A 55,406-nucleotide genomic window follows, 5' to 3' on the forward strand; every position below is an offset into this window, starting at 1 on the left:
CGGTGGTGCGGTCGAGGCCGAGGCGGTGCAGGCCGAGCCGGTCGAGGGTGGCGCGGGCGCGCTCCTCGACGTCCCAGTCGTCGCCGACGGCGTCGAAGTGGCGCTGGTCGGAGTCCCCGGACTCGATGGCGTGCAGGGCCTCACGGGCGGCCCGGATGCCGAGCGCCTCGTCCACCCGCACGGTGGTGTCCAGCGTCAACCCCTGGGGCAGGTAGCCGAGTTCGCCGTCGACCCGGACGGTGCCGCCGGTCGGGGTCAGCTCGCCGGCGATCAGCCGCAGCAGGGTGGACTTGCCGGCGCCGTTGAGCCCGATCAGGCCGGTGCGGCCGGGGCCGACGGCGAGGTGGAAGCCGTCCAGGACGGGCTTGCCGTCGGGCCACTCGAAGGTGAGATCGGTGCAGAGGACGGCGGTGGTGGGTTGTGCCATGGAGGGCCTCCCGGGTGGTTGCCGAAGGGAACGATGAGCAACACGGGGAGACACCGCGGGTGCGGGCCGGTACGGCCGGGGGGAGGGCGGGATGGATCCGGATCAGCCGGATCGGGCTCGCCACGGGGCCGTGACTGAGGTCGCACACTCGCACACCGCGCGGCGAAGGGCCTGCGCGGCGGGGGCGGTGTCTCGGGACCTCAGTAGAGCAACGGCCTTCTCCTTGTCTGGCTGGTGACTCCGTCCACGCTACGCACGGCGCCCGACGCGGGCAACCGAATTTCGGCGCACCGGGAAGCACCCTGGACACGCACCGGGAAGCGGCCGCCCGACCGGATTCCGGGCGCCCGGAGGAGGGCGGGTGCCGGTCCGGTGCCCATCCGGTGACGGCCCCTCCCCAGTCCGGGGGTGTGCGTAAGGAGGCCTTTATCCGCATGGCAGACTCCTCCCCTGCCATGCCTGCGGCTCCCCGGAGCCGTACCCGAGGAAGGGGTCGCATGGCGGTTATTCACAGGGGGATTTGAACTCATGTCACCGATGTACCGGCCGAGCCGTGCCGTCCTGGGCGCCTCCGTCGCCGCGCTGACCATGCTGGCCGCGACCGCGTGCGGCCCGGACAACAGCGACCCGGTCGTGGCCCGGACCACGGCTCCGACGGTCGCGGCCGGCGCCACCGGCAAGCCGGGCGCAGCACCGATCAAGCTGCCGACCGCCGAAGAGCTGAAGACCTGGAAGTTCGAGGACTGGGACAAGTGGGCCCAGCAGAACGTGATCACTCCGGCGGTCAAGGGCTACTGGACCCTGCAGCGGATCCTGAACGCCAAGCCCAAGCCGATGCCGCAGCCGCAGCCGCAGCCCGACCCGACGCAGCCGCCGGCCCAGCCGACCGGCGCGGCCCCGGCCCAGCCGACCTCGAAGCCGGCCACCCCGGCCCCGGCGCAGCCCACCACCGCCCAGCCCCCGAGCACCGGCGACGCGCTGCCCACCGTCATCGAGGCCAAGCCGACCCAGCACCCGTTCGCGAAGAACCTGCACGTCAACGGCAAGCTCTTCTTCAAGGACGGGAACGAGGACTACGTGTGCTCCGGCACCGTCGTCTCCGACCCGGCCAACCCCGGCAAGAGCAACCTGGTCTGGACCGCCAGCCACTGCCTGAACGGCGGCAAGGGAGGCCAGTACTACACCAACATCTCCTTCGCCCCGGCCTACAACAGCAACGGCCTGCTGAGCGGCGGCAAGCAGGCCAACGAGACCGACGCCGAGCCGTACGGCGAGTGGGGCGCGACCGCCGGCATGGTCTCGCCGCAGTGGTCGGCCGAGGCCGACCCGGAGCACGGCGGCCCGTGGAGCCAGTACGACTTCGGGATCATCAAGGTCGCCAACCCGAGCGGCAACGGCAAGTCGCTGGAGGAGACCGTCGGCGGCTCCGTGCCGATCTGGTTCAACGCCCCGCGTGAGCAGTTCAACAGCGTCAGCGCCTACGGCTACCCGGCCGGCAAGCCGTTCGACGGCGTCGAGCTGGACCACTGCGACAGCGGGAAGCCGGCGAAGAAGACCAGCGACCCGAGCCGCCCGGCGATGCTGATGATCGGCTGCAACATGACCGGCGGCAGCAGCGGCGGCGGCTGGGTCGCGACCAAGGACGGCAAGCCGGCCCTGGTCAGCGACACCTCGATCGGCAACGGCGCCAGCACCTGGGAGGCCGGCCCGTACCTGGACGACGTGGCGGCCCGGATGTTCGACTACTTCTCGAAGAAGTCGAAGTGACCACCGAGGCCCGGAGCACCACCGAGGCCCGGAGCACCGCCGAGGCCCGGGTGGCCTCCCGGGTCCGGTAGGTCCTGACCGGCCCGCGTGGCCGGTCCCCGGGGCCGCGGCAGCCGCGCCGCGGCCCCGGGCTTTTCCGCCACCCGGCCCGCTCCTCCTACAATCGGGCTCATCATGAGCGCCACACTCGTAGTCAAGGACCTCGCCGCCGGTCACGGCGAACGCACCCTCTTCTCCGGCCTGGACCTGGTCGTCGCCCCCGGTGACGTGATCGGCCTGGTCGGCGTGAACGGCGCCGGCAAGTCGACGCTGCTGCGGCTACTGGCCGGGCTGGACACCCCCGAGGGCGGTTCGCTGCGGCTCAGCCCGGCGACCGCCAACATCGGCCACCTGCCACAGGAGCCGGAGCGGCGCGAAGGCGAGTCGGTGCGCGACTTCCTGGCCCGCCGCACCGGCGTGGCGGCCGCGCAGACCGCGCTGGACGAGGCCACCGAGGGCCTGGTCGAGGGCCGCCCGGGCGCCGACGACGCGTACGCGGCGAGCCTGGACCGCTGGCTGGAGCTGGGCGGCGCCGACCTGGAGGAGCGCGCCGAGGAGGTCGCCGACTCGCTCGGCCTGAAGGTCTCGCTCGACCTGCCGATGACGGCGCTGTCCGGCGGCCAGGCCGCCCGGGCCGGCCTCGCCTCGCTGCTGCTCTCCCGCTACGACGTCTTCCTGCTCGACGAGCCCACCAACGACCTCGACCTCGACGGCCTGGAGCGGCTGGAGGCCTTCGTCAAGGGCCTGCGCGCGGGCACCGTGCTGATCAGCCACGACCGCGAGTTCCTGGCCCGCACCGTCACCAAGGTGCTGGAGCTGGACCTGCACCAGCAGCAGGTCAACCTGTACGGCGGCGGCTACGAGGCGTACCTGGAGGAGCGCGCGGTGGCCCGCCGGCACGCCCGCGAGGAGTACGACGAGTACGCCGACACCAAGGCCGGGCTGGAGGCCCGGGCCCGGATGCAGCGCGGCTGGATGGAGCACGGCGTGCGCAACGCCCGCCGCAAGTCCTCCGACAACGACAAGATCGGAAAGGCGCAGCGCGCCGAGTCCACCGAGAAGCAGGCCTCCAAGGCCCGGCAGACCCAGCGGATGATCGAGCGGCTGGACGTGGTCGAGGAGCCGCGCAAGGAGTGGGAACTGCGGATGGAGATCGCCACCGCGCCGCGCTCCGGCTCGGTGGTCGCCACCCTGCGCGCGGCCGTCGCCCGCCGCGGCGACTTCGCCTTCGGCCCGGTGGACCTCCAGATCGACTGGGCGGACCGGGTCGCCATCACCGGCGCCAACGGCGCGGGCAAGTCGACGCTGCTGGCCGCCCTGCTCGGCCGGCTCGAACTCGACGGCGGCAGCGCCTCGTTGGGCTCCGGCGTGGTGGTCGGCGAGGTGGACCAGGCGCGCGGGCTGTTCCTCGGCGGCGAGCCGCTGGCGGACGCCTTCGCCGCCGCCGTCCCGGAGTTCACGCCGGAGGAGGTACGCACCCTGCTGGCCAAGTTCGGCCTCAAGGCGGTGCACGTGAAGCGCCCGGCCGGCACCCTCTCCCCCGGCGAGCGCACCCGGGCCGCGCTGGCGCTGCTCCAGGCGCGCGGGGTCAACCTGCTGGTGCTGGACGAGCCCACCAACCACCTGGACCTGCCCGCAATCGAGCAGCTGGAGGCGGCGCTCGGCTCGTACACCGGGACCCTGCTGCTGGTCACCCACGACCGGCGGATGCTGGACACCGTCACGGTGAACCGGCGGATCGAGGTCCGGGACGGGCGGGTGCACGAGCTGTAGTCCCGTCCGGCAGGGCGGCCCCACCAGGCGGCCCTGCCGGACGGACCCGCCGGGCGGCCCTGCCGGACGGACCCGCCGGGCAGGCCTGCCGGATGGACCTGATCTGCGGATTGGTCTCGACCTCTTCCCGGCGCGGCCGTCATGTGCTGTGCTGTCGGCCATGGTTGACAGTGCAGTGGCAGGGACGCCCTACCCGACCGTCCCCCTCACCCCGATGACGGTGCCGGCCCACGAGGCCGAGGCCCGCAGCAAGTCCTTCCACGACGTGATGGCGCAGCGCCGGACCGTCCGCGACTACGCGACCCGCCCGATCCCGGACGGGGTCGTCGAGTGGGCGATCCGGACCGCCAACACCGCGCCCAGCGGCGCGCACGTCCAGCCCTGGCGGTTCGTGGTGATCACCGACCCGGAACGCAAGCGGCGGCTGCGCGAGGCCGCCGAGGTCGAGGAGCGCGAGTTCTACGCGCACCGGGCGTCGGAGGAGTGGCTGGCCGCGCTGGCGCCGATCGGCACCGACTGGCGCAAGCCGTTCCTGGAGGACGCGCCGGCGGTGATCGTGGTGTTCGAGGTGCACAAGGGGCCCGATTCGCCGCGTCCTTACTACACCAAGGAGTCGGTGGGGATCGCGGTCGGACTGCTGCTGGCCTCGCTGCACCAGGCCGGGCTGGCGACGCTGACCCACACGCCGAGCCCGATGAAGTTCCTCAACGAGGTCTGCGAGCGCCCGCTGGAGGAGCGCGCCGCGTACGTCATCCCGGTCGGCTACCCGGCCGAGGGGGCGCGGGTTCCGGATCTGCGGCGCAAGGAGCTGGACGAAGTGCTGATCAGGCTCTGACCGCCGGGCGTGTGCGCGCCCCGGTGCGCCGGGAGTGCGGCCGGGCGCGCCGGGGTGTGGCGGGGACTGGCGAGAGGCCTGGTGGGAGGCCGTCCGGAATTCATTGGTGACAGGTCCCGGCCAAGGACATAATCGCGGTCATGAGCCACCCGCAGTCACGGTCCTGCAAGTACCCGCCCGCCCCGCTCCACGTGCCCGGCCCCACCGCCGTCACCACCGGGCGGCCGCCCGAGGAACTGCGGCTGCCCGGCGGGATCTCGCTGCTGCGCCGCCGCAGCACGCACGCGGTGGCGCTCAACAAGGCCGTCCGCGCCAACCTGGACCACCTGCGGCCCTGGATGGAGTGGGCGGCCGAGCCCCCCACCCGGGCGCAGACCGCCGAGCTGGCCCGGGCCGGCTCCCTCGCCTGGGAGGCCGGCACCGACTTCATGTACCTGGTCGGCCTGGACGCCGAACCCGGCCGCGTGGTCGGCGCCCTCGGCCTGCACGGCCGGATCGGCCCCGGCGCGCTGGAGATCGGCTACTGGGTCGCCGCCCGGCACGCCGGCCGCGGCATCGCCACCACCACGGCCGGGGCGCTGACCGAGGCCGCCCTGGCGCTGCCCGGCATCGCGCGGGTGGAGATCCACTGCGACGAGGCGAACGGCGCCAGCGCGGCCGTCCCGCGCAAGCTCGGCTACCGGCTCGACCGGGTCGCCGAGGCCGCCGCCCGGGCTCCCGCCGAGACCGGGCGGCAGCTGATCTGGGTCCGGGAGGCCTGACGGCGCTCCGAGGCGGGGCCGGCGACCCGGGCCGGCGACCTGGGCGGCCTGCGCCGTTCGGTACCGCTCGCCGCTCAGCACCGCTCGCCGCTCAGCACCGCTGGCCGTTCAGTACCGCTCGCCCGTCGGCGTCGGCAGCGCGTCCAGGTCGGCCAGATCGGCCGCCGAGAGCACGACCTCGGCCGCGCCCGCGTTGTCCACCAGGTAGCGCGGCGTCTTGGTGCCCGGGATCGGGAAGACGTGCCGGCCCTGTGCCAGCACCCAGGCCAGCGCGACCTGCGCGGGCGTCGCGCCGATCCGCTCGGCGACCTCCTTGACCCTGCCGACCAGTGCCAGGTTCGCCTTCAGCGCGTCCTGCTGGAAGCGCGGCAGCCGGCGGCGGAAGTCATCGGCGGGCAGCTCGTCGAAGGAGGCGATGCTGCCGGTCAGGAAGCCCCGGCCGAGCGGCGAGAACGGCAGGAAGGCGATGCCCTGCTCCTCGGTGTACGGCAGCACCTCGGCCAGCACGTCCCGGGTCCAGAGCGAGAGCTCGGACTGCACGGACGCCACCGGGTGCACCGACTGGGCCCGCTTGATCTCCTCGACGGTCACCTCGGAGAGCCCGATCCGGCGGGCCTTGCCGGCCGCGACGGTCTCGGCTAGGGCGCCCCAGGTCTCCTCGATCGGGACGGCCGGGTCGACCCGGTGCAGCTGGTAGAGGTCGACGTGGTCGGTGCCGAGGCGGCGCAGGCTGTCGTCGATCGAGCGGCGCACGTGCTCGGGGCTGCCGTCGCGGGCCGACTGGCCGGACCCGCCCGGGACGATGCCGACCTTGGTGGCGAGGAAGGCGCGCTCCCGGTACGGGCCGGCCAGCGCGGCGCCGACCACCTCCTCGTTGGTGTAGGGGCCGTACATGTCGGCGGTGTCGATCAGGGTGACGCCGAGGTCCAGCGCCTGCCGGATCACCCGGACGGAGTTCTCGTCGTCCCGGTTCTGCACGTCGTAGGCCCAGGTCATCCCCATGCAGCCGAGGCCGATGACGCCGGTCTCCGGGCCGTTGGTACCGAACGTGGCGTTGCGCATGACGGTGCTCCGATCGTGGTGGTGTGTTTGCCCGCTCGCGGGGTGCTGCGGTGGATCAACGCGTCCAGCTTTCACCTTGGAGTGCACTCAAGGTCAAGCCCGTCCGGTCGCGCTTCGGACGCGCTTGGGATCCGCTTCGGACCCGCTTCGGATCCACCTCCGATCCGCCTCCGATCCGCCGACCGCCAGAGGGGTCGTTGATCGTATGAGCGGCCCTCGGCTCACCCGGAGGTGGGATGCGCCCGAGGCGCAGGTGGAGCGCGTACGTCGGACTTCACCACCATGCGCGCGGGCACGACCGTCTGAACCGTGCGTCCGCACCACGGCCGGCCGCCGGGCGGGCGCAGGCCGGCCGCCCGGCCGGCACCGGGTGATCACCCGTCAAACCGGCGTGCGGGAGCCCGTCGGCGGGACCTCCGCACCACCGGGCGCCATCCGTCCGGCCTTGGCAGGGCTCACGGCGACGGCGGACCCTCTGGGCACAGCCGATCATCGGCTCGTCCAGTCGGTATTCCGTTGGGGAGGAACCCATGACGTTCTCGCGCACCCGCCTCGCCGCCGTCGCGGTGATCGTGGCCGCCGCCACCGCCGTGACCGTCCCGGCGCAGGCCGCCGGCGGCCACCGCGCCCTCAGCCGCTTCGACGACGGAAGCTTCGAGTCGCCCAAGGCCCCGGCGAACAGCTTCGCCGAGTTCAACGCCGGACAGACCATCGGCCCGTGGACGGTCACCAGCGGCAGCGTCGACCTGATCGGCGCCGGGTTCTGGCAGGCCGCCGAGGGCGACCAGTCGGTGGACCTCAACGGCGCCACCACCGGCGCCGTCGCCCAGACCTTCGCCACCGTCCCGGGCACCACCTACTCCGTGACGTACGCGCTGGCCGGCAACACGGCGGCCGCGCCGACCGTGAAGACCGGCCGGGTGCTCGTCGACGGCCAGGACTTCCAGGACTTCTCCTTCGACATCACCGGCAAGACGCCGACCAACATGGGTTACGTGGGGCGCCAGTTCAGCTTCGTCGCGCGGAACGCCTCCACCACGCTGACCTTCGCCAGCACCAACGCGGGCGCGGCCGGCCCGGTCGTGGACGACGTCCAGGTCAAGGAGTGCAAGCCGTGTTGCGGGTGACCCGCTGAACCGCCCGCCCGCCGGTCCGGGACCAGCGGGCGGGCCCTCCCCTCCTTGCCGATCGTTGTTTCCCCCTCGCTTAAAGTGCTTCACCCCGCACGGCGAGCCCTGACAGGGTCAGTTACCGGAAGGTGCACTCCCTGTGAGGAAGGGTGGATCCCTTGTTCAACCGATTGAACCGATTGAACCGATTCAACCGACGAAAAGCATCCGCGCTCGCCGTGGCGACGCTCACGGCGGCACTCGGTCTGGTGCCGGTCGGCACCGCCCAGGCGGCGGCCTGTCAATGGCAGAAGACGGCGTGGGAGCTGCCGCCCACCACGACGGTCGGCACGGTGTCCTCCAGCGACGGCGGCCGGTACGCAGTCGGCGTCACCGGAACGCGGTCCCCCAGCTGGCCCACCGACATCACGAACGGGCGCGGGACGCTGTGGGACAACGGGAAGGTCGTGCTGCGGCTCCCCGCGGGCAATCCCAACCTGTCCGGCGTCAACGCGGCCGGCCTGATCGTCGGCGGCGACCTCGTCAACAACAAGCTCAGGGCCGTGACGGTGAGCCACACCGGGACGACGACTGTGCTGCCCTTCAATCCGAACTGGAACAGCTCGTCCGCCAGCGTGGTCAACAACGCCGGTGACATCGCCGGGATGGCCAAAGTCGGAACGAATTTCATCCTGGTGGTGTGGCCGGCGAACGCGCCGGGAACGTACCGCGAACTGCCCCTCCCGGCAAGCAGCTTCCTCCTCCTCAACGGCATCGACGAGCAAGGCAGGATCGTCGGGTCCACCGACGCGTTCGGCTTCGTCTCGGACATCAACGGCCAGTGGCACGCGCTCGCCGCGCAGGGCTCCAACGCCTACAGCGATCCTGCGGCGGTCCGGGACGGGCGCATCGTCGGCGGCACGCAGAACAACACGAGCTACGCCGAAGCCGAATGGGACGCCCAGGGTTCGCTGATCCGGACCATCGGCGCGGGCGCCATCTCGGCAAGTGCCATCGGCGGCAACGGAATCGTGGGCGGGACGGCGTTCGTCGGGTCGATTCGACGGCCTGTCCTGTGGCGTGACGGCGTGGTGGCGGACTCGCTGCCTGCGGTCTCGGACTCGTTCACGATCAGGGCGATCAGCACCGACGAGAAGACCCTCATCGGGAACGAGAACTCCCGACCCGTGAACTACACCTGCTCCTGACGGCTGCTTCTGATGCCTGCTCCTGACTGCTGTTTCTGACGGCTGCTTCTGATGCCTGCTTCTGACGCCATGAGGGCCGGCAGCCTCCTCCCCGGAGGGGCTGCCGGCCCGGTCTTCGCCGCCGTCGCTTTCGCGGCCGCCGCCTGCCGGGAGCCGAAAATCCTCCTGCCAGGGTGCCGAAGGTCGACAGGGGTGCCACCCGAGGGTGCGAAGCGGTGTTCCGAGAACGGGGTTCCAGAGCCTTAAACCGTTCCTAAAACCTTCCCACAGCGGGCTTCCGATGCCCCGGAAGTGCTTGACGTGCACAGCTGGTCTAGTCCAGTTTGATGCTCAGCACCGCGCTCCTCCCCCGCACCGGACCAGCCCCCATGCTGCCGCCCGCCCCGCGTTTCCCCCTTCGCGGCGCGGGCGGCCCCACGTCCCGAGAGGCACCCCCATGCCCAGCGCGCCCCAACCCGCCCCCACGCACCGCCGCCCCGCCGGACGCACCAAGCTGCTGAGCCTCGGCGCCGCCACCGCGCTCGCCGCCGGCGGCCTCGCCACGCTCGCCGGGAACGCCGGCGCCGCCGACGGCAACCTGCTCGCCAACCCCGGTCTGGAGAGCGGCGCGCTCAGCCCCTGGAGCTGTTCCGGCGGGACCGGCAGCGTCGTCAACTCCGGTGCGCACAGCGGAAGCTACGCACTGAAGGGGGCGGTCGGCGCGAGCGACACCGCACAGTGCGGCCAGACCGTCACCGTCCAGCCCAACACCACGTACAACCTCAGCGCCTGGGTGCAGGGCCAGTACGTCTACCTGGGCACCACCGGCAGCGGCGTCACCGACCCGGCCACCTGGACGCCGGGCGGCGCCAACTGGCAGCAGCTGTCCACCAGTTTCACCACCGGTCCGGCCACCACCAGCGTCACCGTCTACCTGCACGGCTGGTACGGGCAGGGCGCCTACCTCGCCGACGACATCACGCTCACCGGCCCCGGCGGCGGCAACCCCACCACCCCGCCGCCCACTTCGGGCACCCCGACCGGCACCCCGACCAGCGGCCCCACCGGCACGCCCACCGGCGGCCCGAGCACCCCGCCGCCGAACGTCGCCGTCCCCGTCGCGCCCTACATCGACATGGGCGCCTGGCCCACCCCGTCCATGCCCGACATGGCCAAGTCCGGCAACCTCAAGGCCTACACCATGGGCTTCGTGACCGGCGTCGGCTGCAAGGCCAGCTGGTTCAACGCCTACGATCCGCGCACCGGCTGGGCCAAGGACCAGATCGACGCGCTGCGCGCGGCCGGCGGCGACGTCAAGCTCTCCTTCGGCGGCGCCAGCGGCACCGAACTCGCCGCCGCCTGCACCACCGTGGACTCGCTGTTCGCCGAGTACGACGCCGTCGTCAACGCCTACAACCTGCGCTACGTCGACTTCGACATCGAGGGCGCGGCCATCGCCGACACCGCCTCCAACGACCGCCGCTCCGCCGCGCTCGCCAAGCTCCAGCAGGCCCACCCCGGCCTCAAGGTCTCCTTCACCCTGCCCGTCCTGCCCGAGGGCCTGACCTCCGAAGGCGTCGCCATCGTCAAGTCCGCCCGCGACGCCGGGGTCGCCGTCGACCTGGTGAACATCATGGCGATGGACTACTACCGGACCGGCACCGACTACGGCAACGCCGCCGTGCAGGCCGCCCAGGCCCTGTTCGGCCAGCTCAAGGCGCTCTACCCGGCGAAGACCGACGCCCAGCTGTGGGCCATGGTCGGCGTCACCCCGATGATCGGCGAGAACGACGACCACCAGATCTACAACCAGGCCGCCGCCCAGCAGTTGGTGACCTTCGCCCGGCAGAACCACCTCGGTCTGCTGGCCTTCTGGGACGCCACCCGCGACGCCAACGCCTGCACCGGCGGCTCGCTCTCCAAGTGCACCAACATCGCGCAGCAGCCGTACGAGTTCGCGAAGATCTTCGCCCAGTACGCGGGCTGACCGCGCCACACGGGCCGACCCCCGCCTCGGCGGGCGGGGGTCGGCCCGGCGGTCGGGGGTGTTCCTCAAGGACCGCCAGGAGGCGAAGTGGTGACGGCGGCCGCGGCTCAGGTGTCGTAGCAGCCGTCCCACGGGGCGTGGAAGCCGAGGCCGTCGGGGTAGAGCTCGGCCCAGACCCCGCCCTCGCCGTCCTCGCCCTCTTCTTCCTCCTCCTCGTCCTCCTCGTCCTCCTCGTCCGTCTCGATGACCAGCCCGAACAGCGCCCCCTCGACCCGGACGGCGAACGGCGCGATGGCGATGTCCCCGTACGCGCGGCCGGGGAGGGCGTCGAGCCAGTCGGCGAGGAGTGCGCGGGCGGCCTCGACGGCCGCCTTCTCGCCGTCCGCCGTCGTGCCGGTCGAGCGGATGCGCGAGTCGAGGTGCCGGCCGGCGTCGTCGAAGCGGTGGAGCACCGCGAACCAGCGCTTCTGCGCCTGCCAGTTCTCGACGTCGGCCCCGACCTCCGGGAAGGCCGCCGTGACGGAGGCGAGGAACTGGCCGCCCTCGCACCGGCCGATGGTGCGGGTGCGGTAGTCGGGCTCGTACCGGATGGGGATCAGGTCGGGAACGCTCATGACCGAACCGTACGGCTGAGCTGTGACAACGCCCGGCCCGGAGACGGCTCCGGACCGGGCGCGACTGCGGGCCGGATACGACTGCGGGCCACGGGCCCGGTCGGCCGACGCTTCGTTCAGCGCCCGGTGGGCAGGTTGGCCCCGCCCGTGCAGTCGAACACCACGCCCGTCACGAAGGTGTTGGCGGCCAGCAGGTGGATGGCCTGCGCGACGTCCTCGGCCCGGCCGACGCGGCCGACCGGGGTGGTGGTGGCGAGGCCGTCGAACAGCGCTGTCCGCTGCTCGGCCGGGACGCGGTCCCACCACGGGGTGTCGATGACGCCGGGCGAGACGGCGTTGATCCGCAGCGGGGCGAGTTCGACGGCCAGCGGCGGGACCATCGCCTCCAGCGCGCCGTTGATGGCGGCGAGTCCGGCGGTGCCGGGGATCGCGGCGCGGGCGGAGGCGGCGGTGATCAGCGTGACGGATCCGTCCGACCGCAGGTGCGGCAGCGCCGCCTGGAGGACGCGGACCTGCGGCCAGAACTTGGCGTCGAACCCGGTGGCGAGGTCGGCCAGGTCGAGCTGGGCGAACGGGCCGCTGCCGGCCGCGCCGCTGACCGCGACGACCAGGTGGTCGACGGTGCCGGACTGGGCGAAGAAGGCCGCGACGGCCTCGGGGTCGGCCGCGTCCAGCTGGTGGCCGGTGGTCTTGCCGCCGATCCGGGCGACGGCGGCGTCCAGCCGGTCCCGGCCGCGACCGGTGATCACGACCTCGGCGCCGTCCGCGGCGAAGGCGGTGGCCGCGGCCTCGCCGATGCCCGAGCTGCCGCCCATCACGACGACGCGCTGTCCGGTGAAGAGGTTTGACGTGGTGCCCATGGTGGCGTGTCCTTCATCTTGTCGATACCGTTAGTTCCGTCAATAATGTTATCGAGACTGCTAGTCTTGTCAAGCGGGGGACGAGGAAAGGGAACACGATGACCGAAGCCCGCCCGCACACCGGACGCCGCCGCAACGAAGCCGCCCACCAGGCGATCCTCGATGCGGCCCTGCACCTGCTCGCCGAATCCGACGGCACCCCCGTCACCATCGACGCCATCGCCCGCACCGCCGGCGTCGGCAAGCAGACCGTCTACCGCTGGTGGCCCTCCAAGGGCGCCGTCCTGCTCGACGCCCTCACCGACCGTGCCGACCAGGACGCCCCCGGCCCCGACACCGGCACCCTGCGCACCGACCTCCGCGCCTTCATCGCCACCACCTTCGACGGCTCCCAGCGCGACACCACCGCCCCCGCCCTGCGCACCCTCGTCCGCGAAGCCGCCCGCGACCCCCACCTCGCCGACCTCATGCAGACCTTCACCGCCACCCGCCGCACCGCCCTGCGCGACCTCCTCGCCCGCGGCCGCGAACGCGGCGAACTCGCCGACGACACCGACCTCGACCTGATCGTCGACCAGGTCTACGGCGTCTTCTGGTACCGCTTCCTCCTCGGCCACGCCCCCCTCGACGCCACCGTCGCCGACCGGCTCACCAACTCCCTGGTCGCCGGGAACGGTTAGGACCCGTCCGGCGGATCCTGCCCGGCGCCCACGCCGGTTGATCATCCGATCCACCTTCGATACCGTCCCGTGGGGCCCTCCCTGCGGGACGGCACCCGTCCGGGGAGGGGAGATTCATGCAAGGGCTAGACGCAGCAAGGCCGTTCACATCCCGGCCGGCGCGACGCGCGGCCGCACTGGCTGCGGCCGCGACCGCCGCCGTCGCCCTGGTGGCCGGCTGCGCGGCCGGGGACCCGGATCCGGACCCGAGGGCGTACCCGGGCAGCCCGAAGGGGCAGACCCTCGAAAAAGTGACGAAGGCGTTCGGGCTGGACCTGCCCGCGTGCGACCTTCAGGGCGTCGGGTTCCACGGATCGGCGAAGTACCCCGGAGAGGCCCTGAACCTGAGCTTCCGGGCTCCGAAGGACTGCGTGGACCGCTTCCTCGCCGACCACTCGGTGGACCTGGCCCGCCCCGTCCACTGGAGCCCCGGACAGGGGGCCGGGACGGGCTTCGACTCCGACACCGAGACCCGGACCTTCGGCTGGTCCTTCGACAAGAACGTGACCTACGACCTCTTCGTCGACTTCACGACCTCCACCGGAAGCCGCTTCAGCGCGCTGGCCGACCCCGGACAGACCGAGCGGACGGTGTACCTGGAGGCGCGCCACCTCGGCGGTTCCTGACCCCGGAGGCCCGCGCCGCCCTCAGCCCGGCCTCAGCCCGACCGCCGAGCCCCGCCGGGCGCCACTCCGGGGCCGTGCCCGTTCAGACGTCCGCCGGCCCGCGGCGTCGGATCAACGGCAGGTAGACCTCGTCCACGATCTCGACCAGGACGTCGTCGGGCGCGGTCGGCACGCCCCGCACCACGAACTCGTTGCGCAGCAGCACCACCGCCACCGTGGCGACCCTGGGGTGGAGCGCCCCTGGGGCCGCTTCACCACGGGCGACCGCGCGCCCCAGGACGGTGAGCCAGGGGGCGGCCGCGGCCTCGCCGGACTGGTCCTGGAGCTGCGCCAGGAACTCCGCCGCACCACCGGCCGCGGCCAGGAGTTCGCGCAGGATCGCGCCGAGCGGGGAACTCCAGTGCCGGTTCGCCTGGCGGAGCAACTCCAGGGCGTCCCCGCGTAGTTCACCGGTGTCGGGGGGCACGGCGGTGGTGGCCAGCTGCTTGTAGGCGGCGATGCCGAGGGCCAGGCGGTTGGGCCAGCGGCGGTAGAGGGCGTTCTTGTTGGTGCTGGCGCGGGCGGCGACCTTGTCCATGGTCAGCCCGGCGAATCCGGACTCGGTGAGCTCCGCCACCGCCGCCTGGAGGATCGCCTCCTCCAGCGCCGCCCCGCGCCGCCGCGTCTGCCCGGCCATGGCCCTCGTCCCGTCCGATCCCGTCGCCGGTACCGCCGTCGATACCGCCTCCTGCCCCTCCCATCCTTCTTGTCTTCTCCGGCCCGCGCCAACTAGGGTACTGGTCGTACCTTATTTTCCGCTCCCCGCCCACCCCCAGGAAGGCAGGACACCGTGCGCGCCAAAGGCATCAGCTACGACACCGGATTCGTCAGGAACGGGTCGTACTCCCGCAGCCGGTTCGAGCCGAAGGAAGTCGAACGCGAACTGCGCATCATCCGCGACGACCTGCACTGCAACGCGGTCCGCATCATGGGCGGCGACCCCGACCGGATCGAACTCGCCGCCGGACTCGCCGCCGACCTCGGACTGGAGGTCTGGTACTCCCCGTACCCGCTGGAACTCACCGCCGACGAGCTGCTGGCCCTGTTCGCCGACTGCGCCGAGCGCGCGGAACGGCTGCGGCGGCGCGGGGCCGAGGTGGTGTTCGTCACCGGGGCCGAACTCAGCCTGATGAACCCGGGATTCCTGCCCGGCGACACCACGGACGACCGCATCGCCCTGCTCAGCCGACCCGAGCTCGTCCGCGAACACCTCGGACCGGTCAGCGGCCGGGTCAACGCGTTCCTCGACCGGGCCGTGGCCACCGTCCGCGAACACTTCGGCGGACGCGTCACCTACGCCGCCGTACCGCTGGAGCGCGTCGACTGGACGCCCTTCGACCTCATCTCCCTCGACCTCTACCGCTCCGCAGAGACCGTCGACCGGTTCGCCGACGGCGTCCACGAGCTGGCCGCGCAGGGAAAGCCCGTCGCCATCACCGAGTTCGGCTCCGCCGGCTACCTCGGCGCGGGCGACCGGGGCGCGCTCGGCCTGGACATCGTCGAGTACGACGCCGAGGGCCCCGTCCGACTGAAGGCCGCGCACGAGCGCGACGAGGCCGGCCAGGCCGCCTACCTGCGCGAACTGCTGGAGGCCTTCGACGCCGGCGGCATCGACGCCACCTTCGTCTTCACCTTCGCCCTGTACGACCACGTACACCGCCCCGACGCCGACCCCCGCGACGACCTCGACCTCGCCAGCTACGGCATCGTCAAGGTCTACGAGGACCGCCCCGGCACCACCTACCCCGACCTCCCCTGGGACCCCAAGGCCGCCTTCACCACCCTCGCCACCTACCACCACACCCACTGACCAGGCACCGCCCGGCACCGCCTCGGAAAAATATGCCGACCGGTCTACTGATTCACACCCTTGCGCACCAACCACCCACCACCCACCTCGCACCTCGCACCTCGCACCTCGCGCAGGAAGTCGGCCGGCCCGACTTCCTGCGCGACACCCATCCAGCACGGGACCGAATATGACGACCGGTCTACATAGTCGGGCTCGCGGCAAGCATGAGCACCCCCGCGCGCAGGAAGTCCACCTGGCCGACTTCCTGCGCAGCGCCCCCAGCCAGACTGGGCGCGCAGAATCTGGCGACCGGTCTACATAGTTGCGTGCGCGGCGAGCGGCGCCTCCGCCTTCGCCTCCGGTGCGCACAGGAAGTCGGCCTGGTCGACTTCCTGTGCGGAATCCACCGCGCGCAGCGCAGAATATGACGGTCGGTCTACATATTTGGCCGACGGCAGGCGTGAGCACCCTCCCCCACGCGCAGGAAGTCGGCCTGGTCGACTTCCTGCGCCGCCCCCCAGGCTGGCGGGCTGGGGGGCGAGGAATATGACGGTCGGTCTACATAATTCCCCGAGATGGAAACGACGGCGCGTGACGTCCGGCGCGTGACGTCCGGCGGGCGGGGGGCTAGTCGGCGAAGCGGGCTGACAGGTGGGGGAGGAGGGTGGGGAGGTCTTCGTCCTCCCAGGGCTCGCCGGTCGGGGGGCCGGAGGTGATGCCGTTGGAGGGGAGGTCGGCGCCGGTGAGTTGGCGGTAGGCATGGGTGGCCGCGTAGGCGAGGTCTTCGGCCTCCAGTTCCTCCTGGTCGGGGGTGAGGAGTTCGGCGAGGCTGTCCGGGTCGGCGAGGGCCTGTTCGAAGAGAGTGCGGCCGGCGCCTATCAGCCAGTCGCGGAAGTAGTCGAAGCCGTCGTCGCTGCAGCCGCCGTTGACGAGGTAGCCCGCGCCCCAGAGCAGCCAGGTGCAGGAGCGGGCCTTCTGCTGCGCGTAGTGCCGGTCGAAGTCCGCGATCTGATCGGGTGCCAGGCCGGCGAGGTGCTCGGTGAGCGCGTCGGCATGTTCACTCTCGTCGGCGGCGCCAGCGCGGGTGTCGTCGATGATCTGCCAGAAGGTGTCGAGGTCCATGCCCGTCACCCTGGCAGCTGGGACTGACACTCTCTCGCGCAGGCGACAGAACGGTTTCAGTGGTTTCAACGGTTTCAGCAGCTTCGGCGGTTTCAGCGGTGCGAGTTGGCACTGCCGTCCGCGTTCTCCGTGGAGAGCAGGACGACGGGCGTGCCGAAGTAGAGGATGCTCCCGCGATGGGGCCAGGTGGCCGATATCCAGCGGTCGCAAGCGGTTCGGGTCCGGATGGCGGCCCGAGCCAACCCATGCCACGTTACTCAAAGTGTTCACAAAAACACCTTGTGTTGTCCCAATGCTGCGGCGTGGCGTCTTGCGGTGACCACGCCCGACTGGAACGGAGACGGTATGGCAGGGATCAGACGCGGTCGGTCGCGCGGCAGGCTCGCCGCGGCGATCGGACTGGCGGTCATCGGCATGACGGCGGGTTGGGGAGGAGGTTCGGCACAAGCCTTCCCGACACACGCCTTCCCTGCACGGGAGACGACATCCGTCAGACCTGCCGCCGCCTCACCCGCGGACGGCGCGGACCGCACGGACCGCACGGACCGTGCGAACGGCGCGAACGGCGCGAACGGCGCGGACGGAAAGTCAGGCCCCCGCGCGCTGACCTGTCCGCCGGTCCCGGTATGGGCGAACACCGGCGGCGGCGGTGACCAGCTGTACTCGTACAGCCCGACCGGTACGCAGTTGTCCGACGTGCCGCTGGTGCGGGATTACGGGGACATCGCGTGGAGTGCGGACGGCACGACGCTGTACGGGGTGTCCTGGCACGAGAGCCCGGCGACGCTGTACACGATCAACCCGGCCACGGGTGCGGAGACGAGTTCGGTGGTGATCACCGGTCCGGCCGCGGTCGACGGATTCGACTTCAACGCGCTGAGCTCCCGGCCCGACGGCAGCCTGCTGGTCGCGTCGTTCTTCTCGAACCTGATCTGGACGCTCAACCCGACCACCGGGGTGAGCGCGCTGCTCCCCGTCGCCTACCCCGCCACGCTCGTCTCCTCGGGCGACTTCGTCACCCTGCCCGACGGTGACGTCCTCGGGGCGGCGTTCGATTCGTTCTTCCAGAACCCGACCTACTACTTCCGCATCCACCCGAACAACACGATCACCGAGATCGGCAACGTGCCGGGCTCCACGTACGGTCTGGCCCAGTCCGGCGGCCAGGTGTACGTCTTCCGCGCGAACGGCACCATCGAGACCCTGAACTCGATCCCGGCCGGTCCCTCGACCGCGGTGATCCCCACCACCGTCGTCGCCAACACGGGCCACCCCTTCTACGGCGCCTCCTCAACCCAGGACAGCGGGAACTGCAACCTTCCGGCCGGCACCTCCTACACCGTCGCGAAGTCGGTGTCGCCGACCGGCCCGGTGGACCAGGGCGACACCCTGACCTACACCGAGACCGTCACCAACACCGGTACCAACCCGGCCACCTTCGCGGGTTTCAGTGACGACCTCTCGGCCGTGCTGACGGACGGCACGCTGGTGGCCGGCTCCGTCACGGCCAGCTCCGGAACGGCCGCCGTCACGGGGAACACCCTGACCTGGTCGGGCACGCTGACGGCGCCGCCCGCCGCCGGGTCCACCGTGACCGTGAAGTACCAGGTCACGGTCAACAGCCCGGACACCGGCAACTTCGCGCTGACCAACAACGTCGCGCCGACGATCGCCGGCGGCACCTGTGCGACCGCGACGGGCTGCACCACCACCGTGCTGGTCAACGTCCCCACCCCCGAGATCGACAAGTCCGCGGCGGAGGCCTCGTTCGTCACCGGGCAGACGATCCACTACACCTACGCCGTCACCAACAACGCCTCGGTGCCGCTGACGAACATCGCGGTCACCGACACCGGCCCCGGCGCCCCGACGGTCATGTGCCCGGCGGGCCCGCTCGCGGCCGGCGCCACGGAGAAGTGCACCGCCACCTACACCGCGACGGCCGCGGACGCTGCGGCGGGCACGATCACCGACTCGGCGAACCTGACGGCCACCGTCGGCACCCAGACGGTGACCTCGACCAGCAACCAGGTCGTCGTGCCGCTGCGGGCGCTGACCATCACGAAGTCGGCCGTCCAGCCGAACTTCCAGGCCCCGGGCGAGACGCTCAACTACACGTACACCGTCACCAACACCGGCCAGATCGCACTGACCGGCGTGACGGTGACCGACCTGACGCCCGGCGTCACCGTCTCGGGCTGCGGAACCAACCAGCTCGCGCCCGGCCAGTCCACCACCTGCCAGGCCACCTACGTCACGACGGCGGCGGACGTAGCCGCCCAGAACGTGCCCGACCAGGGCCAGGTCACCGGCACCGACACGGGCGGCCAGAGCGTCACCACGACCAGCAACAAGGTGAACACCCCGCTGGTCGCGATCACCGTGGTGAAGAAGGCCGCCGAGGCGCAGTACACCGCCGCCGGGCAGACCATCCACTACACCTACACGGTCACCAACACCGGCGCCCAGCCGCTGACCAACATCGGCGTGGTGGACAACGGCCCCGGCACTCCGACCGTCACCTGCCCGCCCGGCCCGCTCGCGCCGGGCGTCTCGGAGAAGTGCACCGCGACCTACGTCACCACCGACGCCGATGTCGCCGCGGGCAAGGTCGTCGACACCGCCCAGGTGACCGGGACCGCCCCCGGAGGCCGGACCGTCACCTCGACCAGCAACAAGGTGACCGTGCCCTTCGCCGGCCTGAAGATCGTCAAGGCCGCCCAGGAGACCTCGTTCTCCGCCGTCGGCCAGGCCCTGCACTACACCTTCACCGTCACCAACACCGGTGATGTGGCGCTTAGTTCGCTCGCCGTGACGGACTCCGGTCCGGGCACCCCGGCCGTCTCCTGCCCGGTGACCACCCTGGCCCCGGGCGCGTCCACGACCTGCACCGCGACCTACTCCACCGCCGACGCCGACGTGCAGGCCGGGAGGATCACCGACACCGCGACCGTCACCGGCACCACCCCCGACGGCACCCGGGTGACGGCGACCAGCAACACCGTGACCATCGTGGCCTGCACCCCCTGCGAGGACCAGGACCACGGCGGCTGCGACGGCAGCAACTCCGGCGGCCACGGCGGCTGGGGCGACCGCCACCCCGGCCCCGGCCAGTGGGACAACCACCCCGGCGGCACCGCCCCCGGTGACACGTCGGCCGCCGAACACCCCGCCGGCACCCACCCCGCGCCCGTTCCCCCGCGCGACACCGCCGCGCAGGCACCCGCCCTGATGCTCGCGAACGCCGGATCCCCGGTGGCCATGGCCGGCCTCGGCGGCGGCGCGCTGCTGGGCCTCGGCTGGCTCATCGCCGCCTTCGCCTCGGCCCGCCTGCGCCAGGACCGCTCCGGAGAGTGACCACCCTCCACCACCCGGGCCGGCCCCGGCGACGCACGCAACGCACGCAACACATACGCCGGGCGTAGCGGCCGGGAGGGCAGAGTGCGCCACCACTGGTGGCGCACTCTGCCTGCTTTCTAGCCGAGGACGGCGTCCACGGCGGCCGCCAGCGCCTCGCGCACCGCCGCGGGGCCTCGACACTCCGCCCGTCCTCGTCGGCCACTCCGTCGGCGGCTTCATCGCCCAGCACCTCCTCGGCCAGAACCTCGCCCGGGCCGCCGTCGCGATCTGCCCCGGCCAGATCAAGGGCGTCAAGGCCGTCGGGCCGGCCCAGGCCAAGTCGGCCTTCGCGTTCCTGCGCAACCCCGGCAACACCAAGCGCGCCGTCTCGCTCAACCCCGAGCAGTTCCGCTACGCGTTCGCCAACGCCGTCCCCCAGCAGGAATCCGACGAGCTCTTCGACGAGTGGACCATCCCCAGCCCGGCCCGCCCGCTGTTCCAGCTCGCCCTGAGCAACTTCGCCCCCCACTCCCCCGCCAAGGTCGACACCGGCAACCAGGAGCGCGGGCCGCTCCTCCTCCTGTCCGGCAAGCTCGACCACACCGTGCCCGACGTGCTGACCCGCTCCACCCACAAGCAGTACCGCAAGTCCTCCGCCGTCACCGACTACCACCGCTTCGACGACCGCGGCCACTCCCTCACCGTCGACCACGGCTGGACCGAACTCGCCGACCACTCCCTCACCTGGCTCGACCAGCGCCACATCGGCTGAGCAGACGGCACCGCCCGGCCCCGGCTCCCCGGCCCGCCGCCCGAAAGGTGCGGGCGGCGGGCTCGAACGGCAGCCCACAGGTCAGCGGCGGCCGATGATCTTGGAGAACGTTGCGAGGGAGACGGTGCCCGTCTTCTTGGCCGCATCACCGACGATGCCCCAGCTGCCGATGCTCTGCCCGTAGTTGGCGGTCAGCGCGGCGCCGCTCGCGCCCTCCTTCGCCTGGGACATGTCCGAACCGGTGGACATCTCGACGACCAGCGGGACCTGGGTGGCGAGGTTGACCGAGCCCTGGAGGACCTTTCCGGCGAGCTTCCCGGCCTTCTCGGAGGCACCGACGACCTTGGCGCCCTTGGTGCCGATGTAGTTGAACACCTTGGTCGCGTCGGAGGCTCCGGAGCCGCCGGTCTCGGCGAGGAAGGTGAGCCCGGCCCTGCGGACACCGACACTGGCCTTGTAGCTGGCCTTGGCGCCGGTGCCGATCGTCTTGACGATGGCCTTGCCCGCCTTGAGGCTCTTGGCGACCGCGCCGACACCGGGCAGGGCGGCGAGCGCGTCCGCGCCCAGGCCGACGATCGTGGCCGCGTCCCAGTCGCCCTTGATCGCGGCGTCCACGGTGTGGGCGCCGAGCGCGGCGATGGCGGTGACGGCGGCGACCGGGCCCGCGATCGGCGTGAGGACCGGGATGAGGGCCAGGACGCCGGCGACGGCGGACACGATGCCGAGGATGTCCCCGAAGGTGGACCAGAAGCTGCTGCCCTGCTCCGCCGCCGCCTTGCGGGCGGCCTCCGCCTTCAGGTACTCGAACTCCTGACCCCGGGTCTGGATGACCCGGGTGAACTCCCGGTCGGTGAGCAGGCACTGCAACTGGAGTTCGGCCTGGAGGGCCAGCGCCATGTCGATCAGGTCGTACAGGCGCCCGTCCTTGATCCACTCCCGGGGGTAACCGTTGTCGGTGAGCCGGAAGTACACGCCCTCGCCGCTGTATCCGCCCATGGCCAGGGACTCGATCTCGCCAAGGTAGCGGGCGACGGTGGGGTGCTGGAAGGCGATGACGCCCGCGAAGCCGGGAAAGCCGGTGTCCGCCCTGTAGGCGTTCCGCTCGCGGATGAACGCCATGGGGTCGGCGATGAACCGTTTCCGCTCCTCGCTTGTCAGGGACGACTGGTCGGGAAAGCCCGAGGGGAGTTCGGCCATCTTCTCGGACAGGAGCTTCTTGAAGTCGTGCAGCTCCTGTGCGACCTCCTGGCCGGAGGATGCGTAGGCCCTGAGCTCCCAGTCCAGGCGGCGCAGCGCGTCGATGACCTGGTCGCGCTGGAAGACGTACATGCGCAGGATCTGGTCGATCCGGTAGTGGTCCTCGGGGCGCAGCGCCGCCGGGTCCCACTTCCAGATCTTCATCGCGTCTTTGCTGTTGGTGGTGTACATGTTCAGTTCGCTCTGAACATTGAAGACGATCTTGTCCCTGCCCGCGTCGAAGCCCAGGGTCGGCAGGCCGACGCTGAGCCCGTACTCGATCTTCATGGGTGTCCCCTTTTCCCGGTCAGGCCGCGGCGGCGGTGTCGAAGGTGATCGTGCGGCAGACCTCGGCGAGGATCTCCACGCAGGAGTCCCACTCGGGGAGGTTCTCCGTGGCGATGGCGAAGTCGGCCATCGCCAGGCGGCCGGGGATCGGCACGAACACGTGCAGCTGACGGACCACGGTCGGCCCGCCGCCGTCGCCGAGCAGGTTGACCGGGCGCTCGACCTTGCGCTCCTCGGTGAGCAGCACCGCGGGGCCGGCTTCGAGCCGGACGACGCCGACCTCGGCGTCCGGGTAGATGGCGCCCATGGTGCGGGCCAGGCGGTGGACGGTCTGCTCGTTGGACAGTTCGCTGGGGCGGGCGGTGACGGTCAGGATCGCCGAGGCCAGCTTCTCCTCGGGCTTCTCCTTCGTCGGCCCGTACAGCAGCGTGCCCGCGTAGACGGCGCCGGCGGCGGACAGCAGCTCGTACATCGTCTGCTGGGTCAGGACGGCTGCCGCTATCTCCTCTTCCGACGGCTTCGGGTCGACCATGTTCAGCCGCTCGATCAGCCGGTTGGTGTTCACCTCCGCCGACACGGAGAAGTCGAGGTCGGTGAACGCCTCCGGGACTTGGAAGCTGATCGGCAGGTCGATCGTGGCGTCGGGCACAGGGACGCTCCTCACAGGCGGGACACGGATGCGGCCCACCGCACGACGCGGCAGGACCGCCCGCCATGATCGACGGCCCGTCGGGACCACCGACCCCACCGCCACCCACGGCGCGCGGCCGCTGGCGCGAACCGATCCGCCTTACGTCCCACCTGGACCGAATTGCCCACCCGAACACACGTCCCACCCGTAACCGGAACGGCCTGATCCACCGTCACCCACATGGCCTAAGAGGCCCATTGCGCGACGCGGCACCGCCGGGAACGTCCGCGAAGCGGAACGCCGCGCCGACCGGGGAGGTCGTGCGCGGCGTTCGCCGGGAGAGTCGGGAGCGTCGAGAGAGTGCGGCGGTGGGTTACGCCGCGCCGAGGCGGCTCGGGGCTCCCGGGGCGGGCTTCAGGTAGCGGATGGCGGCTGCTGTCGTCAGGGCGATCAGGGTGACGGTGAGGAGGTACTGGCAGAGCAGGCCGAGATTGCCGAGCTGGTTGTCGTACCAGGTGAAGAACGCGTTGCCGGCGAGGCCGAGACTGAGGACCGGCGGGAGGACGGCCAGTGCGGTCGCGGCCGGCAGCAGCCGGCCCCAGCGGAGGGATGCGAGCGAGAGCAGGGCCAGCGGGATGCAGGCCCCCATCAACGTCAGCACGGGCTGGGGAAGTACGGGGAGGGCGCTCTCGTGAAGAAGTGCGCTGAGGCGGCCCAGGTTGGACAGCAGGAGGCTCGCGACCAGCACCAGGGCGGGCGGGACGGCGGCGCGCGGTCGGCGGGCGATCGTGCTCTCCAGCAGGTCGCCGGGGGCGGCGAAGAGCAGCAGGGACCACAACACGTTCGCGCCGGACGACATAATCAGGAGGGTGTAGTCCGGCGGAAAGCCCGGCACCACGGTCCACATCGCATGCTGCTGGACGAAGCACTGGGCGATGGCGGCCACTCCGGCCAGGGCGGCCAGGGTCCGGACGGTGGTCCACCGGCGGAACAGCAGGGCTACCACGACCAGCAACCAGAGCACCTGATTGACATCCTCCCTGCCCTAAAGGACGGGGATTCCTAGCTCACTTCGCCTGGCCGTCAGCGACGGGCAGGGCTTACAAGATCAGCACTAGCCGGGTCGAGACCAGCCCGGACGAGCATCACCCGGGCGGAGTTCTTGTCCCTGGGAGAGGAGACTCCGCACGCGGTGCACGTATACGTTCTCTCGGAAAGCGGAAGACGGTGCTTGGCTCTCGCACCGCAGTGCGCGCAGTCCATGGTGGTGTGCGCGGGGTCGACCAGGTGCACGGACCTGCCGTGCTTGCGGCCCATCTCGATCAGGGCGCGCTTGGTCGCCCCGATCGCGGCGTCGGCGGCCTTCCCGGCCATGGTGGTCCTGGCGAGGAACTTCGGCCGGAAGTCCTCGACGGCTATCGCGTCGTGGTCGCGGACGACCTGCTTGGCCCACTTGCGGCCGGTGTCCTGCCGCTGCCGGGCCACCTTCCTGGAGACCTTCGCGGCCTGCCGCCGGGCCTCGCGGTAGCCCTTCGTCTGCGCCTTCCCCTTCGGGGCCCGGCGGCGCGCCATCTGCCGCTGGTACTTCGCCAGACGCTGGGCGGCCGTCCTGCCGTGCTCCGCGTGCGGGAGGTCATGCGCGTCGGACGTGGTGGTGGCGGTCTCCCTCACGCCCCAGTCGATCCCGATGACCGCACCGGTCTGCGGCAGCGGCCGGACCTCGGCGGCCACGACGAACGAGGCGTACCAGTGCCCGACCGCGTCCTGGTACACGCGCACACTCGACGGGACACACGGCAGGTCACGCGACCACACCACCGTCAGCACGATGCCGCCCGCGAGGTGCAGCCGGCCCTCCTTGAGCCGGAACCCGCGCTGCGTGTAGTTCAGCGACGGCCGGGAGTCCTTGAGTCTCTTGTGCCGGGGCATCCCGGCGCGCTGCTTGACCGGCAGCTTCGCCTTGACGTCCTTGAGCGCCTTGGCGCGGGACCTGGCGAAGTCGCGGATGGTCTGCTGCTGCGGAACGGACGCGCCCTCGCGCAGCCAGCTCATCGACTGCCGCGCCCCGGTCAGCATCCTGTCGAGCTGTGCGGGGCCGCACGTGGTCTTCTCCGCGGCGGTCGCCTTGTTGTGCTTGTGGACCTTGCGGGACATCGCCACGGATTCGTTCCACACCCAGCGGCACTTCCCCCACTCCGCTTCGAGCAGTGCGAGGGCGGTGGCCGACACACGGAGCCGGTAGGCGTACCGGGCGTACCCGGCCTCACCGGCCGTCGCTGTCGTCATCATGAGCCGCAACCTAACAGCCCCCACCGACAACAGCAGAAAGCGCAGGTCAGAACAGATGTGCAGAGAACTCCGCCGCTTCACGGCTCCGGGCCGAGGACCCATTCCTCCCCGGCCTGAAGGCCGGAGCCTCCTGGGAGAAATCAGGTGACGGTCTGGGCGATCAGCGGGGAGTGCCAGTCGACGAAAGCGGTTCCGGGGTGCTGCAACGCGTAGGAGTGGTTGGCCGTGGCCTGCCGCCACTTCTCCGGGAGGAACACGAGGGCGGTCAGCTGCTGACCGAGCGCCATGGCGGCGGCCAGCGGGGCGGTGGTGGCGAGCAGGCGTCCGGCGGTGCTGCTCGCGGTGATGCCGGTGCGCACCCGCAGGCCGTACGCGGCGACGCCGACGGTCTCGCGGATGACGGCCTGTCGGCCGGCGCCTGCGGTGGAGTCGGCGTGGACCGCGGTGATCTCCTCGCCGCGCTCGGCCCGGTAGGCGGCGGGGTAGGCCCGCAGGACCAGTCGCAGTCCTCGCAAGGCGGTGCCGGTGGTGGCGGTGGTGGCGGTGGCGGCGGTGTTCACGCGAGGGCCCCCCTGGCCGTCGGACGGGTGGTGCGCAGACGCCGGTCGGCCTCGGCCACTACCGCGCGCAGCCGGTCGGCCTCGGCGGCGAGGGTGTCCCGCCCTGCGTCGGCGAGTGCGTACGTCCGGCGGGCGCGGCCGTCGATCACCTCGTCGCGCTCGACCTCGATCAGCCCCTGCTGGAGCAGGCGGTCCAACGCGCTGTAGAGCGTGCTGGTGCGCATTTTGACCCGGCCGTCCGAGAGCGCGGCAACCTCTTGGATCAGGGCGTAGCCGTGCCGAGGCGCGTCGGCCAGTGCGGTGAGCAGAAGCAATGTGGGCTCCTGCATGGAGCGTAATGTCATGCGGATACATATACCGTTCATAGGCATATACCGTCTATGGGCCCATGCATCTGGCGCGGGCGGATGCCAGAGCAACCGTTCGGCTCCGGAAGCCGTCATTTCACGGATGTCGGGGCACGACCGCCTCGCCTCAAGGACCCCGGGAGCTGGTCTCGTTGCAGCGGAAGAAGCCGTACTGGCAGCCGTACTGGTGGCGGCTGATGTTCCGTTCGGACACCACGCCGGAGTGGGAGCCGATGGATCGCGGACCGCTCTCCCAGGTCTCGAACCACGCGCTGACGACGATGTCGATCGAGGCCTGGGCCGACGCCTTCCTGGAGGAGGCGCTCTACGAACTCGAAGACCTGCGCGGCGACCTGCGCGTCGAGTGCTACGAGGAGCCCGTCCTCACGGACGGCACTCCGCCGGTGTATTCGCGCCAGGGGCGGCTGCCGGGGAGGTGAGTCCGGGACGGGTTCGGCGCGGGAAGTCGGTGGGGCCGACTTCCCATGCCGCAGTCAGCGAACAGGGGTTGGGGTTGAGGTCGGACTCGGGTGGGGGTGATGGACGGGCGGGTGCTGGGCGGTGAGGGGGTAGATCCAGGCGAGGAGTGCGAGGAGGAGGGCGAACGGGAGGAGGGTGTAGGCGGTCGCGGCGCCCGGGGTCACGTCAGGACGCATCGAGGGCGATGGGGAGGTCGAGCTCGGCCCAGACGGTCTTGGCGTTGGGGTGGCGGGGGATGGCGCCCCAGCGGTCGGCGAGGGCGTCGATGAGTGTGAGGCCGCGCCCGGACTGGGAGTTGGGGGCGAGGACGGCGGGCAGGGCGGGGAAGCGGTCGCCCCGGCAGTCCGAGATCTCGATGCGCAGGGTAGTGCCCCGGCGCACGGTGGTGGTGAGACAGAGGTGAAGCTCGAAGCCGCGCCCCGGAACGCGGCCATGGGTAGTCGCGTTAGCGGCGAGCTCCGCGACGATCAGGAGAGCCGAGTAGTACGGCTCGGTGTGGGACAAGTTCAGCCCCCAGGTGGTCAGTTGACGCCTGGCGATGCGCCGGCAGATGGCGGCGCCCTTGGGGGTGGCGGCAAGGGTGATGGTGTGACGGCGGGGGCTGTCGAGCGGGATGTCGGTCGTCATGGAAAAAATCGTGGCGCCCCGGACGTACGCTGACCACGGATTCGGCGAGCACTGAGAGTGCCTGTGCGGATGCGGAGGGTTGGCCTGTCGGCCGGCCCAGATCAATCGGTCGAAAGGGTGGGTGATTGTCGTGGGTGGCGTCGAGCGCACGGTCTTCGATGACGGCGAGACGGCGGAGAACTCCGACGGGGTCGCGGAGTTCTATGCGGCGGTGGGCAAGTTGATCAGGCTCTTCCGGGAGCGGGCCGGGCTGACCCAGCGCGAGCTGGCCGAAAAGCTCGGGTACAGCGAGGACCAGCTGGGAGCGGTCGAGCGCGGCAAGCGGACGCCGAGAATCGAGATCCTGACGAGGGCGGAGGAAATCCTCAACGCAGGTGGCGCGTTGAGGATCGTCGCCGACGACGTGATGAAGGCGAAGATCCGGATCAGCACGCGGCACCCTGCGTTCTCCAAAGCCTTCACGTACGAGGAGGGGCGGGCCATCGAGATCAACAGCTACAGCCTGTTCGCGATCCCTGGCCTCCTTCAGACCGAGGCCCACGCCAGGGCGCTCTACGAGATGCGCCGACCGTGGCTCTCGGTGGAGCAGATCGACCAGTGGGTGGCCGCCAGGTTGGCGCGCCAGGAGATCCTGACCAAGTGGCCCTTGCCGGTCATGAGCTGGGTGCTGGACGAGAGCCTGCTGAGGCGCCCCCTCGGCGGCTGGGACACCCACCAGGAGCAGCTGCGCCACCTGCTCAAGGTGGCCGAGATCCGCGGCCTCGAACTCCAGGTCATGCCCCTCGACAGGGTTCAGAACGCGGGCATGGGAGGGCCGTTCACGCTGCTCACCCCGCCCGGGCGCCCTCAGATCGCGTACGTGGAGATCCAGCACGTCAATAGGCTGATCACGGACCCGGAGGAAGTCCGTAAGATGGCCGCACGGTACGGCACCCTCAGGGCGCAGGCGCTCGACATGAGGGAGTCCTTGGCCTTGATCGAGATGATCCTGGGAGAGCGGTGAGCATGGCCGAGCTGGCGTGGTTCAAGAGCAGCTACAGCACCAACGAGGGCGCCGAGTGCGTAGAGGTCGCCGAGACCCCTGGCGTCGTCCACGTGCGTGACTCGAAGGACAAGAGCGGTCCGCAGCTGGCGTTCGAGCCGGCCTCGTGGAAGGCGTTCGTCGGCTTCGCCGCGACCGCCGAGGTCTGAGCAGTCCCCCAACAGCCCACCGCTAGGCAGCGGTGGGCTGTTGGCGTACCGTCAGAAGGCATGGGACTCGCCTGGTTCAAGAGCAGCCGTAGCGGTAACGAAGGCGCCAACTGCGTCGAGGTCGCGTGGCGCAAGAGCAGCTACAGCAGCAACGAGGGCGCCGCCTGCGTCGAGGTCGCCGAGACGACCGCCGCCGTCCACGTCCGTGACTCCAAGGACAAGGACGGCCCCCAACTCACCTTCTCCCCCGCCGCCTGGCAGGCCTTCGTCGACTTCGCCCCGACGGCCGCCTGAGAGCCGCCAGGGCGCACCGCTCGGGCCCGGCGGACCCGCCGCCGACCGGGCCGACGAACAGGAGAGGCCGCGCGGGAGGACGTCCGCGGCCTCGTAGGCCCGGAACGAGTCGGCGTCATCCAGTAGGCCCGGAAGCAGTGGCAGCACCCTCCTGTGCATCGCCCTCAATTGCCCGGAGTGCGGCGACCGCAGCGGGCGCCACATTGGAGTTCACGGCCGCGCCGAGTGCGGCCAGCTCACGGATCACCGGCAGTGCGGGTGCCGCCGCCGGGCCGAACTGCCGCAACGCCGCCAGTGCCGAGCAGACGATCCCCCACTTCTCCGCCCGCACTGCCCGATCGAGTACCTCCTCGACCGCCCCGAGCGCTGCCGTGCCCCCGAGGTGCCCCAGCGCCTGCAGCGTCGAGTTCACCTCCGTTTCGATCCACTGCTGGTCCAGGTCGAAGCCGAGCAGCCGCTCGACCAGACTGGGCACCAACTGCCCTGCCGCACCCGGAAGCCACTTCGCAGCCTGGACCGCCCGCCAGGCGTCGACCCCGCCGTCCAGCGCCACCAGCAGACTCGGCAGCGCCCGCTCGTCACCAAGACGTGCCAACGCGAGGACGGCCTCCTGATGGGCCCGGCGCAGATGGCGCTGCGGGGAGGCCCACGCCTGTGGTCCGTACTGCGCGTGCTGGGCGGCGACGAAGGCGACCAGTACCGGGCGGGCCGGCTCGGGGACCGGATGGCAGGTGCCGAGGGCGGAGGCGGCCTCGGCGACGACCTCGGGGTACGGGTCCGCGAGTTGGGCGCCGATCAGCGCGACGAGCGGGCTATGGTCACCGCTCCGGGACTTGATGATCTCCGAGCCCATCCGCAGGGCGTCCAGCCGGGTACCGGGATCGGCGCTGCGCAACTGTTCCGCCAGCAGCATCGTGCGCTCGGGCACCCGCGCGCCCAGAACCTCGTGGAAGGTGCGCAGCAGCCCGGTGACCGGTGAGTGGACCGTTGCGTGCCGGTCGAGGTCCTCGAACGCGGCGATGACCTCGACCGGTGCGCTGCCCGGCTCGATCGTGGGTGCCGGTGTCGCCGGGGTGGGGGTGAGCCACCAGTCGCCGGTCGGGGCCGTCTGTTCACGCAGCAGGGCGATCGCGGTGCGGGTCGCCTCCTGGGCGTGGAAGTCCGGTGTGCACCGGGCGTGCTGGATCAGGGCTGCCAGCCGGGTGGTCGGATCGAGCGCGGTGTCGTCGGCGAGGGAGGTGAGCCAGGCCGATGCGGACGCCAGCATGTCCGGCCGGGGCAGAGCCAGCTCGGCCATCGCCTCGACCAGCAGCAGCCGTTCGACCACCCCCGGTGCTGCGGGAAGCCGTTCCCGCAGCACCGCGGCAGCGCGTTCCGCATCGTCGACCAACAGCCCGAGCGCGGGTATCGCCGCCTGCCGCACCAGCCGGTCGGAATCCGCGGCGAACCCGATGAACGCCTCGGCCTGCTCCCGCATCAGCGCCGCGGCCTTGTAGTGGCCGGAGAAGTCCCAGCTGTTCTCCTCGGTCGCGCCGTACGCGAGCGCCGCGCTGCCGATGCCGACCAGCAGTTCGACCACCGCCGCCCGTACGGGCGCGGCGGCGTCGCCGGCCAGCTCGAAGAGGAACGGCACGCTTGCGGCCGTGCACTGGTAGACATCGCCCTGATGGTGGACGGCGCCGTAGAACCTGTCGAGCGCGTTCCTGCGCTCCTCCTCGTCGGAGGAGGCGAGCGCGTGCAGCAGCCCGGGCACCTCCTCCGCGGTGCCGTAGGCGTGATGCATCTGCGACCAGTCGATGTCGTGGAGTCCGTCGAACATGACGAACATTCTGCCCGTCGCCACTGACCTCTGGGGGGCGGGGCAGGGGGCGGGACCTGACCTCTGAAGACGGTCTCTAGCCGGCGGCGCCGTCCTTCGAGATGACGGCCCCGGGCCTGCTGCGTCCGCGCGCTCAACCGCTGGGCGAAGCTCCGCAGGGAGTCGGCGTTCCTCGCGCCTTGATGCGGGCGAGCCGCCTCCGTGGCGCCGGGGCCCTTTCTGCCGTCCGTGCCGGTCAGGGGCGGGTGAAGGCCACCTCGGGGAAGTCCCGGCTGGGGCCGTTGAGCAACGGCTCGCAGGTTCCCTTGAGTTGGCGTTCGAAGAAGGCGCCGACATAGCTGGTGGTGATCGCGATCGACCGGGGAGCGTTCGGGATGGGCAGCACGCCGCTCTCGTTGACCAGGTAGTCCAGGTCGGTGAAGGTGTAGTGGTCGGCGCCGGCGACGGTGAGCCACCGCTTCCATCCGTCCAGGTTCGGCCAACTGCTGGTCCAGGACGGCACGATGTCCGGGCCGCTCGGGTCCGCGGCCGCGATCAGCAGGACCGGGCGGCCGCCGATGCCGGTCGCGGGAACCGGTGGCGTGATGGCGCCGTCGAGGTCGACACCGGCCAGCACGCGTCGGTCCGCGCCCATGGCGGCCAGGGTCGCATCGCCGCCGGCGGAGTGCCCGGACGGCGCGGCGCGGCTAGCATGACCGCATGGATCGAGATCAACGCTCACTCCACGCCTCGTCGTTCGGCGCGGCGGCGGCCGCGTACGCCGAGCACCGCCCGGACTACGCGCAGGACGCGGTGCGTTGGGCGCTCGAACCCGCTCCCGGCCCACGCGTGCTCGACCTCGGCGCCGGAACCGGCAAGCTGACCGGCGTGCTGGCCGCGCTGGGTACCGAGGTCATCGCGGTCGAACCCGACCCGGCGATGCTGGCCGAGCTGCGCCGTTCGCTGCCGGAGGTCCGTGCCCTGTCAGGGAGCGCGGAGACGGTTCCGCTGCCGGACGCCTCCGTCGACGCCGTGGTCGCCGGCAACGCCATGCACTGGTTCGACATGGCCGTCGCGGGGCCCGAGATCGCCCGGGTCCTCGCCCCCGGCGGCGTCCTGGCCGGCCTGTGGAACGTGATGGACGACCAGGTCGCCTGGGTCGACGGGCTCGCACAGGTCAGCGGGGGCGAGGCCATCGGCCCGCGTGACACGCCCGCCGGCTGGCGCGCCGAGACGACCGGCATGCACCTTCCGAAGACCGGCGCGGCCGCCCGGTTCGGCTCGCCGGAGCAGGAGCAGTTCCCGCACGGGCAACTGCGCACCGCCGACGCCCTCGTCGCGACCCTCGCGACCCGCGCGGGCATGCTCGTCATGCCGGAGCAGGAGCGGGAGGCCAGACTCGGCCGGATCCGCGCGTTCCTCGCAGACCGACCGGAGACCGCCCAAGGCGAGTTCACACTCCCGATGCTGACCGCCGTGCTGCGCGTCCGGCGACTGGATCCCGGCCCGGGGCCAGAGGCGCGGGGCTAGGACCTATTTCGAAAGTTCTGGCCGCGAACGTGTAGCAGTCATGGACACCGCGCCGTCCGGGCACCCGGCATGCTTTCGGCCCGGATCTCACCGATGGACTCCGAGGCACGCCGGAATGAGGGTTCTACGTCACCGTGAGCACAACCGGTTCAATGCCGACTGGCTCTCATCGTCCGCGGCGCGGCAGATCATCAACCGCTGGTCCGGATCTTGGAGTGGCATGAGTACTTCGAAGTTCACGGCGATCACACCTGCGTCCGGATGCCGCATCACCTTGTGTCCGCGGCCGTTGACCTTCACGTCTCCCTCGGCCCACAATCGCGCGAATTCCTCGTTACGGGTGGTGCATTCGGTGATGAGGTCGGTCAACGCCCGGTCCTCCGGGTGCGCGGCCCACGCTGCGCGCAGGTGGGCGATTCCCTCCCGCACGACGCGCTCGCGGTCGACATAGAACTCGCGTATTTCCGGGTGTACCAGGCACAGCCACATGGCATTGCGTTGCGACGGCGGCAGGGTGTCGAAATCCAGCAGCAGCCTCGCCATTTCGCCGTTCCAGGCCAGGATGTCGTAGCGGTGGTTCATCAGCACGGCCGGCAGCGGCGACAGGTCGGCGACCAGCCGGGCCAGCGGGGGTGCTGCGGTGGTGGCGGGCTTGTCGGCGTTGCGGGGGCGCTGCTGGGCCAGGTTGAAGAGGTAGGCGCGTTCGTCGGGGGCCAGGCGCAGCGCCCGGGCCAACGCCTCCACCACGTTCGCCGAGGGCCGCAGTCCCCGGGCCTGTTCCAGCCGCGCGATGTAGTCGATGCTGACCCCGGCCAGTTCGGCGACCTCTTCACGACGCAGCCCCGGGGTCCGCCGGGCCTGCTGACGCGACGGCAGGCCGAAGTCCTTCGGGTCGAGGCGCTCGCGCCGGGTCCGCAGGAACGCGGCCAACTCCTTTGCCGTGTCCACGGTGCGGGTCATCATGTTCGATCCAACAGCCAGGGTAGGACTGGTGTTCCCAGGAACTTCTTTCCCTTATCCCCGACTCGCGGCGGTCACAGACTTGTTCTCGACAACGGATGACAAGCACAGGAGGACACGATGTCGCTCACCCTCGACACCTACCGGCTGCTGGGCCGCTCCGGGCTGCGGGTCTCACCGCTGGCGCTGGGCGCGGCGACCTTCGGCACCGAGTGGGGCTGGGGTGCCGAGCAGGACGAGGCGCGTAAGCTGTTCGACCTCTACGTCGAGCGCGGCGGCAACTTCGTCGACACCGCCAACACCTACACCAATGGCAGCTCCGAGCGCCTGCTGGGTGAATTCACCCGCGACAACCGCGAAAGCCTGGTGCTGGCAACGAAATACACCACGCTGCGCCGGCCCGGCGACCCGAATTCCGGGGGCCCTCACCGCAAGAGCCTGTTCGCGTCGGTGGAAGCCAGTCTGCGACAGCTGAATACGGACTACATCGATCTGCTCTACCTGCACGTGTGGGATTTCACGACACCGGTCGAGGAGATCCTGCGTGGCATGGACGATCTGGTCCGGCAGGGCAAGGTCTTGTACGTGGCGATCTCCAACGCCCCGGCCTGGCAGGTGTCGCGCATGCAGGCGATCGCCGACCTGCGCGGCTGGTCGCCGCTGGTCGCCCTGCAGATCGAATACAACCTGATCGAGCGTACCGGGGAACGTGACCTGATCCCGATGGCACGCGAGATGGGGTTGGGCGTGGTGCCGTACTCACCACTTGCCGGCGGGGTGCTCACCGGCAAGTACAGCCGCGACGACCTGACCACGACGAACACCGCGGTCGACGACGGCACCCGTAAAAATTTCAATATCGCCAACGGCGGGCTCACCGAACACAACCTGGACATCGCTGATGTCGTGAAGGAGGTCGCCGCGGAGCTGGGCCGCACAACCGCCCAGGTCGGGCTGGCCTGGACCCTGCAGAACCCGGATGTGACGGCATCGCTCATCGGCGCCCGCACTCTCGCGCAGCTGGAGGACAATCTGGGTGCCCTGGAGGTCGACTTCACGGCCTCCCAACTGGCCCGCCTCGACGAGGCCAGCGCGATCGAACTCGGCTTCCCGCACGACCTGCTCGCCAGCGACAGGATGCGCACGGTGACCCACGGCGACCTGAAGGTCGAAACCCGCCGCTGATACCCGATCGAGCCCCGAGGGCAGCACCACCGCTGCCCTCGGGGTGATCGCGGCGGCTGCTCGGACGTCCGTGGGCAGGGCTTCGCCGGCGAGGCTAGAGGCCCGACTCCCAGAGCGCGCGCCGCACCGTGTGCAGGGCGGTGGCGGACTGCTCCCAGCCGTGCCACCAGAACAGGCCGCCGCCGTGGCTCGCCTCTGCGGCGAGCGCCGTCAGGTGCGCCCACGGCCCGGCCGGGAGGCCGAACTGCGGGCGGGCGGCCAGGCGTTCGGCCTGTTCGGCGGCGACCGGCACCATGCCGACCACCGGCAGCCGTGGGCCGCCGGGCGCGCGGCCGGGGGCGGTGCCGGTGCCGGTGGTCGGCATGGTGCCGGTGCCGGTGCCGGTGCCGGTGAGCATCGGGTGCAGGGTGATCGGGTCCAGCAGCAGGGTCAGTTCGGCGGACGGCAGCGGCGCGGGGCCGTCGCGCCAGGTGAGGCGCTTGCCGGTGAACTCCGCATGGAGGAGAGGCTGTTCGTCGAGGGTGATGCCGTCCTCGGCCACCCTCAGCTCCGCGCCGCGGCCGCCCGGCAGCTGCACCCGGTAGCAGCCGTACAGATACGGCGGCACGGTCGATGCCGCCACGGCCTGGACGTAGGGGACGGCGACGCCGTCCACCTCGAAGCCCGCCGGGCCGACCACGACGGCGGCCGCCGTGGGCACGCCGTCGACCGTGACGCGGACCCGCAGCGCCGGGCCGTCCTCGCCCGGCCCGACGGAGACGACCAGTTCGCGCCCGGCCTCGTCCGCCGCCCGGTAGTCGCCGACCAGGTCGGCGAGCGGCGGCACGTCCGGCAGGGCGTACTCGGCGAGTTGCACCGAGAACTCCGCCGCCGCCACCCGCCCGGCGGGCCACACCGCGCCGACCAGCCGGCGCCGCCCGTCCCGGCCGACCTCGGTGCGCAGTTCGCCGCCGCAGTCGTTGCCGTCCTCGACCCGCCAGCGCAGCACGCCGTGGTCGTGGCGCGGGGCGGTGATCCGCCGACCGTTGACGTGGATCCGGTGCCGGGGCGGGTCGGTGGCGCGGCCCAGGACGTAGACGTCGAGGTCGCCGTCCGGCGTGCCGTACAGGCCCGTCCACGGGTACAGGGCCTCGGCGAGGACGGTGTCCAGGTCGCGCCGGATGCTGCTCCCCCCGCCCGCGAGCCCGCCGCCCCCGGGCCCGCCGTCGCGCACCGATCGGAGCAGCGCGCGCGCCTCGGACTTGCGGGTGAGCAGGGTGCGCAGCCGCCGCGCCGCCTCCGGGGTCGGCCGCCGGTAGCGGCCCTTGGCGGCGGCCTGCATGGCCGCGTCCTCACGGCGGGCCAGCAGGGCGCGTTCGGCGTCGGCGAGGTCCGGCGGCGCCCAGGACGCCACCGCCGCCTCGGGCTCCCGGACGAAGCGTTCGCGCAGGGCGCCGTCCTCCCCCAGGGCGAGGACGAAGCGGGCGGCGGGCGTGTCCTCCTGCCAGTGGTAGCCGCCGGGGACGTGGAAGTCCGTGAAGCCGTCGAGGGCGGCGAGTTCGCGCGGCCCGTACTCGTCGATGTTCCGGACCGGGCCGGTGGGCGGCCGCACGGTCTGGCCGGGTCGGATCAGGCCCAGCCGTTCGAGCATCCGCGGATCGGCCGGGGCGGCGACGGCCGGGGGGAGGTACCAGGTGGAGGCGCTGGTGACGGTCCGCTGCACGGCCCGGTCCCGGAGCCCGGCGACGGTGTGCCGGTCGGTGACGGGGGCGGTGCCCCGGTAGCGGGCGCCGATGTAGTTGACCACGGGGTGGTCCGGGCCGTAGACCTCCTCCAGCCGGTCGACCAGGACGGGCAGCCGGTGGTTGAAGAACCCGGTGCGCTGGTAGCCGAGTTCGCCGACCAGCCCGACCTGCCAGAGCACCAGGTGCAGGCCCGGGTCGATCCGCCGGCCGCGGATCAGCAGGTCCGAGGCCTCGAAGGTCTGCATGCCGGGGCTGCTCGGGTCCACGCCGAGGTCGGCGCACAGGACGTCCAGCGCGCTGATCCCCGGACGCATCACGGCCGCGTGACCCTCGCGGCGGGCGATCCGGACGGCGCGGTGGCTGGAGAGGACGAACACGCCCGGGTGGCCGTAGAAGACCGCCGCCACCCGCCGCCCGGCCCGGACGAAGTGCAGGATCGCCTCGGACATCTGCACGTACGTCAGATAGCGGTCCTTGGCGTCGTCGTAGAGGACGCCGAGGTCGTAGGAGTCGGGCCGCCAGGCCTTGATCCGCACCACCGTCACCGGGTCGGCGACGCAGTGGAAGACGTGGTCCGCCTCGCGGAGCAGCCGCTCGTCGGCGCGGGTGAACCCGGCCGCCTCGATGCCGGAGCCGAGCACGGTCAACTCACCCTTGGGCATGGCCGGTTCGGCCGTCTCGCCGTCCCGCTCGGGGCGACGCGGCCCGGGGGCGGCGGCAATGGCCCGGGCCAGCTCCGCCCAGCGGTCCTCGTGCTCGCGGCGGGTCGGGAAGCGGTCGAAGGGGCGGCCGTACGGGCGGTTCGGGTCCATCGGACGGCGTCAGTCGGTGTCGGCGGCGTCAGGCGACATCGACGGCGAAGTCCAGCTGGACGACCTGCGGCGGCGGGTCCATCAGGCCCGGGGCGTCCACCTCGAAGTCCATCTGGGTGATCTGCGGCGTGGGCTCCGTCAGGATCGGGCTGGCCAGGTCGAAGTCCGTCCGGCCGACCTGGCGGAAGGGCCGGTCCGCGGCGGTGTCGGCGTCCAGCGCGAGATCGGCGTCCACGTCGATGTCGACGACGTCGAAGCCGAAGGCCAGGCTGCTTGCGGTCACGGTAGGCACTCGACAGTCACTCGTCCCTTCGGAGCCACGGGCGTTCGCGTGTTCATGCTACTGAACACCAGTTCGCGCCGACAGCCCCGCGGGTGCGGCTGCGGCCGGTCGGGATGGGGGCCGCAGAGGAACGCGGCCATCTCACCCGACACGTCGACGCCGAATGCCGACAGTCCCCAGCTGTCCGGGTGCGCCGCCCCCCTCGGACCGGCCCGCACCCGACGTCCTGGTCAGGCACGGTCAGCGGGCCGACGCCCGGGCGGCGCGGGCGGCGCGCTGGGCCCGCCGGGCCCGCTGGGCGAAGACGTCCTCCCGGCGGTCGGCGGTCTGGCGCAGGACGCGCTTGCGGTCCCGGCCGGACAGCCGGTCGATGTACAGCTGCCCGTTCAGGTGGTCGGTCTCGTGCTGGAGGCAGCGGGCGAAGTAGCCGGCCCCCTCGATGGTGACGGCGGCGCCGTACTGGTCGAAGCCGTGCACCACCACCTCGGCCGGGCGGGCGAGTTCGGTGCTGGCGCCGGGGACGGAGAGGCAGCCTTCGGTGTCCTCGATCAGCCGGCGGCCGGGCTCGCGGGGCTCGACGACCGGGTTGAGCACGTGGCCGACATGCCGGACGCCCTGGTCGTCGCGGCAGTCGTAGACGAAGAGGCTCAGGTCCACGTCCACCTGGTTGGCCGCGAGCCCGCAGCCGTCGGCGACCTGCATGGTGGCGAACATGTCCTCGATGAGACGGGCCAGCCGCTCGCTGCCGTAGTCCTCCCCGGTCGCCGGGCGGCAGGTGCGGCGGAGGATGTCCTCCCCCACCTCGGTGATCCGCAGGACGGTCGGGCGTTCACGCGGTTCGGACATCGGCGCTCCCTCGTCGACACCGTCGACACGACGGCAAGGATGACGGCTTGTCATCGACTTTGCAAAGTAGCAGACTTTGCAAAGTGACCGAAGATGCCAAAGCCGCCGAGGAAGCCAAAGGCCTCACCGCGCCCGCCACCGGCCCCCTCCCCCAGCACCCCGTACGCACCGCGATCCTCGGCCTCCTCGCCGAGAAGGCCGCCCTCACCTCCACCGAGGCCGCCGCCGCCACCGGGTACAGCTCCGGCCTGTGCTCCTTCCACCTACGGCAGCTGGCCCGCCACGGCCTCATCGAGGAGGCCCCCGCCACCGACGGCCGCGCCCGCCCCTGGCGGCTCCCGCAGCAGCCGCACCAGCCCCACCAGACCGCCGCAGTCGACGAGTTCGGGGAACTCGCGCGCGGCCTGGAGGACGAGAGCTACCGGCGCTGGCTCGCCCACCGCGATACGGCGCCGGCCGACTGGCGGCAGGACGAGGCGTTCAGCGCCGTCCTCTACCTGACCCCCGCCGAACTGGCCGCCGTCGGCGAGGCCGTGCGCCAGGTGCTGGCCCGCTACCGCGACCGCGAGGCCGACCCGGCCGACCGTCCTGCCGGCGCCCGCCCGGTCGCCGCCGTGGCCCGCCTCTTCCCGCTCCTCCCGGACGAGCACTGACGGGCACTGGCGGGCACTGGCGGGCACTGGCGGGCACGGAGGAGCGCCAGAGTCCGCCGCCCGGCGCTTCGCGGTGATCCTCCTCCGCTCCCGAACCCAAGCAATGGTCAAGACCAAATGGTCGAGACCAATTTGGCGCCGCGTCAGAGACGGCACGCGGGCGGTGTCCAGGCGGGGGAGATAAACCCGCTGGCGCACCCGGCCCGCCGACCCGCAAGCTGGCCTGATGCGCGTCAACAGCCCCCTCTGCACCCGCCAGTCCCTCGCCGCCGACCTGCGTGCCGCCGGGGTCGAACCCGGCGGCACGCTGCTCGTGCACTCCTCGCTGCGCTCCCTCGGCTGGGTCTCCGGCGGGCCGGTCACCGTCGTCCAGGCCCTGCTCGACGCCCTCGGGCCGACCGGCACCCTCGCCGTCCCCACCCACACCGGGGACAACTCCGACCCCGCCGGCTGGTCCAACCCGCCGGTCCCGGAGGCCTGGTGGCCCGACATCCGAGCGTCCTGGCCCGCGTACGACCCGCACGTGAGCCCCACCCTGGGGATGGGCGCCATCCCCGAGACCGTCCGGATCTGGCCCGGCGCCCGGCGCAGCGCCCACCCGCAGACCTCCTTCGCCGCCCTCGGCCCGGGCGCCGCCGAGACCACCGACGGACACGCCCTCGACTGCCTGCTCGGCGAGTCCAGCCCGCTCGCCCGGCTGGAGGACCGCGACGCCCAGGTCCTGCTGCTGGGCGCCGACTTCGGCTCCTGCACCTGCTTCCACCTCGCCGAGTACCGCGTCCCGGGCCCGAGCGAGGACGTCTCCTTCGCCACCCTCACCCCCGAGGGCCGGCAATGGCTCACCGTCCGCGACCGGGCCATCAGCGCCGACGACTTCGCCGAACTCGGCACCGCCTTCGAGGCCGACCACCCGAAGGCCGTCCGCCACGCCACGGTCGGCGCCGCCACCACCCGCCTCTTCCGCCTCCGCGACGCCGTCGCCTACGCGCAGCACTGGCTGCCCGAGCACCGGGCGTAGGACAGGACGTGTCCGACGTCAGGTCCGGGGCGTCTTCTCCCCGTGGACGGCGGTGTACTCGGCCGCCAGCCACGGCCCGAGGTCCTCGGTGAGCACCTTGAGGACGGTCGGGTCCGCCGTCGGCGTACGGGCCACGGTCGCCGCCAGACGCATCTGCTCGGCGCGCTCCGGGTAGTAGCGGGCGAACGCCCCGGCGGACTCGGTGAGATCGCTGGTCCAGCCACCCCACCGCGGCATCACCAGGGTGAAGCCCGTCCGCACGATCCGGCGGGCGACCGCGCGACTGAGCGCCCGGCGCTCGGCGGGCGTACCGGCCGAGCCCGCCCGCTCGCGCCAGCGCGGGAGGGCCAGGGCGAGATCGCCGTTGGTCTCGCGGGCGAGCGTGGAGGTGGGGCGGTAGCGCGGCAGTCCGGCGGCGAGGTCGTCACCGAGCAAAGGCGTGCACAGGCAGGCCACGAACCAGCCCAGATCGTGACGTTCGAGCTCGCTCAGCAGCGTGTCCGCGCTGAACAGGAGGATTCCGACACCGTTGACCTGCGGGAAGGAAGCATCGAGCCGGGATTCGAGCGCATCGGCGTCAGCCCGGTCGGCGGCGGAGGGCTCCTGCCTCAGGGCGAGCAGGAGATCGAGATCGGAGACCTCGGGGATCGCGGTGCCGCGCGGGATGCTGCCGTAGAGGTAGGCGCTGTGCAGCCGGGGGAGGTCGAAGACCTCGGCGATCAGCGTCCGGGCGGCGGCGACCACGGGTGCGAACGCCTCGGGCACCCGGCCCAACGAGCCCTCCCGTGCGATGAAGCCGTCGTCGTCCAGTCCCGCGGTAGTCATGGGCGTACTCTGCCGGTTCGCGCACCCCCGAGCGAGCCGATTTCGGACGCCGGGCGTGGCCGATCGTCAACTCCCCGGCGATTCCCGGGCATCATTCCAGGCACGGACGCGCGGGGAACGGCGTTGAACCCGGGAAGCACCTCGCGCCACCGTCGCCGCACTCCGACGAGCACGCTCCCCGGAACGACGAGCCGCAGGATGGGGAGCAGGGCCGCGCGCGGGCCCACGGAGGGGCGGCGCCCGTATGCGGCCTGCCCTCCGGAGGATGATCCCCATGCAGCCCGACCCTCAGCCCACCCCTCAGCCCGCCCCGCAGGCCGTCAAGATCGGCCTCGGTCTGCCCCTCCAGGACCCCGTCCTGCTGTTCGAGTGGGCCCGACGGGCCGACGCCGGCCCGTTCAGCACGCTCGGCCTGGCGGACCGGGTGGTGTTCGACAACCCCGAACCGCTGGTGACGCTGGCCGCCCTGGCCGGCGCCACGTCCCGCGTCCGCCTGCAGACCGAGGTGCTGCTCGCGCCGCACCACGTCCCCGCGCTGCTCGCCAAGCAGACCGCCACCCTGGACCTGCTCTCCGGCGGGCGTTTCACGCTCGGCCTCGGCGTCGGCGGCCGGGAGGACGACTTCCTGGCCGCCGGCATCGACCCGCGCCGCCGGGGCCGGCTCCTGGACGAGCGGATGGCGGTGCTGCGCCGCCTCTGGGCCGGTGAGCCGTTCGGCGAGGGGGTCGGCCCGGTCGGGCCCGCGCCGGCGACGCCGGGCGGCCCCGAGGTGCTGTTCGGCGGCTTCGCCCCGGCCGCGCTGGACCGGGTCGGCCGGTTCGGGGACGGCTTCCTCGGCGCGGGAGTGCCGCCGGAGGCGATGGCCGGGCTGTTCCAGGACGTCGAGAGGTCCTGGCAGCGGCACGGCCGGGACGGCCGGCCCCGGCTGGTCGCCCAGGCGAACGCCGTCCTCGGCCCGGCGGAGACGGTCGAGCAGGCCCGGCGCAACATCCGCGCGTACTACGAGTCCAGCGGCCGCGCCGACCGGATGGAGGAGGGCCTGCTCACCACGCCGGAGGCGATCCGGGCCGCCGTGGCCGGTTTCACGGCCATCGGCGCGGACGAGGTGATGCTGTACTGCTGGTCCCCCGAGGTGGACCAGGTGGACCGCTTCGCCGAACTGCTGTTCCGGTAGCGGTCGGTCGCAGAGGCGGGGATCAGTTCGGGATGCTGGAGATCAGTGCGGGATGCTGGAGATCAGTGCGGGATGCCGGGGATCAGTGCGGGATGCCCGCGATCAGCTCCTGTGCGCCCTGCCGCTTGAGCGCCAGCGCCGTGGAGGTGCCGAGGTCCTCGGGGCTGAGCGCGCCGGCCCACTCGTGGGCGTCCAGCACCTGCTTGCCGTCCGGGCTGAAGACCCGGCCGCGCATCGAGAGCCGGCCGTCCGGTTCGGCCCTGGCGTAGCCGGCGATCGGGCTGTTGCAGTGGCCCTGGAGGACGTGCAGGAACATCCGCTCGGCCGCCGCCTCGCGCCAGGTGTCGCGGTGGCCGAGCGCGGCGACCGCGTCGACGGTGACGACGTCGTCCTCGCGGCACTGCAGGACGAGGATGCCGGCGCCGATCGGCGGGCACATCGCGTCGAGGTCCAGGATCTCGGTGATCCGCGCCTGCTCGCCGATCCGCTCCAGCCCGGAGGCGGCGAGCAGCAGCGCGTCGGCCTCCCCGGCGGCCAGCTTGGCCAGCCGGCTGTTGGCGTTGCCGCGGATCGGCACGCACACCAGGTGCGGGTGGGAGGCGGCGAGTTGGGCGACCCGGCGGACGGAGGAGGTGCCGATCCGGGTGCCGGGCGGCAGTTCGGCGAGGGTCAGGCCGCCGGGGTGGACGAGGGCGTCGCGGATGTCGTCGCGGCGCAGGTAGGCGGCGAAGACGGTGCCGGCGGGCAGCGGGCGGTCGGCGGGCACGTCCTTGAGGCAGTGCACGGCGACGTCGGCCTCCCCGGCGAGCAGCGCGGCGTCGACCTCCTTGGTGAACGCGCCCTTCCCGCCGAGCCGGGCGAGGTCGCCCATCCAGCGGTCGCCGGAGGTGGTGACCGGCACCACCTCGGTGCGCAGGCCCGGGTGCAGGGCGGCGAGTTCGGCGCGGACCCGCTCGACCTGGGCGAGCGCCATGGGCGAGGAGCGGGAGACGATGCGGATCAGCTCAGCGGTGGCCATGGCGCGATGATAGGCGCTCGAACGCCGGGCTCTGACCTGGCGTCAGCCATGCGGCGGAAGGCCCGCCGGACGGCACCCGGACGGCCGGGCGGCGAACCGTCCGACCATCCGTGTGCCGCCCGCGCGCCGCCCCCCGCTCACTCGTTGTGCAGCACCTCGGCGATCGGCAGCCGGGCCGCCGAGCGGGCCGGGACGAGGGCGCCGAGGACGGCGATCGCGACGCCCGCCAACGCGAGCCCGGCCAGCAGCGGGGCGCCCCAGACGTCGATCATGTGCTCCGGGAAGGCCAGGATCCTGACGTTCTCGGCGATCAGCCGGTGCACCACGATCCCGACCGGGATGCCGATGACGCCGCTGAGCGCGCCCTGCCAGGCCACCGAGGTGACCGTCATCACGACGACCTGACGGGGCGTCATGCCGATGGACTTCAGCATGCCGATGTCCCGGCGGCGCTCGCGGATGGTGAGCAGCAGGGTGTTGAAGACGCCCAGCGAGGCGACCACCGACAGCAGGACGGTGAAGGTCGTGCTGAAGGTCTGGATAGCGACGACGGGCCCCGCCGAACTCTCGACGACCACCGAGGGCGTCAGGCTCGGGTCGGCGGCCCCGACCGCCTTCTGGTACGCGGCGGCGTCGGCGCCGTCGGCGAGCCGCACGTCGTACTCGACCGTGTGCGGGTCGGGGGTGAGCGCAGCCCGGGTGGCGTCGTTGGAGGTGATCGCGTTCGCGTTGCCCTGGATCTCCTCGCCGACGATGGTGACGGCCCGCTGTCGGCCCTCCAGGGTCAGGGTGATCCGGTCGCCGAGCCTGAGCCCGCGCTGGTCGAGGAAGGCCGGCCCGGCCTGGACCTCGTCCGGCCCGGTCGCCGGGCGGCCCTTGACCACCCGCAGCCACCTGGTGCCGGCGATGTCGTCGCCGCCGTAGAAGTCCATGAAGACGGGCTGGGTGTGGCCGACCACGCCCACTCGGACCAGCCCCCGGGTGACGACCTGCGCGGCCCCGGGGGTGGCGCGCAGCATCGCCTCGGTCTGGGCCGGGGTCAGCTGCGGCTCGACCGTGTTGCCCTGGAAGTGGCCGGTCTGCACGTTGACGTGGATCTTGTCGTCGACCGGGGCCATGCTCCTGGCCAGGGTGCTGCTCAGGCCGGTGGTGACCGTCACGGTGACCACGCCGAGCACGATCGCCGCCATGGTCAGCGCCGTCCGGCCCGGGCGGGCGAAGGGCTGGCCGAGGCCGAGGCTGACGGCGCGCGGCAGCCGGGTGCCGCTCAGCCGGCGCTGGACCTTCAGCCCGCGCCCGGTGCGCGGGGCGCTGCCGGCCGAGATCGCCTGGGCGGCGGACAGCCGGTGGGCGCGCGAGGCCGGGACGAACGCGGCGGCGACGACCAGCAGCGGGACGCCGACCAGGGTGGCGGCGGGCAGCCAGCCGGCCGGCTCGATCACGGCGGTGCCGGTCGAGATGCCGCTGAAGGCGGTCTCCAGGATCGGGTACGCCCCCGCCCAGCCGGCCGCCGTCCCGAGGACCGTGCCGACGACCGCGGGCACCGAGACCATGGTCAGGTAGACCGTGACCACCTGGCGCGGGGTGAAGCCGATCGACTTCAGCACGCCGATGTGCCGGTAGCCGGAGACCACCGCGCCGCTCACCACGTTGCCGACGATCAGTGCCGCGACGACCAGGCCGAGCACGCCGAAGACCGTCATCACCGGCAGGTAGGCGTCGGCACCGGCGGAGAAGGCCTGCTTGAGCACCAGGTACGACTGCGCGCTGGCGAGCGCGTCCTTGGGCAGGCCCTCGGTGGCCGTGCCGAGGGAGGCGGTCAGCTGCTGCTCGGTGTCCGCGTCGGCGAAGCGGTAGAGCATCTGACGGCTGGTGGGGTGCAGGGCGGCCGCCTGCTCGGGGACGACCCAGCCGCCGGCGGACTGGCTCATGCTGCCGGCGAAGCCGACGATGGTGAGCTTCAGCCCGGTGGCGGTGGTGAGCGACGTGCCGAGGAGCGTCGTCGCGGCGCCGCCGCCCGGTTGCTGGATGACCACCTCGCCGGGCGCCGTGGCCCAGCGGCCGCCCAGCAGCTGCACCCGGTCCACCGGCCCGGCCGGGTCGGCCCGGCCGACCAGGGTCAGCGGGCCCGGCGGGCGGCCGACCCAGTCGGTGGGGATCTCCACCACGGCCTGGTCGAACGGCCCGGCGGCCGCCTCGACGCCCGGCCGGTGGGCGGTGGCGGCCAGCTGCTCCGCCGAGGCCCTGGCCGGGTCGAAGGCCGCGACGACGTGGGCGCCGCGCTCGGCGGCGAAGGCGTCGTCGAAGGGCGCCCGGGCGGCGCTGATCACGGCGAGGGCGAGCAGCACGGTCGTGGTGGAGCAGAAGACGACCAGGCCGATCACGAAGGTCTGCACCCGGCGGCGCTTCACGGCCGCCCGGGAGGCCCGCCACACGGCGCCGGTCATGCGGACGCCTCCAGGGCCCGCTCGCGCGCCACCTTTCCGTCCGCGACCTCGACCAGGCGGCTGGCGCAGCGGGTGGCCAGGTTGGGGTCGTGGGTGACGATCAGCAGGGTCTGGCCGATCTGGTTGAGGTCGATCAGCAGGTCCATCACCTGCTCGCCGGAGCGGCTGTCCAGTGCGCCGGTCGGCTCGTCCGCGAGCAGCAGCGCCGGGCGGTTCATCAGGGCCCGGGCCACCGCGACCCGCTGGCGCTCGCCGCCGCTGAGCGCGGCCGGGTAGGTGTCCTTGCGGTGCGCGACGCCGAGTTCGTCCAGCAGTTCCAGGGCGCGGCGGCGCGCCTGGCGGGCCGTGGTGCCGGTCAGCTGGGCGGCCAGGGCGACGTTGTCGAGGGCGGGCAGGTCGTCGATCAGGTTGAAGAACTGGAAGATCATGCCGATGTGGCGGCGGCGGAACAGGGCCAGCCCGGTCTCGTTCAGCTGCCCGAGGTCCTGGCCGTGCACCCGGACGGTGCCGGAGGTCGGCCGGTCCAGCCCGGCGACCATGTTCAGCAGGGTGGACTTGCCGCACCCGGAGGGGCCCATCACGGCGACCGCCTCGCCCGCCCGGATCCGCAGGTCGACGCCGTCGAGCGCCTTGGCGTCGCCGAACTCCTTGTGGACCCCGGACAGCTCGACGACGGCCTGTGCGTCGTCCGGCGGGGTGGTCCCGTCGTGGTCGTTGCTCATGGTGGACGACGGTAGGCGCGGGCCCCCGGGCCAGGCGTCCCACCCGGGGTGTAGCCGGGGCGGCCGTAGTACCCGGGATGTACGCGGGCGGCACCCCCGGATGATGTCGATCATGGCCTGGGCTGGGAAACTGGCGGTGTGTGGGGAACGGGGACGAACTGGGCCGCCGTAGCGGTGGCGAGTGCGGCGGTGGCGGGTACGGCGGTCGCGGCGGCCGGCTGGCTGGGCGTCGCGCTCGCCCGGGCGCGGCGGCTGCACCGGGCGGCCATCGGCGAGCGCGGCTGGCTGCTGGAACGGGAGCGGGAGAGCGCCGCCCGTACCGCCGTGGACGCCGAACGGGCACGCATCGCGGCCGAGTTGCACGACATCGTCAGCCACAACGTGAGTCTGATGGTGGTCCAGGCCGGGGCCGCGCGCGAGGTGATCGCCACCATGCCCGCGGAGGCGGCGGCGGCGATGGGCGCCGTCGAGGCCGCCGGGCGCGACGCGATGACCGAGCTGCGGCACCTGCTCGGGCTGCTCGCCCCCGCCGCCGACGGCACCGAGGAGGAGGCGGCGGACGGCTTCGCGCCGCAGCCCAGCCTGAGCCGGCTCGGGCCGCTGATCGACCGGTTCGCCTTCGCCGGGCTGCCGGTGGAGGTGCGGATCTCGGGCGAGCCGAGACCGCTGCCCGGCGGCGTCGACGTGACGGCGTACCGGATCATCCAGGAGGCGCTGACCAACGCGCTCAAACACGGGGACGGGGTGACGGCCGAGGTGACGGTGCGCTACGCGGACCACTACCTGCGGGTGGAAGTGCTCAACAGCGGGCCGAGCGTGCTGGCGGGCGCCCACGCCGCGCCCGCGCAACCCGCCGACGCCGTGCCCGCGCAACCCGCCCGGCCGGCCGACGGCGCCGGGCGCGGGCTGCTCGGCCTGCGCGAGCGCGTCGCCGTGTACGGCGGCGACCTCGACGCCCGGCGCCGGCTCGGCGGCGGCTACCGGATCCGCGCCCGCATCCCGCTGGACCGGCCGTGACCGGGGCCGAGGTGCAGCGGGGGCCGGAGCAGCAGCCGGAGCGGGAGCCGGAGCGGGAGCGCCGCCCCCGGGTGGTGATCGCCGACGACCAGGAACTCGTCCGCACCGGCTTCCGGATGATCCTCACCGCGCGCGGCATCGACGTGGTCGCCGAGGCCGCCGACGGCGCCGAGGCGGTGGCGGCCGCCGTCGCGCACCGGCCGGACGTCGCGCTGCTGGACATCCGGATGCCCGGCATGGACGGCCTGGAAGCCGCCCGCCGGATCCTCGCCCGGGCGCCCGGCTGCCGGGTGATCATGCTGACCACCTTCGACCTCGACCACTACGTCTACGCCGCCCTCGCCGCCGGGGCCAGCGGCTTCCTGCTCAAGGACGTCACCTCCGCCCATCTCGCCGCCGCCGTGCGCCTGGTGGACACCGGGGACGCCCTGCTCGCCCCCTCGATCACCCGGCGGCTGGTCGAACGCTTCGCGGCCGGCGCCCCGCGCCCCGCCCCCGGCGCCGACGGCCCGCCGCTGCACCGCAACCTCGCCCCGCTCACCCCGCGCGAGGCGGAGGTGCTGGCGCTGCTCGGACGCGGGCTGTCCAACAGCGAGTTGGCGACCGAACTGACGCTCAGCGAGTCGACGGTGAAGACGCACGTCGCCCGGATCTTCGCCAAGCTCGACCTGCGCGACCGGGCCCAGGCGGTCGTCCTCGCGTACGAGACCGGGCTGGTCTTACCAGGGGGCGGTGTCAAATGATGTTCAGTCAACTCCCTTGATTCGCATGACAATCATCTAGCTAACTCGTTAGAGGTAACTCCCGGTCCGATTCACATTTTTGCCAGTTCATGGGGGAACATCTCTCTGTCCGCGCCCGAACGAGAAATGACCGTTCGGGCGGCATTTTCAAGACATTTGGACAGGCCCGTGACTACCTCCGCCCCCGTGTGGGACTGCCCCTTCAACCACACCGACGGCCTGGAGTTCGACCCGCTCCTCAAGCGGCTGCTCACCGAGGCCCCGATCGCCAGGATCCGGCTGCCGCACGGCGAGGGCGAGGCCTGGCTCGCCACCCGCTACGAGGACGTCCGGATCGTCACCACCGACCGGCGGTTCAGCCGCGCCGCCGGCATCGGGCGCGACCTGCCCCGGATGACGCCCGCCCCGATCGCCCAGGCCGAGGCGATCAACCTGATGGACCCGCCGGGCCACAACCGGCTGCGCCGCCTCGTCGCCCAGGGCTTCACCAACCGCCAGGTCGAGCGGATGCGCCCGGCCACCCAGCGGATCGTCGACGGCTACCTCGACGAGATGGCCGAACACGGCTCCCCCGCCGACCTGGTGCACTTCCTCTCCAGCCGGCTCCCGCTCACCACCATCTGCGAACTGCTGGACATCCCCGAGCAGGACCGCGCCGAACTGCGCGGCCACGCCGTCGCCATGATGACGATGGGCCCCGGCAGCCGGGCCGGCCAGGAAGCCGCCAAGGCCGCGCTGCGCGGCTACTTCACCGAGCTGACCGCCGCCCGCCGCGCCCACCCCGGCGAGGACCTGCTCAGCGCCCTCGCCACCGCCCGCGACGGCGACGAACTGCTGGACGACCAGGAGCTGGCCGTCATGGCGATGGTCCTGCTAGTCACCGGCCACGACACCAGCACCTACCAGCTCAGCAACATCACCTACACCCTGCTCACCCACCCCGAACAGCTCGCCAAGCTGCGCGCCCAGCCCGACCTGCTGCCGCGCGGGCTGGAGGAGCTGCTGCGCTTCATCCCGTTCCGCCAGGGCGTCGGCATCGCCCGGGTCGCCACCGAGGACGTCGAGCTGGGCGGCGTGCTGATCCGGGCCGGCGAGGCCGTCCACGTCTCCTACCTCACCGCCAACCGCGACCCGGCGATGTACGAGCGCCCCGACGAACTCGACCTCGACCGCGGCGCCCCCACCCACATGGCCTTCGGCCACGGCCAGCACCACTGCCCCGGCGCGCACCTGGCCCGGATGGAGCTCCAGGTCGCCATCGGCACCCTGCTGCGGCGCTTCCCCGGCCTGCGGCTCGCCGTCCCGCCGTCCGAACTCGACTGGCACACCGGGTCGATCTGGCGCTACCCCCGCACCCTGCCGCTCGCCTGGTGACCTCCTCCCCGCGCCACCGGCTCCGCCACGGAGCACCGCGCGGCGCCCGTCCGACGCATCCGTAGGCCGCCTGCCCGGGCCGCTCACCAGCCCGCCCGGCCAGGCCACCCAGGGGAGACCCGCACCATGGCAACACTCTGCCGCCCGGCCATCGCCGTACCCGAGAACGTCATCACCCTCGACCAGACCCTCGACCTCGCCCGCAGCCTGCACGCCGGCCACCCCCAACTCGGCCTCGCCCTGCGGCTGATCGAGAACACCGGGGTGCGGACCAGGCACCTGGTCCAGCCGATCGAGCAGACCCTCACCCACCCGGGCTTCACCGCGCGCAACGAGGTCTACGAGCGGGAGGCCAAGCTCCGCGTCCCCGAGGTGGTCGAACGGGCCCTGGGGCACGCCGAGTTGGGCGCCCGGGACATCGACCTGATCATCTACGTGTCCTGCACCGGCTTCATGATGCCGTCGCTGACCGCCTGGCTGATCAACGCCCTGGGCTTCCGCTCCGACACCCGCCAGCTGCCGATCGCCCAGCTCGGCTGCGCGGCCGGCGGCGCCGCCGTCAACCGCGCGCACGACTTCTGCCGCGCCTACCCGGGCGCCAACGTGCTGATCGTGTCCTGCGAGTTCTGCTCGCTCTGCTACCAGCCGACCGACCTCGGCGTCGGCTCACTGCTCTCCAACGGCCTGTTCGGGGACGCCGTCGCCGCCGTGGTGATGCGCGGACACGGCGGCACCGGCGTGCACGTCGAGCGCAACGGCTCGCACCTCGTCCCGGACACCGAGAACTGGATCTCCTACGGGGTCAAGGACACCGGCTTCCACTTCCAGCTGGACAAGCGGGTGCCCGGCACCATGGAGATGCTCGCCCCGGCGCTGCGCGGCCTGGCCGTCGAACACGGCTGGGACGTCTCCGGGTTGGGCTTCTACATCGTGCACGCCGGCGGCCCGCGCATCCTCGACGACCTCTGCCACTTCCTGAACCTGGAGCCGGCCACCTTCCGGTACAGCCGCGCGACGCTGACCGAGCGCGGCAACATCGCCAGCGCCGTCGTCTTCGACGCGCTCGCCCGGCTGTTCGCCGACGGCGGCGTGGCCGACGGCACCACCGGCCTGATCGCCGGTTTCGGGCCCGGCATCACCGCCGAGATCTCGCTGGGGAGTTGGGTCGGCGAGCCGGTCGAGGCCGCCCGCCGACGGCCGCGGGCCATCTCCACCTCGGACATCACACTCGTCCATCCGAGCGCCCCCCGGCGTTTCCCGGCCGGCACTACGATCACCGAATGACTGACACCACGCACCAGGCGGACACCGACGACAGATCCGCCGAACTCGCCACCCTCTTCCCCGCGTTGCACGCCCCGCAGTACTGGACCTGGGGCCGGTACGACGCGCTGTTCTCCACCGTGCTGCCGCCGGACGAGCTGGTGACCAACATCCACCTGGTGGGCTTCGCGGACGACAAGGTGGTCCTCTGCCGGGACGACCGGGACCACTGGTTCCTGCCCGGCGGCACCCGGGAGCAGGACGAGAGCATCGCCACCTGCCTGGTGCGCGAGCTGCGCGAGGAGGCCGGCGCCCGGCTGCTCGGCGAGCCGGACTGGCTCGGCGCGCACCGCTGCCGCACCGAGGACCCGACGCCGTACCGGCCGTGGCAGCCGCACCCGGAGAAGGCGTGGCTGTGGGGCTGGGCGGAGGTCGCGGTGGACTCGGCGCCGACCAACCCGGCGGACGGCGAGCAGGTGGTCGAGGTACGGGCGGTGCCGGCGGGCGAGGCGCAGCGGCTGCTGCTGGCCGGGCACGACGCCTGGTGGGGCGAGCTGATCGGGCTGGCCGTGGAGCTGCGGCGGCGGGCCGGGCGGGGCTGATCCCCCGCCCCTCCGAGCCCCCCGCTCCGAGATATTCCCGCCAGGCCGGAAGACCACTGGAACGGCCGAACAACAGAGAGCATTGTCCGTTTTGCGGTGATATGACTCGGCCATGGACACCAACATGCTGGCCGTGGACTACCCGGTGCTCAACATCTTCTGGACGATGCTGGAGCTGTTCCTCTGGATCCTCTGGTTCTTCCTGCTGTTCAAGATCATCACGGACATCTTCCGCAGCCACGACCTGGGCGGCTGGGCCAAAGCCGGCTGGCTGCTCCTGGTGATCGTGCTGCCGCTGATCGGTGTGCTGGCCTACGTGATCGCCCGCGGGAAGTCGATGAGCGAGCGGGACGCCGCCCAGGTCCGGCAGAGCGAGGCCGCCGTCAAGGCCTACATCCGGGAGGCGGCCGGAACCGGCACCCCCGGGGGCGGCGGCAGCCACGTCGACGACCTGGCGAGACTGGCGGACCTGAAGGAGAAGGGCGCCATCTCCGAGGAGGAGTACCAGAAGGCCAAGGACAAGCTCCTGGCCTGACCCGATCCGACCCGACCCGCACGGCGGCCGGGGCCGGCGGACGCGCAGACGTCCACCGGCCCCGGCCGCGGCGGTCAGCCGCTCAGCACCTCAGCGCCCCAGCCGCTCAGCGCCGCCCGGAGCGGCGGTCACCCGAGGCGTCGCCGCCGGTCAGGCCCGCACGGCGCAGCGCGTCCGCCATCGCACTGTTCGCCAGCGACGCGCCACCGCCGGAACCGCCCGAGCCGCCCGAGCCGCCGGAACCGCCCGAGCCGCCGCCCTGGCCGCGCCGGTCCTGGCCGCCGCCCCGGCGCTCCTGGCGCGGCGGGCGGGCCTGCCGCTCGCCGCGCTCACCGCCCCGGCCCCGGTCGCCGCCGCGCTCACCGCGCTCGCCCCGGTCACCACGGTCGCCGCCCCGGTCGCGACCGACCTCGTCGTCCAGCCGCAGGGTCAGCCCGATGCGCTTGCGCGGCACGTCCACCGAGACGACCCGGACCTTCACGATGTCGCCCGGCTTGACCACCTCGCGCGGATCCTTGACGAAGGTCCTCGACAGCGCCGAGACGTGCACCAGCCCGTCCTGGTGGACGCCCACGTCGACGAAGGCGCCGAACGCGGCCACATTGGTGACCACACCCTCCAGCACCATCCCGACCTCCAGGTCGCCGATCTTGTCGACGCCCTCCTTGAAGGTCGCGGTGCGGAACGCCGGGCGCGGGTCGCGGCCCGGCTTGTCCAGCTCGCCGAGGATGTCGGTGACGGTCGGGATGCCGAAGACCTCGTCGGCGAAGTCGCCCGGGCGCAGGGCCCGCAGCCGTTCGCCGTTGCCGATCAGCCCGCTCAGCTCCCCGCCGGTGGACGCCAGGATCCGGCGCACCACCGGGTACGCCTCGGGGTGCACGCTGGAGGCGTCCAGCGGGTCGTCGCCGTCGGGGATGCGCAGGAAGCCCGCGCACTGCTCGAAGGCCTTCGGGCCCAGCCGGGAGACGTCCTTGAGCTGTCGGCGGGTACGGAACGGGCCGTTGGCGTCACGGTGAGCCACGATGTTGTCGGCCAGCGTGCCGGTGATGCCGGAGACCCTGGTCAGCAGCGGCGCCGAGGCGGTGTTGACGTCCACGCCCACGGCGTTGACGCAGTCCTCGACCACCGCGTCCAGCGAACGGGAGAGCTTCACCTCGCTCAGGTCGTGCTGGTACTGGCCGACCCCGATCGACTTCGGGTCGATCTTGACCAGTTCGGCCAGCGGGTCCTGGAGACGGCGGGCGATCGAGACCGCGCCGCGGATCGACACGTCCAGCTCCGGCAGCTCCTGCGAGGCGAAGGCGGAGGCCGAGTAGACCGAGGCGCCCGCCTCGCTGACCATCGCCTTGGTGAGGTTCAGCTCGGGGTGGCGCTTGAGCAGGTCCTCGGCGAGCTTGTCCGTCTCCCGGGAGGCGGTGCCGTTGCCGATCGCCACCAGGTCGACGTCGTGCTTCTTCGCCAGCGCGGCCAGGGTCGCGAGCGCGGCGTCCCACTTGTTGGCGGGCTGGTGCGGGTAGATCGTGTCGTACGCGACGACCTTGCCGGTGGCGTCCACCACCGCGACCTTCACCCCCGTCCGGAAGCCCGGGTCCAGGCCCATGGTGGCGCGGGTGCCGGCCGGCGCGGCCAGCAGCAGATCGCGCAGGTTGGCGGCGAACACCCGCACCGCCTCCTCCTCGGCCTCGGCCCGCAGCCGCGACCGCAGGTCGATGCCGAGCCGGACCAGGACGCGGGTGCGCCAGGCCCAACGGACGGTGTCGCCCAGCCACTTGTCGGCCGGGCGGCCGTGGTCGGCGATGCCGAAGCGGGCGGCGATCCGCCGCTCGTAGTCGTTCTCGCCGGGCAGATCGCCCTCCTCGCCGTCGTACGGCGAGAGGTCGAGGTCCAGCACCTCCTCCTTCTCGCCGCGCAGCATCGCCAGGATGCGGTGCGAGGGGAGCTTGGTGTACGGCTCGGCGAAGTCGAAGTAGTCGGCGAACTTGGCGCCGTCCTGCTCCTTGCCGCCACGCACGGTGGCCACCAGCCGGCCCCGGGTCCACATCCGCTCGCGCAGCGAACCGACCAGGTCGGCGTCCTCCCCGAAGCGCTCCACCAGGATCGCCCGGGCGCCCTCCAGCGCGGCGGCCGGCTCGGCGACGGACTCGTTCAGGAACCGGGCGGCCAGCGCCGCCGGATCCTGCGAGGGATCGGCGAGCAGCGTCTCGGCCAGCGGCTCCAGGCCCGCCTCGCGGGCGATCTGCGCCTTGGTGCGCCGCTTCGGCTTGAACGGCAGGTAGATGTCCTCCAGCCGGGCCTTCGAATCGGCGGCCAGCACCTGCGCGCGCAGCGCGTCGTCCAGCTTGCCCTGGGCCCCGATCGACTCCAGGACGGCCGCCCGGCGCTCCTCCAGCTCCCGCAGGTAGCGCAGCCGCTCCTCCAGGGTGCGCAGCTGGGCGTCGTCCAGGGAGCCGGTGACCTCCTTGCGGTAGCGGGCCACGAAGGGCACGGTCGCGCCGCCGTCGAGCAGCTCGACCGCGGACTTCACCTGCCCGTCGCGAACGCCCAGTTCCTCGGCGATCTTGCGCTCGATCGCCTGCTGGGCCTGCCGGGCCACCTGTTCGACTGGCGTGGTCACGAAGCCGGTCACCTTCTCCTTCAGTGCTTTCGCCGTACGCCCTGCATTCTGGCAGGTGCCGGGGACAGCTCCCGGCCGCACCCGGGGCGGCCGGGCGTGGCGCCCTCCGCCCGCGACCCCAACCAGACTCAAGCAGTGCCCCGTTGCGCCTTCCTACGCTGACGCGCATGGACACCTCCCCCGCACTGGACGCCTCCCGCCCGCCGGACGCCGCCCGGCTGGACGAACTCGCCGCCGCCAAGTACCTGCTGTTCACCACCCACCGCAAGAACGGCACCCCCGTGCCCACCCCGGTCTGGGTGGCGCGCGACGGCGACGCGCTGGTCTTCACCACCGTCACCCGCACCGGCAAGGTCAAGCGGCTGCGCAACCGCTCCGACGTGCTGGTCGGGCCGAGCGACATCCGCGGCACCCTGCTCGGCGAGCAGGTCCCGGCCACCGCCGTCCTCGACCCCGGCCGCGCGCCCGCCTACCGGAAGCTGCTGCGCCGCAAGTACGGGCTGCTGTGCGCGATCGCGCTGACCGCGAACGTGCTGCGCTTCGGCAAGGGCGGGACGATCGGCGTGCGGGTCACGCTGAACTGAGGCCGGCCGTACGCATTCCGGGAATCCGCTGAAGGGCACCGATCCGCGCTGTACGCTGCCGGGCATGTGCGCTGCCACCCGGATGCACCCCGACGGACTGGTCATCGACGCGGCCCTGGTACGGCGGTTGATCTCCGCCCAGTTCCCGGACTGGGTCGGCCTGCCGGTCACGCCGGTCACCTCCACCGGGACGGACAACGCGATGTTCCGCCTCGGTCCCGAACTCGCCGTCCGGCTCCCCCGGGTGGAATGGGCGGCCGGGGACGTCCGCCGCGAGAAGCAGTGGCTGCCCGCGCTGGCCCCCCGACTGCCACGGCCGATACCCGCCCCGCTCGCGGTCGGCCGGCCCGCCGCCGGCTACCCCTGGGAGTGGTCGGTGCTCCGCTGGTTCGAGGGCGCCAACCCGGTCGTCGGCGCCCTCGCCGCCCCCGGCGCACTCGCCCGCGACCTCGCCGCCTTCGTCAACGCCCTGCGCGCCGTCAACCCGGCCGGCGGCCCGGCCGGCCACCGCAGCGTCCCGCTCGCCTCCCGCGACGGCGCCACCCGCGCGGCCATCGCCCAACTCGCCGGAGCGGTCGACACCCACGCCGCAACCGCCCTGTGGGACAAGGCGCTTCGCCTCTCCGAGTACGCCGGCCCGCCCTCCTGGATGCACGGCGACCTCACCCCCGGGAACCTCCTGCTCGACCGGTCCGGCCGGCTCGGCGCCGTCCTCGACTTCGGCCTGATGGGCGTCGGCGACCCCACCTCCGACCTGATCGTCGCCTGGAACCTGCTGCCCGCCTCGGCCCGCCCCGCCTTCCGCGCCGCCCTCCGCGCCGATGACGCCATGTGGGCCCGCGGCCGCGCCTGGGCCTTCTCCATCGCGCTGGTGACGATCCCCTACTACCGTCACACCAACCCGGG

53 protein-coding genes (2 of these 53 running past the window's edge) are annotated in these 55,406 nt (G+C 72.3%); 29 read left to right on the plus strand and 24 right to left on the minus strand.

Annotated features, from left to right (window positions below; genetic code table 11):
* Nucleotides 1-427, minus strand: the 5' portion of a protein-coding gene (locus tag A6F73_RS07175) for an ABC-F family ATP-binding cassette domain-containing protein (RefSeq protein ID WP_063347010.1). It extends 1,181 nt beyond the left edge of the window; only the first 427 of its 1,608 coding nucleotides appear in the window; the start codon lies at nucleotides 425-427; its stop codon lies beyond the left edge, outside the window.
* Between the two features lie 528 nt (nucleotides 428-955).
* Between A6F73_RS07175 and A6F73_RS41340 the strand changes: the two genes are divergently transcribed.
* The 4 genes from A6F73_RS41340 to A6F73_RS07195 all read left to right on the plus strand — a co-directional run bounded on the left by A6F73_RS41340 (nucleotide 956) and on the right by A6F73_RS07195 (nucleotide 5,602).
* Nucleotides 956-2,194: a trypsin-like peptidase domain-containing protein gene (locus tag A6F73_RS41340; protein WP_063347011.1), complete on the plus strand. Its 1,239-nt coding sequence runs from the start codon at nucleotides 956-958 to the stop codon at nucleotides 2,192-2,194.
* Nucleotides 2,195-2,368: 174 nt separating this feature from the next.
* The gene (locus A6F73_RS07185) at nucleotides 2,369-4,006 is read left to right on the plus strand and encodes an ABC-F family ATP-binding cassette domain-containing protein (protein WP_063347012.1); all 1,638 of its coding nucleotides are present in this window, start codon (nucleotides 2,369-2,371) and stop codon (nucleotides 4,004-4,006) included.
* A gap of 160 nt (nucleotides 4,007-4,166) precedes the next feature.
* Entirely contained in the window at nucleotides 4,167-4,841 is a 675-nt protein-coding gene (locus A6F73_RS07190) for a nitroreductase family protein (protein ID WP_063351005.1), read from the plus strand.
* Between the two features lie 140 nt (nucleotides 4,842-4,981).
* Nucleotides 4,982-5,602: a GNAT family N-acetyltransferase gene (locus A6F73_RS07195; RefSeq protein WP_079135494.1), complete on the plus strand. Its 621-nt coding sequence runs from the start codon at nucleotides 4,982-4,984 to the stop codon at nucleotides 5,600-5,602.
* A gap of 108 nt (nucleotides 5,603-5,710) precedes the next feature.
* On the opposite strand, the gene A6F73_RS07200 is transcribed toward A6F73_RS07195, so the two are convergent.
* A complete protein-coding gene (locus A6F73_RS07200) occupies nucleotides 5,711-6,664 on the minus strand; it encodes an aldo/keto reductase (RefSeq protein ID WP_063347013.1) in 954 nt (317 codons plus the stop codon).
* 530 nt (nucleotides 6,665-7,194) lie between these two features.
* Between A6F73_RS07200 and A6F73_RS07205 the strand changes: the two genes are divergently transcribed.
* From A6F73_RS07205 to A6F73_RS42480, 3 genes are all read left to right on the plus strand, one after another.
* Complete coding sequence (locus tag A6F73_RS07205; protein ID WP_063347014.1) at nucleotides 7,195-7,791, plus strand: choice-of-anchor C family protein; 597 nt, start codon at nucleotides 7,195-7,197, stop codon at nucleotides 7,789-7,791.
* A 152-nt stretch (nucleotides 7,792-7,943) separates the two neighbouring features.
* Nucleotides 7,944-8,981 (plus strand): hypothetical protein, encoded by a 1,038-nt coding sequence (locus A6F73_RS07210; RefSeq protein WP_159398387.1) that lies wholly within the window; start codon nucleotides 7,944-7,946, stop codon nucleotides 8,979-8,981.
* A gap of 436 nt (nucleotides 8,982-9,417) precedes the next feature.
* Complete coding sequence (locus A6F73_RS42480) at nucleotides 9,418-10,947, plus strand: carbohydrate binding domain-containing protein (RefSeq protein ID WP_107452831.1); 1,530 nt, start codon at nucleotides 9,418-9,420, stop codon at nucleotides 10,945-10,947.
* A 107-nt stretch (nucleotides 10,948-11,054) separates the two neighbouring features.
* On the opposite strand, the gene A6F73_RS07220 is transcribed toward A6F73_RS42480, so the two are convergent.
* Nucleotides 11,055-11,561 carry a hypothetical protein gene (locus tag A6F73_RS07220; protein WP_063347016.1) on the minus strand — a complete coding sequence of 169 codons (507 nt, stop codon included), beginning with the start codon at nucleotides 11,559-11,561 and terminating at the stop codon, nucleotides 11,055-11,057.
* A gap of 116 nt (nucleotides 11,562-11,677) precedes the next feature.
* On the minus strand, nucleotides 11,678-12,421 hold the full coding sequence (locus A6F73_RS07225) for an SDR family oxidoreductase (RefSeq protein ID WP_063347017.1): 744 nt from the start codon (nucleotides 12,419-12,421) through the stop codon (nucleotides 11,678-11,680).
* Nucleotides 12,422-12,519: 98 nt separating this feature from the next.
* Here A6F73_RS07225 and A6F73_RS07230 point away from each other — a divergent pair, with 98 nt between their 5' ends.
* Both A6F73_RS07230 and A6F73_RS07235 read left to right on the plus strand, forming a co-directional pair.
* A complete protein-coding gene (locus A6F73_RS07230) occupies nucleotides 12,520-13,101 on the plus strand; it encodes a TetR/AcrR family transcriptional regulator (RefSeq protein WP_063347018.1) in 582 nt (193 codons plus the stop codon).
* A gap of 116 nt (nucleotides 13,102-13,217) precedes the next feature.
* Nucleotides 13,218-13,766 carry a hypothetical protein gene (locus tag A6F73_RS07235; protein ID WP_159398388.1) on the plus strand — a complete coding sequence of 183 codons (549 nt, stop codon included), beginning with the start codon at nucleotides 13,218-13,220 and terminating at the stop codon, nucleotides 13,764-13,766.
* Between the two features lie 82 nt (nucleotides 13,767-13,848).
* On the opposite strand, the gene A6F73_RS07240 is transcribed toward A6F73_RS07235, so the two are convergent.
* On the minus strand, nucleotides 13,849-14,442 hold the full coding sequence (locus A6F73_RS07240; RefSeq protein ID WP_063347020.1) for a TetR/AcrR family transcriptional regulator: 594 nt from the start codon (nucleotides 14,440-14,442) through the stop codon (nucleotides 13,849-13,851).
* A 153-nt stretch (nucleotides 14,443-14,595) separates the two neighbouring features.
* On the opposite strand from A6F73_RS07240, the gene A6F73_RS07245 reads away from it, so the two are divergent.
* Nucleotides 14,596-15,615 carry a hypothetical protein gene (locus A6F73_RS07245; RefSeq protein ID WP_063347021.1) on the plus strand — a complete coding sequence of 340 codons (1,020 nt, stop codon included), beginning with the start codon at nucleotides 14,596-14,598 and terminating at the stop codon, nucleotides 15,613-15,615.
* Nucleotides 15,616-16,224: 609 nt separating this feature from the next.
* Here the strand turns inward: A6F73_RS07245 and A6F73_RS07250 are convergent.
* Entirely contained in the window at nucleotides 16,225-16,719 is a 495-nt protein-coding gene (locus A6F73_RS07250; protein WP_063347022.1) for a DUF4240 domain-containing protein, read from the minus strand.
* A 696-nt stretch (nucleotides 16,720-17,415) separates the two neighbouring features.
* Between A6F73_RS07250 and A6F73_RS07255 the strand changes: the two genes are divergently transcribed.
* Nucleotides 17,416-20,076: a DUF11 domain-containing protein gene (locus A6F73_RS07255; RefSeq protein WP_244293593.1), complete on the plus strand. Its 2,661-nt coding sequence runs from the start codon at nucleotides 17,416-17,418 to the stop codon at nucleotides 20,074-20,076.
* A gap of 112 nt (nucleotides 20,077-20,188) precedes the next feature.
* Nucleotides 20,189-20,830: an alpha/beta hydrolase gene (locus tag A6F73_RS07260; RefSeq protein WP_079135496.1), complete on the plus strand. Its 642-nt coding sequence runs from the start codon at nucleotides 20,189-20,191 to the stop codon at nucleotides 20,828-20,830.
* An 81-nt stretch (nucleotides 20,831-20,911) separates the two neighbouring features.
* Here A6F73_RS07260 and A6F73_RS07265 read toward each other — a convergent pair whose 3' ends face one another.
* From A6F73_RS07265 to A6F73_RS07290, 6 genes are all read right to left on the minus strand, one after another.
* A complete protein-coding gene (locus A6F73_RS07265) occupies nucleotides 20,912-22,354 on the minus strand; it encodes a hypothetical protein (protein WP_063347024.1) in 1,443 nt (480 codons plus the stop codon).
* Nucleotides 22,355-22,373: 19 nt separating this feature from the next.
* Nucleotides 22,374-23,003, minus strand: a complete 630-nt coding sequence (locus A6F73_RS07270; RefSeq protein ID WP_063347025.1) for a hypothetical protein — start codon at nucleotides 23,001-23,003, stop codon at nucleotides 22,374-22,376.
* A 355-nt stretch (nucleotides 23,004-23,358) separates the two neighbouring features.
* Complete coding sequence (locus A6F73_RS07275; RefSeq protein ID WP_159398390.1) at nucleotides 23,359-24,000, minus strand: hypothetical protein; 642 nt, start codon at nucleotides 23,998-24,000, stop codon at nucleotides 23,359-23,361.
* A 68-nt stretch (nucleotides 24,001-24,068) separates the two neighbouring features.
* Nucleotides 24,069-25,274, minus strand: a complete 1,206-nt coding sequence (locus A6F73_RS07280) for an RNA-guided endonuclease TnpB family protein (protein WP_063351007.1) — start codon at nucleotides 25,272-25,274, stop codon at nucleotides 24,069-24,071.
* Nucleotides 25,275-25,414: 140 nt separating this feature from the next.
* A complete protein-coding gene (locus A6F73_RS07285; RefSeq protein WP_063347027.1) occupies nucleotides 25,415-25,834 on the minus strand; it encodes a hypothetical protein in 420 nt (139 codons plus the stop codon).
* Complete coding sequence (locus A6F73_RS07290) at nucleotides 25,831-26,163, minus strand: PadR family transcriptional regulator (protein WP_244293322.1); 333 nt, start codon at nucleotides 26,161-26,163, stop codon at nucleotides 25,831-25,833. The genes A6F73_RS07285 and A6F73_RS07290 overlap by 4 nt, the downstream gene beginning before the upstream one ends.
* Before the next feature lie 170 nt (nucleotides 26,164-26,333).
* Between A6F73_RS07290 and A6F73_RS07295 the strand changes: the two genes are divergently transcribed.
* Nucleotides 26,334-26,621, plus strand: coding sequence for a hypothetical protein (locus A6F73_RS07295; RefSeq protein ID WP_063347029.1), 288 nt, complete (start codon nucleotides 26,334-26,336; stop codon nucleotides 26,619-26,621).
* 205 nt (nucleotides 26,622-26,826) lie between these two features.
* Here A6F73_RS07295 and A6F73_RS07300 read toward each other — a convergent pair whose 3' ends face one another.
* Nucleotides 26,827-27,288 (minus strand): ATP-binding protein, encoded by a 462-nt coding sequence (locus A6F73_RS07300; protein WP_063347030.1) that lies wholly within the window; start codon nucleotides 27,286-27,288, stop codon nucleotides 26,827-26,829.
* A gap of 130 nt (nucleotides 27,289-27,418) precedes the next feature.
* On the opposite strand from A6F73_RS07300, the gene A6F73_RS07305 reads away from it, so the two are divergent.
* Genes A6F73_RS07305 through A6F73_RS07315 form a run of 3 tightly spaced genes read left to right on the plus strand, consistent with a single transcriptional unit; the run spans nucleotide 27,419 to nucleotide 28,773 of the window.
* Entirely contained in the window at nucleotides 27,419-28,291 is an 873-nt protein-coding gene (locus A6F73_RS07305) for a helix-turn-helix transcriptional regulator (protein ID WP_063351008.1), read from the plus strand.
* 2 nt (nucleotides 28,292-28,293) lie between these two features.
* Nucleotides 28,294-28,479, plus strand: a complete 186-nt coding sequence (locus A6F73_RS07310; RefSeq protein WP_079135497.1) for a DUF397 domain-containing protein — start codon at nucleotides 28,294-28,296, stop codon at nucleotides 28,477-28,479.
* A gap of 60 nt (nucleotides 28,480-28,539) precedes the next feature.
* Entirely contained in the window at nucleotides 28,540-28,773 is a 234-nt protein-coding gene (locus tag A6F73_RS07315; protein WP_063347032.1) for a DUF397 domain-containing protein, read from the plus strand.
* A 115-nt stretch (nucleotides 28,774-28,888) separates the two neighbouring features.
* On the opposite strand, the gene A6F73_RS07320 is transcribed toward A6F73_RS07315, so the two are convergent.
* Both A6F73_RS07320 and A6F73_RS07325 read right to left on the minus strand, forming a co-directional pair.
* Nucleotides 28,889-30,592, minus strand: coding sequence for a HEAT repeat domain-containing protein (locus A6F73_RS07320; RefSeq protein ID WP_159398391.1), 1,704 nt, complete (start codon nucleotides 30,590-30,592; stop codon nucleotides 28,889-28,891).
* Between the two features lie 235 nt (nucleotides 30,593-30,827).
* Nucleotides 30,828-31,226, minus strand: a complete 399-nt coding sequence (locus A6F73_RS07325) for a hypothetical protein (RefSeq protein ID WP_159398392.1) — start codon at nucleotides 31,224-31,226, stop codon at nucleotides 30,828-30,830.
* A gap of 65 nt (nucleotides 31,227-31,291) precedes the next feature.
* On the opposite strand from A6F73_RS07325, the gene A6F73_RS07330 reads away from it, so the two are divergent.
* Nucleotides 31,292-32,101 carry a class I SAM-dependent methyltransferase gene (locus A6F73_RS07330; RefSeq protein WP_063347035.1) on the plus strand — a complete coding sequence of 270 codons (810 nt, stop codon included), beginning with the start codon at nucleotides 31,292-31,294 and terminating at the stop codon, nucleotides 32,099-32,101.
* 129 nt (nucleotides 32,102-32,230) lie between these two features.
* Here A6F73_RS07330 and A6F73_RS07335 read toward each other — a convergent pair whose 3' ends face one another.
* Nucleotides 32,231-33,064 carry a helix-turn-helix transcriptional regulator gene (locus A6F73_RS07335; protein WP_063347036.1) on the minus strand — a complete coding sequence of 278 codons (834 nt, stop codon included), beginning with the start codon at nucleotides 33,062-33,064 and terminating at the stop codon, nucleotides 32,231-32,233.
* 117 nt (nucleotides 33,065-33,181) lie between these two features.
* Between A6F73_RS07335 and A6F73_RS07340 the strand changes: the two genes are divergently transcribed.
* Entirely contained in the window at nucleotides 33,182-34,246 is a 1,065-nt protein-coding gene (locus tag A6F73_RS07340; protein WP_063347037.1) for an aldo/keto reductase, read from the plus strand.
* Nucleotides 34,247-34,340: 94 nt separating this feature from the next.
* On the opposite strand, the gene A6F73_RS07345 is transcribed toward A6F73_RS07340, so the two are convergent.
* From A6F73_RS07345 to def, 3 genes are all read right to left on the minus strand, one after another.
* Nucleotides 34,341-36,782 (minus strand): SAM-dependent methyltransferase, encoded by a 2,442-nt coding sequence (locus tag A6F73_RS07345; RefSeq protein WP_063347038.1) that lies wholly within the window; start codon nucleotides 36,780-36,782, stop codon nucleotides 34,341-34,343.
* Nucleotides 36,783-36,810: 28 nt separating this feature from the next.
* Nucleotides 36,811-37,065 carry a hypothetical protein gene (locus A6F73_RS07350; RefSeq protein WP_063347039.1) on the minus strand — a complete coding sequence of 85 codons (255 nt, stop codon included), beginning with the start codon at nucleotides 37,063-37,065 and terminating at the stop codon, nucleotides 36,811-36,813.
* Between the two features lie 240 nt (nucleotides 37,066-37,305).
* Nucleotides 37,306-37,911, minus strand: coding sequence for a peptide deformylase (gene def, locus A6F73_RS07355; RefSeq protein ID WP_208869059.1), 606 nt, complete (start codon nucleotides 37,909-37,911; stop codon nucleotides 37,306-37,308).
* A gap of 83 nt (nucleotides 37,912-37,994) precedes the next feature.
* Between def and A6F73_RS07360 the strand changes: the two genes are divergently transcribed.
* Nucleotides 37,995-38,564 (plus strand): helix-turn-helix domain-containing protein, encoded by a 570-nt coding sequence (locus A6F73_RS07360; RefSeq protein ID WP_063347041.1) that lies wholly within the window; start codon nucleotides 37,995-37,997, stop codon nucleotides 38,562-38,564.
* Nucleotides 38,565-38,790: 226 nt separating this feature from the next.
* A complete protein-coding gene (locus A6F73_RS07365) occupies nucleotides 38,791-39,582 on the plus strand; it encodes an AAC(3) family N-acetyltransferase (protein ID WP_063347042.1) in 792 nt (263 codons plus the stop codon).
* Nucleotides 39,583-39,600: 18 nt separating this feature from the next.
* Here A6F73_RS07365 and A6F73_RS07370 read toward each other — a convergent pair whose 3' ends face one another.
* Nucleotides 39,601-40,407, minus strand: coding sequence for a nucleotidyltransferase domain-containing protein (locus tag A6F73_RS07370; RefSeq protein WP_063347043.1), 807 nt, complete (start codon nucleotides 40,405-40,407; stop codon nucleotides 39,601-39,603).
* Nucleotides 40,408-40,681: 274 nt separating this feature from the next.
* Here A6F73_RS07370 and A6F73_RS07375 point away from each other — a divergent pair, with 274 nt between their 5' ends.
* Nucleotides 40,682-41,581, plus strand: a complete 900-nt coding sequence (locus A6F73_RS07375; RefSeq protein ID WP_063347044.1) for an LLM class flavin-dependent oxidoreductase — start codon at nucleotides 40,682-40,684, stop codon at nucleotides 41,579-41,581.
* 82 nt (nucleotides 41,582-41,663) lie between these two features.
* Here the strand turns inward: A6F73_RS07375 and hemC are convergent, their stop codons facing one another.
* The 3 genes from hemC to A6F73_RS07390 form a co-directional block, all read right to left on the minus strand.
* A complete protein-coding gene (hemC, locus tag A6F73_RS07380) occupies nucleotides 41,664-42,599 on the minus strand; it encodes a hydroxymethylbilane synthase (RefSeq protein WP_063347045.1) in 936 nt (311 codons plus the stop codon).
* A 137-nt stretch (nucleotides 42,600-42,736) separates the two neighbouring features.
* On the minus strand, nucleotides 42,737-45,046 hold the full coding sequence (locus tag A6F73_RS07385) for an FtsX-like permease family protein (RefSeq protein WP_079135498.1): 2,310 nt from the start codon (nucleotides 45,044-45,046) through the stop codon (nucleotides 42,737-42,739).
* Nucleotides 45,043-45,768 carry an ABC transporter ATP-binding protein gene (locus A6F73_RS07390; protein WP_063347046.1) on the minus strand — a complete coding sequence of 242 codons (726 nt, stop codon included), beginning with the start codon at nucleotides 45,766-45,768 and terminating at the stop codon, nucleotides 45,043-45,045. Before A6F73_RS07390 ends, A6F73_RS07385 begins: the two co-directional genes overlap by 4 nt.
* 138 nt (nucleotides 45,769-45,906) lie before the next feature.
* On the opposite strand from A6F73_RS07390, the gene A6F73_RS07395 reads away from it, so the two are divergent.
* From A6F73_RS07395 to A6F73_RS07420, 6 genes are all read left to right on the plus strand, one after another.
* Complete coding sequence (locus A6F73_RS07395; protein WP_079135499.1) at nucleotides 45,907-46,785, plus strand: histidine kinase; 879 nt, start codon at nucleotides 45,907-45,909, stop codon at nucleotides 46,783-46,785.
* 11 nt (nucleotides 46,786-46,796) lie between these two features.
* On the plus strand, nucleotides 46,797-47,528 hold the full coding sequence (locus tag A6F73_RS07400) for a response regulator transcription factor (RefSeq protein ID WP_167745886.1): 732 nt from the start codon (nucleotides 46,797-46,799) through the stop codon (nucleotides 47,526-47,528).
* Nucleotides 47,529-47,654: 126 nt separating this feature from the next.
* Nucleotides 47,655-48,902 carry a cytochrome P450 gene (locus A6F73_RS07405; protein ID WP_063347048.1) on the plus strand — a complete coding sequence of 416 codons (1,248 nt, stop codon included), beginning with the start codon at nucleotides 47,655-47,657 and terminating at the stop codon, nucleotides 48,900-48,902.
* A 126-nt stretch (nucleotides 48,903-49,028) separates the two neighbouring features.
* Nucleotides 49,029-50,186: a type III polyketide synthase gene (locus tag A6F73_RS07410; RefSeq protein ID WP_079135500.1), complete on the plus strand. Its 1,158-nt coding sequence runs from the start codon at nucleotides 49,029-49,031 to the stop codon at nucleotides 50,184-50,186.
* The gene (locus tag A6F73_RS07415) at nucleotides 50,183-50,767 is read left to right on the plus strand and encodes an NUDIX hydrolase (protein WP_079135501.1); all 585 of its coding nucleotides are present in this window, start codon (nucleotides 50,183-50,185) and stop codon (nucleotides 50,765-50,767) included. Before A6F73_RS07410 ends, A6F73_RS07415 begins: the two co-directional genes overlap by 4 nt.
* 112 nt (nucleotides 50,768-50,879) lie before the next feature.
* On the plus strand, nucleotides 50,880-51,302 hold the full coding sequence (locus tag A6F73_RS07420; protein ID WP_079135502.1) for an SHOCT domain-containing protein: 423 nt from the start codon (nucleotides 50,880-50,882) through the stop codon (nucleotides 51,300-51,302).
* Between the two features lie 106 nt (nucleotides 51,303-51,408).
* Here the strand turns inward: A6F73_RS07420 and A6F73_RS07425 are convergent, their stop codons facing one another.
* Nucleotides 51,409-53,916 (minus strand): Tex family protein, encoded by a 2,508-nt coding sequence (locus tag A6F73_RS07425; protein WP_208869060.1) that lies wholly within the window; start codon nucleotides 53,914-53,916, stop codon nucleotides 51,409-51,411.
* A gap of 167 nt (nucleotides 53,917-54,083) precedes the next feature.
* On the opposite strand from A6F73_RS07425, the gene A6F73_RS07430 reads away from it, so the two are divergent.
* Both A6F73_RS07430 and A6F73_RS07435 read left to right on the plus strand, forming a co-directional pair.
* Nucleotides 54,084-54,500: a PPOX class F420-dependent oxidoreductase gene (locus A6F73_RS07430; RefSeq protein ID WP_063347049.1), complete on the plus strand. Its 417-nt coding sequence runs from the start codon at nucleotides 54,084-54,086 to the stop codon at nucleotides 54,498-54,500.
* Nucleotides 54,501-54,564: 64 nt separating this feature from the next.
* Nucleotides 54,565-55,406 carry the 5' portion of an aminoglycoside phosphotransferase family protein gene (locus tag A6F73_RS07435; protein ID WP_244293323.1) on the plus strand. The gene runs 58 nt beyond the window's last position, so only the first 842 of its 900 coding nucleotides appear in the window; the start codon lies at nucleotides 54,565-54,567; its stop codon lies off the right edge, out of view.

Source organism: Streptomyces sp. MJM8645, from assembly GCF_001625365.1.
Classification (GTDB): domain Bacteria; phylum Actinomycetota; class Actinomycetes; order Streptomycetales; family Streptomycetaceae; genus Kitasatospora.

Excerpts from the sequence above, each read along its gene's own strand:
- A6F73_RS07290 (WP_244293322.1), bottom strand. The coding sequence starts at position 26,163 with ATGCAGGAGCCCACATTGCTTCTGCTCACCGCACTGGCCGACGCGCCT.
- A6F73_RS07190 (WP_063351005.1), top strand. The coding sequence starts at position 4,167 with ATGGTTGACAGTGCAGTGGCAGGGACGCCCTACCCGACCGTCCCCCTC.
- hemC (WP_063347045.1), bottom strand. The coding sequence starts at position 42,599 with ATGGCCACCGCTGAGCTGATCCGCATCGTCTCCCGCTCCTCGCCCATG.
- A6F73_RS07375 (WP_063347044.1), top strand. The coding sequence starts at position 40,682 with ATGCAGCCCGACCCTCAGCCCACCCCTCAGCCCGCCCCGCAGGCCGTC.
- A6F73_RS42480 (WP_107452831.1), top strand. The coding sequence starts at position 9,418 with ATGCCCAGCGCGCCCCAACCCGCCCCCACGCACCGCCGCCCCGCCGGA.
- A6F73_RS07340 (WP_063347037.1), top strand. The coding sequence starts at position 33,182 with ATGTCGCTCACCCTCGACACCTACCGGCTGCTGGGCCGCTCCGGGCTG.
- A6F73_RS07265 (WP_063347024.1), bottom strand. The coding sequence starts at position 22,354 with ATGAAGATCGAGTACGGGCTCAGCGTCGGCCTGCCGACCCTGGGCTTC.
- A6F73_RS07415 (WP_079135501.1), top strand. The coding sequence starts at position 50,183 with ATGACTGACACCACGCACCAGGCGGACACCGACGACAGATCCGCCGAA.
- A6F73_RS07365 (WP_063347042.1), top strand. The coding sequence starts at position 38,791 with ATGCGCGTCAACAGCCCCCTCTGCACCCGCCAGTCCCTCGCCGCCGAC.
- A6F73_RS07280 (WP_063351007.1), bottom strand. The coding sequence starts at position 25,274 with ATGATGACGACAGCGACGGCCGGTGAGGCCGGGTACGCCCGGTACGCC.
- A6F73_RS07320 (WP_159398391.1), bottom strand. The coding sequence starts at position 30,592 with ATGTTCGACGGACTCCACGACATCGACTGGTCGCAGATGCATCACGCC.
- A6F73_RS07225 (WP_063347017.1), bottom strand. The coding sequence starts at position 12,421 with ATGGGCACCACGTCAAACCTCTTCACCGGACAGCGCGTCGTCGTGATG.
- A6F73_RS07385 (WP_079135498.1), bottom strand. The coding sequence starts at position 45,046 with ATGACCGGCGCCGTGTGGCGGGCCTCCCGGGCGGCCGTGAAGCGCCGC.
- A6F73_RS07420 (WP_079135502.1), top strand. The coding sequence starts at position 50,880 with ATGGACACCAACATGCTGGCCGTGGACTACCCGGTGCTCAACATCTTC.
- A6F73_RS07315 (WP_063347032.1), top strand. The coding sequence starts at position 28,540 with ATGGGACTCGCCTGGTTCAAGAGCAGCCGTAGCGGTAACGAAGGCGCC.
- A6F73_RS07200 (WP_063347013.1), bottom strand. The coding sequence starts at position 6,664 with ATGCGCAACGCCACGTTCGGTACCAACGGCCCGGAGACCGGCGTCATC.
- A6F73_RS07235 (WP_159398388.1), top strand. The coding sequence starts at position 13,218 with ATGCAAGGGCTAGACGCAGCAAGGCCGTTCACATCCCGGCCGGCGCGA.
- A6F73_RS41340 (WP_063347011.1), top strand. The coding sequence starts at position 956 with ATGTCACCGATGTACCGGCCGAGCCGTGCCGTCCTGGGCGCCTCCGTC.
- A6F73_RS07370 (WP_063347043.1), bottom strand. The coding sequence starts at position 40,407 with ATGACTACCGCGGGACTGGACGACGACGGCTTCATCGCACGGGAGGGC.
- A6F73_RS07240 (WP_063347020.1), bottom strand. The coding sequence starts at position 14,442 with ATGGCCGGGCAGACGCGGCGGCGCGGGGCGGCGCTGGAGGAGGCGATC.
- A6F73_RS07310 (WP_079135497.1), top strand. The coding sequence starts at position 28,294 with ATGGCCGAGCTGGCGTGGTTCAAGAGCAGCTACAGCACCAACGAGGGC.
- A6F73_RS07300 (WP_063347030.1), bottom strand. The coding sequence starts at position 27,288 with ATGACGACCGACATCCCGCTCGACAGCCCCCGCCGTCACACCATCACC.
- A6F73_RS07205 (WP_063347014.1), top strand. The coding sequence starts at position 7,195 with ATGACGTTCTCGCGCACCCGCCTCGCCGCCGTCGCGGTGATCGTGGCC.
- A6F73_RS07230 (WP_063347018.1), top strand. The coding sequence starts at position 12,520 with ATGACCGAAGCCCGCCCGCACACCGGACGCCGCCGCAACGAAGCCGCC.
- A6F73_RS07330 (WP_063347035.1), top strand. The coding sequence starts at position 31,292 with ATGGATCGAGATCAACGCTCACTCCACGCCTCGTCGTTCGGCGCGGCG.
- A6F73_RS07345 (WP_063347038.1), bottom strand. The coding sequence starts at position 36,782 with ATGGACCCGAACCGCCCGTACGGCCGCCCCTTCGACCGCTTCCCGACC.
- A6F73_RS07335 (WP_063347036.1), bottom strand. The coding sequence starts at position 33,064 with ATGATGACCCGCACCGTGGACACGGCAAAGGAGTTGGCCGCGTTCCTG.
- def (WP_208869059.1), bottom strand. The coding sequence starts at position 37,911 with ATGTCCGAACCGCGTGAACGCCCGACCGTCCTGCGGATCACCGAGGTG.
- A6F73_RS07390 (WP_063347046.1), bottom strand. The coding sequence starts at position 45,768 with ATGAGCAACGACCACGACGGGACCACCCCGCCGGACGACGCACAGGCC.
- A6F73_RS07405 (WP_063347048.1), top strand. The coding sequence starts at position 47,655 with ATGACCGTTCGGGCGGCATTTTCAAGACATTTGGACAGGCCCGTGACT.
- A6F73_RS07195 (WP_079135494.1), top strand. The coding sequence starts at position 4,982 with ATGAGCCACCCGCAGTCACGGTCCTGCAAGTACCCGCCCGCCCCGCTC.
- A6F73_RS07430 (WP_063347049.1), top strand. The coding sequence starts at position 54,084 with ATGGACACCTCCCCCGCACTGGACGCCTCCCGCCCGCCGGACGCCGCC.
- A6F73_RS07250 (WP_063347022.1), bottom strand. The coding sequence starts at position 16,719 with ATGGACCTCGACACCTTCTGGCAGATCATCGACGACACCCGCGCTGGC.
- A6F73_RS07185 (WP_063347012.1), top strand. The coding sequence starts at position 2,369 with ATGAGCGCCACACTCGTAGTCAAGGACCTCGCCGCCGGTCACGGCGAA.
- A6F73_RS07325 (WP_159398392.1), bottom strand. The coding sequence starts at position 31,226 with ATGGGCGCGGACCGACGCGTGCTGGCCGGTGTCGACCTCGACGGCGCC.
- A6F73_RS07220 (WP_063347016.1), bottom strand. The coding sequence starts at position 11,561 with ATGAGCGTTCCCGACCTGATCCCCATCCGGTACGAGCCCGACTACCGC.
- A6F73_RS07410 (WP_079135500.1), top strand. The coding sequence starts at position 49,029 with ATGGCAACACTCTGCCGCCCGGCCATCGCCGTACCCGAGAACGTCATC.